The 55799-nt window shown below is 65.4% G+C and carries 54 protein-coding genes, 7 tRNA genes and 1 pseudogene (1 of these 62 only partly in view); 44 read left to right on the top strand and 18 right to left on the bottom strand.

What is annotated here, in order from left to right; translation table 11 throughout:
• Positions 1–77: 77 nt before the first annotated feature.
• The 15 genes from AC5P74_RS05795 (at position 78) to AC5P74_RS05865 (ending at position 15449) form a co-directional block, all read left to right on the top strand.
• Positions 78–524, top strand: a complete 447-nt coding sequence (locus AC5P74_RS05795; protein ID WP_032954281.1) for a hypothetical protein — start codon at positions 78–80, stop codon at positions 522–524.
• 89 nt (positions 525–613) lie between these two features.
• Entirely contained in the window at positions 614–1669 is a 1056-nt protein-coding gene (locus AC5P74_RS05800; RefSeq protein ID WP_019660295.1) for a VirB8 family type IV secretion system protein, read from the top strand.
• Entirely contained in the window at positions 1666–2445 is a 780-nt protein-coding gene (locus tag AC5P74_RS05805) for a TrbG/VirB9 family P-type conjugative transfer protein (protein WP_014037652.1), read from the top strand. Before AC5P74_RS05800 ends, AC5P74_RS05805 begins: the two co-directional genes overlap by 4 nt.
• On the top strand, positions 2442–3713 hold the full coding sequence (locus AC5P74_RS05810; RefSeq protein ID WP_070488988.1) for a TrbI/VirB10 family protein: 1272 nt from the start codon (positions 2442–2444) through the stop codon (positions 3711–3713). The genes AC5P74_RS05805 and AC5P74_RS05810 overlap by 4 nt, the downstream gene beginning before the upstream one ends.
• Positions 3714–3727: 14 nt before the next feature.
• Positions 3728–4771, top strand: a complete 1044-nt coding sequence (gene virB11, locus AC5P74_RS05815) for a P-type DNA transfer ATPase VirB11 (RefSeq protein WP_049415061.1) — start codon at positions 3728–3730, stop codon at positions 4769–4771.
• Positions 4772–4774: 3 nt separating this feature from the next.
• A complete protein-coding gene (locus AC5P74_RS05820; protein ID WP_428986911.1) occupies positions 4775–5758 on the top strand; it encodes a lytic transglycosylase domain-containing protein in 984 nt (327 codons plus the stop codon).
• Between the two features lie 73 nt (positions 5759–5831).
• On the top strand, positions 5832–6239 hold the full coding sequence (locus AC5P74_RS05825; protein ID WP_049444299.1) for a TrbC/VirB2 family protein: 408 nt from the start codon (positions 5832–5834) through the stop codon (positions 6237–6239).
• A complete protein-coding gene (locus AC5P74_RS05830; protein ID WP_019660289.1) occupies positions 6232–6540 on the top strand; it encodes a VirB3 family type IV secretion system protein in 309 nt (102 codons plus the stop codon). The genes AC5P74_RS05825 and AC5P74_RS05830 overlap by 8 nt, the downstream gene beginning before the upstream one ends.
• Positions 6541–6621: 81 nt before the next feature.
• On the top strand, positions 6622–9063 hold the full coding sequence (locus tag AC5P74_RS05835) for a VirB4 family type IV secretion/conjugal transfer ATPase (RefSeq protein WP_206620901.1): 2442 nt from the start codon (positions 6622–6624) through the stop codon (positions 9061–9063).
• Positions 9064–9108: 45 nt separating this feature from the next.
• Positions 9109–9906: a hypothetical protein gene (locus tag AC5P74_RS05840; protein WP_329842476.1), complete on the top strand. Its 798-nt coding sequence runs from the start codon at positions 9109–9111 to the stop codon at positions 9904–9906.
• 78 nt (positions 9907–9984) lie between these two features.
• Positions 9985–11148: a TrbL/VirB6 family protein gene (locus AC5P74_RS05845; RefSeq protein WP_065196088.1), complete on the top strand. Its 1164-nt coding sequence runs from the start codon at positions 9985–9987 to the stop codon at positions 11146–11148.
• Positions 11149–11155: 7 nt separating this feature from the next.
• Complete coding sequence (locus tag AC5P74_RS05850; RefSeq protein ID WP_329842479.1) at positions 11156–11707, top strand: DUF4189 domain-containing protein; 552 nt, start codon at positions 11156–11158, stop codon at positions 11705–11707.
• 774 nt (positions 11708–12481) lie between these two features.
• Entirely contained in the window at positions 12482–13018 is a 537-nt protein-coding gene (locus tag AC5P74_RS05855) for a hypothetical protein (RefSeq protein ID WP_032954278.1), read from the top strand.
• A 57-nt stretch (positions 13019–13075) separates the two neighbouring features.
• Positions 13076–14083, top strand: coding sequence for an XVIPCD domain-containing protein (locus AC5P74_RS05860; RefSeq protein ID WP_065196092.1), 1008 nt, complete (start codon positions 13076–13078; stop codon positions 14081–14083).
• 97 nt (positions 14084–14180) lie between these two features.
• A complete protein-coding gene (locus AC5P74_RS05865) occupies positions 14181–15449 on the top strand; it encodes a hypothetical protein (RefSeq protein ID WP_495222452.1) in 1269 nt (422 codons plus the stop codon).
• A gap of 52 nt (positions 15450–15501) precedes the next feature.
• Here the strand turns inward: AC5P74_RS05865 and AC5P74_RS05870 are convergent, their stop codons facing one another.
• Genes AC5P74_RS05870 through AC5P74_RS05880 form a run of 3 tightly spaced genes read right to left on the bottom strand, consistent with a single transcriptional unit; the run spans position 15502 to position 18192 of the window.
• Positions 15502–16827 carry an XVIPCD domain-containing protein gene (locus tag AC5P74_RS05870; protein WP_072168084.1) on the bottom strand — a complete coding sequence of 442 codons (1326 nt, stop codon included), beginning with the start codon at positions 16825–16827 and terminating at the stop codon, positions 15502–15504.
• Complete coding sequence (locus AC5P74_RS05875) at positions 16824–17477, bottom strand: hypothetical protein (protein WP_346607443.1); 654 nt, start codon at positions 17475–17477, stop codon at positions 16824–16826. Before AC5P74_RS05875 ends, AC5P74_RS05870 begins: the two co-directional genes overlap by 4 nt.
• Before the next feature lie 43 nt (positions 17478–17520).
• A complete protein-coding gene (locus AC5P74_RS05880) occupies positions 17521–18192 on the bottom strand; it encodes a hypothetical protein (protein ID WP_346607444.1) in 672 nt (223 codons plus the stop codon).
• Between the two features lie 246 nt (positions 18193–18438).
• Here AC5P74_RS05880 and AC5P74_RS05885 point away from each other — a divergent pair, with 246 nt between their 5' ends.
• Complete coding sequence (locus AC5P74_RS05885; RefSeq protein WP_188239374.1) at positions 18439–18945, top strand: GNAT family N-acetyltransferase; 507 nt, start codon at positions 18439–18441, stop codon at positions 18943–18945.
• 34 nt (positions 18946–18979) lie between these two features.
• Here AC5P74_RS05885 and AC5P74_RS05890 read toward each other — a convergent pair whose 3' ends face one another.
• Complete coding sequence (locus tag AC5P74_RS05890) at positions 18980–19417, bottom strand: acetyltransferase (protein ID WP_065186149.1); 438 nt, start codon at positions 19415–19417, stop codon at positions 18980–18982.
• Between the two features lie 184 nt (positions 19418–19601).
• Between AC5P74_RS05890 and tadA the strand changes: the two genes are divergently transcribed.
• From tadA to AC5P74_RS05910, 4 genes are all read left to right on the top strand, one after another.
• On the top strand, positions 19602–20126 hold the full coding sequence (tadA, locus tag AC5P74_RS05895; protein ID WP_005417177.1) for a tRNA adenosine(34) deaminase TadA: 525 nt from the start codon (positions 19602–19604) through the stop codon (positions 20124–20126).
• Positions 20127–20201: 75 nt separating this feature from the next.
• The gene (orn, locus tag AC5P74_RS05900; RefSeq protein WP_346607445.1) at positions 20202–20774 is read left to right on the top strand and encodes an oligoribonuclease; all 573 of its coding nucleotides are present in this window, start codon (positions 20202–20204) and stop codon (positions 20772–20774) included.
• A 143-nt stretch (positions 20775–20917) separates the two neighbouring features.
• A complete protein-coding gene (locus AC5P74_RS05905) occupies positions 20918–21790 on the top strand; it encodes an EcsC family protein (RefSeq protein ID WP_005417175.1) in 873 nt (290 codons plus the stop codon).
• A gap of 207 nt (positions 21791–21997) precedes the next feature.
• Positions 21998–23113 (top strand): alkene reductase, encoded by a 1116-nt coding sequence (locus AC5P74_RS05910; RefSeq protein WP_346607446.1) that lies wholly within the window; start codon positions 21998–22000, stop codon positions 23111–23113.
• 131 nt (positions 23114–23244) lie between these two features.
• Here AC5P74_RS05910 and AC5P74_RS05915 read toward each other — a convergent pair whose 3' ends face one another.
• Both AC5P74_RS05915 and ppsA read right to left on the bottom strand, forming a co-directional pair.
• Entirely contained in the window at positions 23245–24138 is an 894-nt protein-coding gene (locus tag AC5P74_RS05915; RefSeq protein WP_053499808.1) for a mechanosensitive ion channel family protein, read from the bottom strand.
• Positions 24139–24283: 145 nt separating this feature from the next.
• Positions 24284–26662 (bottom strand): phosphoenolpyruvate synthase, encoded by a 2379-nt coding sequence (gene ppsA / locus AC5P74_RS05920; RefSeq protein ID WP_053499806.1) that lies wholly within the window; start codon positions 26660–26662, stop codon positions 24284–24286.
• 144 nt (positions 26663–26806) lie between these two features.
• Between ppsA and ppsR the strand changes: the two genes are divergently transcribed.
• The 15 genes from ppsR (at position 26807) to AC5P74_RS05995 (ending at position 41445) form a co-directional block, all read left to right on the top strand.
• Positions 26807–27628: a posphoenolpyruvate synthetase regulatory kinase/phosphorylase PpsR gene (gene ppsR, locus AC5P74_RS05925; protein WP_005417170.1), complete on the top strand. Its 822-nt coding sequence runs from the start codon at positions 26807–26809 to the stop codon at positions 27626–27628.
• 178 nt (positions 27629–27806) lie between these two features.
• Positions 27807–28316 carry a DUF1249 domain-containing protein gene (locus tag AC5P74_RS05930; protein WP_032954273.1) on the top strand — a complete coding sequence of 170 codons (510 nt, stop codon included), beginning with the start codon at positions 27807–27809 and terminating at the stop codon, positions 28314–28316.
• Positions 28317–28358: 42 nt separating this feature from the next.
• On the top strand, positions 28359–28847 hold the full coding sequence (locus AC5P74_RS05935) for an NUDIX hydrolase (protein ID WP_005417168.1): 489 nt from the start codon (positions 28359–28361) through the stop codon (positions 28845–28847).
• 143 nt (positions 28848–28990) lie between these two features.
• Positions 28991–29605 carry a DUF2239 family protein gene (locus AC5P74_RS05940; RefSeq protein ID WP_346607843.1) on the top strand — a complete coding sequence of 205 codons (615 nt, stop codon included), beginning with the start codon at positions 28991–28993 and terminating at the stop codon, positions 29603–29605.
• A 118-nt stretch (positions 29606–29723) separates the two neighbouring features.
• Positions 29724–31085, top strand: a complete 1362-nt coding sequence (locus tag AC5P74_RS05945) for an MATE family efflux transporter (protein WP_346607844.1) — start codon at positions 29724–29726, stop codon at positions 31083–31085.
• 529 nt (positions 31086–31614) lie between these two features.
• Entirely contained in the window at positions 31615–32229 is a 615-nt protein-coding gene (locus tag AC5P74_RS05950) for a CDP-alcohol phosphatidyltransferase family protein (protein WP_019660264.1), read from the top strand.
• Positions 32230–32251: 22 nt separating this feature from the next.
• Positions 32252–33301, top strand: coding sequence for a class III poly(R)-hydroxyalkanoic acid synthase subunit PhaE (phaE, locus tag AC5P74_RS05955; RefSeq protein ID WP_346607845.1), 1050 nt, complete (start codon positions 32252–32254; stop codon positions 33299–33301).
• The gene (phaC, locus tag AC5P74_RS05960) at positions 33298–34365 is read left to right on the top strand and encodes a class III poly(R)-hydroxyalkanoic acid synthase subunit PhaC (protein WP_053499798.1); all 1068 of its coding nucleotides are present in this window, start codon (positions 33298–33300) and stop codon (positions 34363–34365) included. Before phaE ends, phaC begins: the two co-directional genes overlap by 4 nt.
• A 33-nt stretch (positions 34366–34398) precedes the next feature.
• Positions 34399–34767, top strand: a complete 369-nt coding sequence (locus AC5P74_RS05965; RefSeq protein ID WP_206620887.1) for a YfeK family protein — start codon at positions 34399–34401, stop codon at positions 34765–34767.
• A 112-nt stretch (positions 34768–34879) separates the two neighbouring features.
• A complete protein-coding gene (locus AC5P74_RS05970) occupies positions 34880–35038 on the top strand; it encodes a PspC domain-containing protein (RefSeq protein WP_194430536.1) in 159 nt (52 codons plus the stop codon).
• 44 nt (positions 35039–35082) lie between these two features.
• On the top strand, positions 35083–35487 hold the full coding sequence (locus tag AC5P74_RS05975) for a hypothetical protein (protein ID WP_141750863.1): 405 nt from the start codon (positions 35083–35085) through the stop codon (positions 35485–35487).
• Between the two features lie 385 nt (positions 35488–35872).
• The gene (locus AC5P74_RS05980; RefSeq protein ID WP_005417149.1) at positions 35873–36088 is read left to right on the top strand and encodes a hypothetical protein; all 216 of its coding nucleotides are present in this window, start codon (positions 35873–35875) and stop codon (positions 36086–36088) included.
• A gap of 206 nt (positions 36089–36294) precedes the next feature.
• Positions 36295–38682 (top strand): Tex family protein, encoded by a 2388-nt coding sequence (locus tag AC5P74_RS05985; RefSeq protein WP_206620947.1) that lies wholly within the window; start codon positions 36295–36297, stop codon positions 38680–38682.
• A 208-nt stretch (positions 38683–38890) separates the two neighbouring features.
• Positions 38891–41080, top strand: a complete 2190-nt coding sequence (locus tag AC5P74_RS05990) for a PAS domain S-box protein (RefSeq protein ID WP_069138245.1) — start codon at positions 38891–38893, stop codon at positions 41078–41080.
• Between the two features lie 62 nt (positions 41081–41142).
• Complete coding sequence (locus AC5P74_RS05995) at positions 41143–41445, top strand: hypothetical protein (protein WP_346607846.1); 303 nt, start codon at positions 41143–41145, stop codon at positions 41443–41445.
• On the opposite strand, the gene AC5P74_RS06000 is transcribed toward AC5P74_RS05995, so the two are convergent.
• Both AC5P74_RS06000 and AC5P74_RS06005 read right to left on the bottom strand, forming a co-directional pair.
• A complete protein-coding gene (locus tag AC5P74_RS06000) occupies positions 41387–41677 on the bottom strand; it encodes a putative quinol monooxygenase (RefSeq protein ID WP_065185761.1) in 291 nt (96 codons plus the stop codon). The genes AC5P74_RS05995 and AC5P74_RS06000 overlap by 59 nt on opposite strands.
• 61 nt (positions 41678–41738) lie before the next feature.
• Positions 41739–42827 (bottom strand): DUF5694 domain-containing protein, encoded by a 1089-nt coding sequence (locus AC5P74_RS06005; RefSeq protein WP_346607847.1) that lies wholly within the window; start codon positions 42825–42827, stop codon positions 41739–41741.
• 532 nt (positions 42828–43359) lie between these two features.
• On the opposite strand from AC5P74_RS06005, the gene AC5P74_RS06010 reads away from it, so the two are divergent.
• On the top strand, positions 43360–45186 hold the full coding sequence (locus AC5P74_RS06010) for a methyl-accepting chemotaxis protein (protein WP_053500692.1): 1827 nt from the start codon (positions 43360–43362) through the stop codon (positions 45184–45186).
• On the opposite strand, the pseudogene AC5P74_RS06015 reads toward AC5P74_RS06010, so the two are convergent.
• Positions 45169–45421: pseudogene (locus AC5P74_RS06015) on the bottom strand (nucleotidyl cyclase domain-containing protein); the annotation flags it as partial. The gene AC5P74_RS06010 and the pseudogene AC5P74_RS06015 overlap by 18 nt on opposite strands.
• A gap of 269 nt (positions 45422–45690) precedes the next feature.
• Positions 45691–45776: transfer RNA gene (locus AC5P74_RS06020), tRNA-Leu, on the bottom strand.
• A gap of 132 nt (positions 45777–45908) precedes the next feature.
• Between AC5P74_RS06020 and AC5P74_RS06025 the strand changes: the two genes are divergently transcribed.
• Positions 45909–46289, top strand: coding sequence for a response regulator (locus tag AC5P74_RS06025; RefSeq protein WP_053500690.1), 381 nt, complete (start codon positions 45909–45911; stop codon positions 46287–46289).
• 124 nt (positions 46290–46413) lie between these two features.
• Here the strand turns inward: AC5P74_RS06025 and AC5P74_RS06030 are convergent, their stop codons facing one another.
• On the bottom strand, positions 46414–47370 hold the full coding sequence (locus AC5P74_RS06030; protein WP_053500688.1) for an SOS response-associated peptidase family protein: 957 nt from the start codon (positions 47368–47370) through the stop codon (positions 46414–46416).
• A 76-nt stretch (positions 47371–47446) separates the two neighbouring features.
• On the opposite strand from AC5P74_RS06030, the gene AC5P74_RS06035 reads away from it, so the two are divergent.
• A complete protein-coding gene (locus AC5P74_RS06035) occupies positions 47447–47863 on the top strand; it encodes a GNAT family N-acetyltransferase (RefSeq protein ID WP_053500686.1) in 417 nt (138 codons plus the stop codon).
• Between the two features lie 95 nt (positions 47864–47958).
• Here AC5P74_RS06035 and AC5P74_RS06040 read toward each other — a convergent pair.
• The 7 genes from AC5P74_RS06040 to AC5P74_RS06070 form a co-directional block, all read right to left on the bottom strand.
• Positions 47959–48034: transfer RNA gene (locus AC5P74_RS06040), tRNA-Glu, on the bottom strand.
• A gap of 47 nt (positions 48035–48081) precedes the next feature.
• Positions 48082–48157 (bottom strand) — tRNA-Ala (locus tag AC5P74_RS06045).
• 44 nt (positions 48158–48201) lie between these two features.
• A tRNA-Glu gene (locus tag AC5P74_RS06050) sits at positions 48202–48277 on the bottom strand.
• Between the two features lie 49 nt (positions 48278–48326).
• Positions 48327–48402, bottom strand: a tRNA-Ala gene (locus AC5P74_RS06055).
• Between the two features lie 185 nt (positions 48403–48587).
• A tRNA-Glu gene (locus AC5P74_RS06060) sits at positions 48588–48663 on the bottom strand.
• 54 nt (positions 48664–48717) lie between these two features.
• A tRNA-Ala gene (locus AC5P74_RS06065) sits at positions 48718–48793 on the bottom strand.
• Positions 48794–48897: 104 nt separating this feature from the next.
• A complete protein-coding gene (locus AC5P74_RS06070) occupies positions 48898–49296 on the bottom strand; it encodes a heavy metal-responsive transcriptional regulator (protein ID WP_049415383.1) in 399 nt (132 codons plus the stop codon).
• 186 nt (positions 49297–49482) lie between these two features.
• On the opposite strand from AC5P74_RS06070, the gene AC5P74_RS06075 reads away from it, so the two are divergent.
• The 6 genes from AC5P74_RS06075 to AC5P74_RS06100 form a co-directional block, all read left to right on the top strand.
• On the top strand, positions 49483–50550 hold the full coding sequence (locus tag AC5P74_RS06075; protein ID WP_005417111.1) for a GlxA family transcriptional regulator: 1068 nt from the start codon (positions 49483–49485) through the stop codon (positions 50548–50550).
• 82 nt (positions 50551–50632) lie between these two features.
• Entirely contained in the window at positions 50633–51436 is an 804-nt protein-coding gene (locus AC5P74_RS06080; RefSeq protein ID WP_206620951.1) for a redoxin family protein, read from the top strand.
• A 30-nt stretch (positions 51437–51466) separates the two neighbouring features.
• Entirely contained in the window at positions 51467–52306 is an 840-nt protein-coding gene (gene dsbG, locus AC5P74_RS06085; RefSeq protein WP_206620952.1) for a thiol:disulfide interchange protein DsbG, read from the top strand.
• Positions 52307–52820: 514 nt separating this feature from the next.
• Entirely contained in the window at positions 52821–54251 is a 1431-nt protein-coding gene (locus AC5P74_RS06090; RefSeq protein ID WP_053499659.1) for a DcaP family trimeric outer membrane transporter, read from the top strand.
• A 76-nt stretch (positions 54252–54327) separates the two neighbouring features.
• Positions 54328–55680, top strand: coding sequence for an arginine/agmatine antiporter (gene adiC / locus AC5P74_RS06095; RefSeq protein ID WP_005410068.1), 1353 nt, complete (start codon positions 54328–54330; stop codon positions 55678–55680).
• A gap of 20 nt (positions 55681–55700) precedes the next feature.
• A protein-coding gene (locus AC5P74_RS06100; RefSeq protein ID WP_053499657.1) for an Orn/Lys/Arg family decarboxylase crosses the window boundary here: on the top strand, positions 55701–55799 show its beginning. The gene runs 2190 nt beyond the window's last position; 99 of the gene's 2289 nt are visible here — the first part of the coding sequence; its start codon is at positions 55701–55703; its stop codon lies beyond the right edge, outside the window.

Consider the following 55799-nt stretch of genomic DNA (forward strand, 5'->3'; position numbering starts at 1 on the left):
GCGTGCGCGATGCAGCGCCGGACGACCAGGGGACCAATGCTCGGGACTGCTTTTTCGTACGTCAAAGTGAAGCCCGTATGAATCAGGCGTTTATCGCGAAAATGTCCATCGCCGCAGTGGCGGCGCTGATGGTGGCCGGTTGCGCCACCAAGTCCGCTCCGGATTTCGGAGGCCGCTGGAAGCCGGTCAACCGCTTTGCTGCGACGACGACCGAAATTCCGCTGTACTCCAGCTACGTCTACCAGGCCTCGCCGATGGATGGCACGCTCAAAGCCATGCTCGAGCGTTGGGCCAAGGATTCCGGGCGCACGCTGGACTACCGCCTCAGCTCGGATTTCACTCTGTATGGCGCGGTCTCGAACATCGACACCACCAACGCACAGCAGGCCGTGATCGATCTGACCGCAGCCTATGCGGCGCAGGGCATCTCCGTCTCCATCGTTGGCAACCAGATCGTTGTGCAGAGCGCTGGCTCGACGCCGACCGCGTCGGCGCAGGGCGCTGATTCCAACAGCGGCACCTGAATCCACCTCGAAATCATCGAACGTGCCGCTCCCCGCGCCTGTCGCAGGGGCGCCACGCCCATTGATGTTTCAGCAGTACGGAAGAATCCATGTTCCGCAAGAAGGATCCCGGCAATAGTCCCAAGGTCGAGCAGTCGGTCGCCAAGGCGGTCAGCTACGAGATCACCGTGGCCGACATGGCGCGCCGCAGCGAGCGGCGCGCGTGGTGGGTCGCCACGGGCTCGTTGTTGATGTCGCTCGCCCTGGCGGGCGGCTACTACTACATGCTGCCGCTGAAGGAGAAGGTGCCGTTCCTGGTGATGGCCGATGCCTACACGGGTACCGCGACCGTCGCGCGCCTGAGTGGCACCTTCCAGGGCGAGACGATCACCACCAACGAAGCGATCAATCGCAGCAACGTCGCCCAGTACGTGCTCGCGCGCGAATCGTACGACTCGGCGGTGATGGGGCTGCGTGACTGGGAACTGGTGTTCGTGATGTCTACCGATCCGGTGGCGCAGTCCATGCGTGTCCGGTATGCCGGCAACAATCCGCAGAACCCGTTCGTGATGTATGGCCGCGAACGCGCGATCCGGGTCAAGATCCTCAGCATCACGCCGCTGGGCGCAGAACCGAACGGCAGCTTCCGCGGCGCTTCGGTGCGCATCCAGCGCAGCCTGCTGGACAAGCGCACCGGCGTCTCTACCTACCTGGACAACCAGCTGGTGACGATGCGCTTCGAGTACAACCAGAACCTGGCGTTGTCCGAGCAGGATCGCATCCTCAATCCGCTGGCGTTCCAGGTCACCGAGTACCGCGTCGACAACGACTACTCGCGTGGCGTGCCGGTGCCGGATGACGGCGCCATGCAGGCACAGGCGCAGCAGGCCGCGCAGGCCGCGCAGCAGGCGCAGGGTGTCTACGATCCCAACAATCCGGCCGCGGCCACCATGATCGACCCGGCCACCGGCCAGCCGGTCGCGGTGCCAGCCAACGGCCAGGTACCGGGTCAGGCAATGCCGGGACAGCCTGTACAGGGCCAACCGATGCCGGGTCAGCCGGTGCAGGGGCAAGCAATGCCGGGGCAGGCCATGCCCGGACAGCCGGCCATGAGGCCGGCGCAGAACAATTCCACCGGAACTGCTGATGGAGCAAGCAACCGATGAGTAGTCGAAATATCAGGGGAAGCGCGCTGGCGCTGCTGTCGATGTTGTCGTTGCTGTTCTCAGCAGCGGCGATGGCGCAGGCGGTTGACCACTACGAGTACGAGAAGGACCGCATCTATCCGGTTCGCACTGGCCTGGGGCTCACCACCCAGATCGAGTTGAGCCCGAACGAGAAGATCCTCGACTACAGCACCGGCTTCAGCAGCGGCTGGGAACTGACCCGCCGCGAGAACGTGTTCTACCTCAAGCCGAAGAACGTCGACGTCGACACCAACATGATGGTGCGCACCGAGACCCATTCCTACATCTTCGAACTGAAGGTGGTGGCCACCGACTGGCGCCAGCTGGAGCAGGCCCGCCGCGCGGGCGTGCAGTACAAGATCGCCTTCGTCTATCCCAATGACACGGTGTTCGGCGTCGCCCAGGAAGCGGTCGAGGAAGAGGCCAAGCCGTTGTTGAGCTCGGAGCTGGCCAAGGACCGGCAGTACAACTTCAACTACTCATATTCGACCAGCAAGGCGAAGAAGATGGGGTGGCTGATCCCGGTCAACGCCTATGACGATGGCCGTTTCACCTACCTGAAACTGCCGAACTCGCCGGAATACAAGACCGGCATCTTCCCGGCCGTGTTTGGTCGTGAAACGGAATACGGTGAAGACTTTGTGGTCAACACCACGGTTGAAGGCAATACGCTGATCGTGCACGGGACGCACCCGTACCTGGTCATCCGCCACGGCGACTTCGTCGTCGGCCTGCGAAGGAACGTGAAGAAATGAGCCAGCAGAACACTCCCGGAAACGACCCGAACAACGGACGCGACGAGAGCCAGAGCCCGTACGGCGCACAGGGTGCCGCGGACGCGCCGTCGAATCCCTATTTCGGCACGGCCCAGGCCGAGCCGGCGCCGGATCTGGACGCGGCCGCGCCGCAGCTGCGCTCGGCCGAAGAGCAGCGGCTGAACCGAAAGGCGCTGCTGTTCCTGGGCGGCATCGTGCTGCTGCTGGTGGCCATGGGCTTCCTGCTGTTCCGCAAGGGCCAGGATGACAAGGACGCTGTGCAGAAGGTGCCGGACGTTGCGCGCGTGTCTACGCCGACGCTGCCGGACGCCGTGCAGACGAGTCCGGTGCCCTCCCAGGCCATGCAACCGGTTGATCCGATTCCGATGTTGCCGCCGCCGCCGCCACAGGAGAGCAACGCTATTTCGCCAGCGATGATGGGCGCGCGTCAGGAGCGCGAGATCGAGCGTGGCCCCTCGCTGCTTGATCGCCGCATTGCCGGGTCTGGCAGCGGCGTGGGTGGCATGGGTGAAGGGCAGGGTCAGGCTGGGGGTGCTCCTTCATCCTACGAACAGGCCATGCTCGCCACGCTGCAGGCGCAGAACGGCAACACCGCCCCCGCAAAGGTTCGCCGCGGCCCGGACGTCGAGGATGTCTCCAGCGCCACCTACATCCAGAGCCCCGACGCGCTGCTGGTGCGTGGCACCTACCTGCGTTGCGTGCTGGAAACCCGCATCATCACCGACCTCGCCGGCTATACCTCGTGCCTGCTGACCGAGCCGGTGTACTCGATCAACGGTCGCAACCTGCTTCTGCCGAAGGGCTCCAAGATCTATGGCGCCTATGGCGGCGGTCCGATGGGCAAGCGCGTGGAAGTGATCTGGGATCGCATCACCACCCCCAATGGCATCGACGTTGCGATGTCCAGCCCGGGCGTGGATCAGCTGGGCGGCGCCGGTCATCCGGGCCAGTACAGCGCGCACTGGGGTAGCCGTATCGCTTCGGCGCTGATGATCAGCCTGATTTCCGATGCCTTCAAGTATGCGGCCGCCGAGCACGGTCCGGAGACCACGACCATCGCCAACAATGGCATGACGGTGCAGTCGCCCTATGAGAGTGCTACCGCACGCACGATGGAGCGCCTGGCCAATGAGGCTCTCAGCAGCAACCGTCGTCCGCCGACCGTCACCATCAACCAGGGCACAATCGTGAACGTCTACGTTGCAAAGGACGTCGACTTCACCAACGTGCTGCACCCCCGCCGGTAACCCAACGAACGATCATGGACGCCGAAGTGTCACCCCTCGCCCTCGTCTCCAGCGATTTCCTGCGCTATCAGTACGAAGTGCTGGGCATCGCCGAGTACATGACCTCTCCGGAAGTGACGGAAATCTGCATCAACCGTCCCGGTGAGTTGTACCTGGAAACGCGGGCCGGGTGGCAGCGGGTGGACGTGCCGAGCCTGACCTTCGAGCGGGCCCGGCAGTTCTGCACGGCGGTGGTGAACGAGAGCAACACCGGCCAGCGCATCACCGATGCCGATCCGGTCGTGTCGCTCACGTTCCCCACCGGCCAGCGTGCGCAGTTCGTGATTCCGCCGGCATGTGATGCAGGCAAGGTGTCGATCACCATCCGTCTGCCGTCCAAGCACACCAAGTCGCTCAGCCAGTATCACGAAGATGGCTTCTTCAACCAGATCCTGGAGAGTGATGGCAGCATCAGCGAGCAGGATCGCGAGCTGCTGGAGCTGCGCCATTCGCGCGAGTACGCCGAGTTCTTCCGGCGTGCGGTGATGTACCGCAAGAACATCGTGGTATCCGGTGCGACCGGTAGCGGCAAGACCACCTTCATGAAGGCGTTGGTCAACCATATCCCGGACAACGAGCGCCTGGTCACCATCGAGGACGCACGCGAGCTGTTCCTGACCCAGCCCAACGTGGTGCATCTGTTGTACTCCAAGGGCGGGCAGAGCACCAGCAATGTGACAGCCAAGAGCTGCATGGAAGCCTGTCTGCGCATGAAGCCCGAACGCATCATCCTGGCCGAGCTGCGCGGTGACGAGGCGTTCTACTTCATCCGCAACTGCGCGTCCGGCCACCCGGGCTCGATCACCAGCTGCCATGCCGGCAGCCCGGAGCAGACCTGGGACCAGCTGGCACTGATGGTGAAGGCGTCAGCCGAAGGTTCGGGCCTGGAGTTCAACGTGATCAAGCGGCTGTTGATGATGACCATCGACATCGTCGTGCATATCAAGGCGCATGCCGGCTCGCGCTACATCACCGGCATCGACTTCAATCCTGGGCGTGCCCAGGGGCAGGAGGGCTGAGGGATGCTGCCAGGACTGGAAATGATGGCGTGCCCGGACATGGCCGTGTCGATGGATGTGATGCAGCACGTCATCAACGTCGAATCGTCGCGCAATCCCTACGCCATCGGCGTGGTCGGCGGTGCATTGGTGCGCCAGCCCAAGGCGTTGGATGAAGCGCTGGCGACGGTGCGCATGCTGGAAGAGAAGGGCTACAACTTCTCGATCGGGCTGGCCCAGGTCAATCGCTACAACCTGGGCAAATACGGGCTGGATTCCTACGAGAAGGCCTTCCAGCAGTGCCCGAACCTGCAGGCCGGTTCGCGCATTCTCGCCGAGTGCTACAAACGCTCCGGTGGTGACTGGGGCAAGTCGTTCAGCTGTTACTACTCGGGCAACTTCGAGACCGGCTTCCGTCACGGCTACGTGCAGAAGATCTACGACTCGATCCGCCGCGGCCAGCAGGTTGCCAGCAATGGTGTTGCGCCGATCGACGTGGTGAGCCGCGGCGAGCGCCGCAGCGTGAAGGTCGAACATCATCCGCAGCTGGCCTCTCCGGCGCAGGCGCGCATCGTTGCTCAATCCAACGGCCCGGTGTACGTGCCGTCGGAAGATCCCGCACGCGCCTATGTCGTGTACCCGTCCACCGGGGCGATGGCGCGGGGTAGTTTGCTGAATCTCGCCGACCAGGCGCTTTCCAAGGTGGTGCTGGGTTCGGTGGATCGGATGATGCAGCCGCAGGCGCAGCCGGCCCAGGTGGGCGCCTATCCGCAGCAACAGTCCAGTGGTATGCCGCAGCAGTTGCCTCAGCAGCGTGCTGCGCAGGCCATGGCCATGCCGCAGCAGTTGCCGGGCGCCGCCGGTGCCAGCAATGAGGGGCCCGTGATGCTGCGGCCCTGGAGCGAGCGCAACCAGCCTGTCGCCGGTGGCGACAATTCATTCAACGCGCCGGTGCAGGCCGCACCGGTGCAGCAGATTCCCGCAGGGGATGCGGCCTTCGTGTTCTGACGAAGTCGTGGTGCGGCCAGTCCCTCGGCTGGCCGATTCAGTTGTGTTAGTCCATCAACAAGGAAATCAATCCATGAAGCGATCCAATCTCGACCTCGTCCAGGCCCAGCGCACGCTGAAGACCCTGCTGATGGCCACGATCTTCGTTGGCGCACTGTTCGCCCCGCAGGTGTTCGCCACCGGCACCGACTTCGGCGGCACCGACAAGAAGGTCTGCGGTTTCTTCTCCAACATCAACGGCCTGCTGAACATGGCCTCCATCGCCGTCGTGACCATTGCGGTGATCTTCGCCGGCTACCAGATCGCCTTCGCGCACAAGCGCATCGGTGACGTCGCGCCGATCCTGATCGGTGGCGTGCTGATCGGTGCCGCTGGTCAGATCGCGCGCATGCTGTTGGGCGAGGGCAGCGACGGCAAGTGCACCGGCGGCAGCACGACGTACTACCTGATCAACAACGCGATCCAGTACTACAGTGCATAAGAACGTCGTGTTCCGCGGCTGCACGCGCCCGGCCATGTTCCTGGGCGTTCCCTACCTGCCATTCTTCATGGTGGCAGGTGGGTTGCTGCTGCTCAGCATGTACACGAACTTCTGGTTCCTGCTCACCATTCCGGTGGCGGTCTTCATCATGCGGCAGATGGCCAAGCGTGACGAAATGATCTTCCGCCTGTTGGGCCTGCGCCTGATGTTCAAGCTGAAAGTCCGCAACGTGCAGGAACACGATGGCATGTGGGTGTTCAACCCCAACCATTACCGCGACAAGCCGGCCCGAATGGATTGAGGTCCGGATCCGGCCCGGCGGGCGCCAGCGCCCGTCGGGTCTGTTGAAACTTCTTGGCAGTACCTCTTTGGAAGCAGTCGTATGTTCAGCCCAGACACCTCCATCAGCGAGTTCATTCCATTGTCGTCGCACGTCGCCCCGAACGTGGTCAAGACCACGGGCGGCGACTACCTGCTGACCTGGCATCTGGAAGGGCTGCCGTTCGTCGGCCGTGAGGAGTGGGAGCTGGAGCATCGCCACAACACGTTCAACCGCCTGCTGCAGACGCTGCGTGCTCCCGACTTCGTGAACGTGGCGTTCTGGGTGCATGACATCCGTCGTCGCCGCACCCTGAAGGGCAAGAGCAACTACAAGCAGCGCTTCAACCAGGACGTGTCCGATCAGTACATGGGCATGCTGTCCTCGCAGCGCATCATGCAGAACGAGCTGTACCTGACCATGATCTATCGCCCCGTGGTGGCGGGTAAGCGCTTCGTCGAGAAGTCGGCGAACGTGGACAAGCTGCGCGCGGAGCAGGAGCAGGCAGTCGAAAAGCTGATGGAACTGGCCGGCAACGTCGAGGCCGTGATCCGCGACTACGCGCCGTATCGCCTGGGCATGTATGAGGCCAAGAATGGCGTGGTGTTCTCGGAAACGCTGGAGCTGTTCGGCTACCTGATCAATCGCATTGACGAGCCGGTCCCGGTGCTGTCGGCACCAATCAAGGACTACCTGCCGGTCAGCCGGCACATGTTCTCGTCCAAGACCGGTGACTTCGTCATCAATACCCCCAATGGTACCAACCACTTCGGCGCCATCCTGAACATCAAGGAGTATGCCGAGGGAACTTACCCGGGCATCCTCAACGGCCTGAAGTACCTGGACTACGAGTACGTCATCACCCATTCGTTCAGCCCGATGGGGCGTCAGGACGCGCTCAAGGTGCTCGACCGCACCAAGGGCATGATGATCTCCTCCGGCGACAAGGCAGTCAGCCAGATCGTCGAGCTGGACCAGGCGATGGACCAGCTGTCGTCGGGTAATTTCGTGCTGGGCGAGTACCACTTCATCATGACGGTCTACGGCGACAGCCAGGCCAAACTGTCGCAGAACGTGGCCACGACGCGCGCCGAGCTGTCCAATGCGGGTTTCGTGTCGACCAAGGAAGACCTGGCGGTCGCCTCGTCCTTCTATTCGCAGCTGCCGGCCAACTGGCGCTATCGCACCCGCCTGGCCAATGTCAGCTCGCTGAACTTCCTGGGCCTGTCGCCGCTGCACAACTTCGCGACCGGCAAGCAGCACAATAACCCGTGGGGCGACTGCGTCACCACGCTGCAGACCACCAACGGCCAGCCGTACTATTTCAATTTCCACGCGACCCATCCGTCGGAAAACTCGCTGGGCGAGAAGGCGATCGCCAACACCATGGTGATCGGCAAGTCCGGTACCGGTAAGACCGCGCTGATCAACTTCCTGCTCAGCCAGGTGCAGAAGTACGAGCCGTCGCCGACCATCTTCTTCTTCGACAAGGATCGTGGTGCGGAGATCTTCGTCCGTGCCTGCGGTGGTAACTATCTGGCCCTGGAGAACGGCGCGCCGACCGGCTTCAACCCGTTCCAGTGCGAAAACAATGAAGCCAACGTGCAGTTCTTGGCCGACCTGATCAAGGTGCTGGCCGGCAAGCGTGAGTACAGCGCCCGCGAGGAAGAGGATATCTACCGCGCTGTAGAGAGCATGCTCGATACGCCGATGCACCTGCGCAGCATGACCAACTTCCAGAAGAGCCTGCCCAACATGGGTGACGACGGGCTCTACGCGCGCATGCGCCGCTGGACCTCGGGCAATTCGCTGGGCTGGGTCTTCGACAATCCGGTCGATACCGTTGACCTGAGCAAGGCCAACATCATCGGCTTCGACTACACCGACATCATCGACAACCCCGAAGTGCGCGTGCCGGTCATCAATTACCTGCTGCACCGCCTGGAGTCGCTGATCGATGGTCGTCCGCTGATCTACGTGATGGACGAATTCTGGAAGATCCTGGACGGCGAGGGTGGCCTGAAGGAATTCGCGAAGAACAAGCAGAAGACCATCCGTAAGCAGAACGGTCTGGGCATCTTCGCAACGCAGAGCCCGGAAGATGCACTGAAGAGTGACATCTCCGCCGCGCTGATTGAACAGACCGCCACGCTGATCCTTCTGCCCAACCCGAATGCCAGCAAGAGCGATTACATGGACGGCCTGAAGCTGACCGAGGCCGAGTTCAGGGTGGTTACCGCCCTGGACGAGCGCTCGCGCTGCTTCCTGGTCAAGCAGGGCCATGCGTCCAGCGTCTGCCAGCTCAACCTGCGTGGCATGGACGACATCCTCTCGGTGATCTCGGCCTCGACCGACAACATCGACATCATGCATCGGGTGTTGCAGACCGCTGCAGTCCGCAACCGGATCACCGTGGATGAGCTGACGCCGGAGCAGTGGCTGGAAGATTTCTACAAGAATCGAAAGGGTTCGGGCAAGACGGCGAGTACGGAAGCTGTGGCGTGAGTCGGGTGTCCCGACGCTCTTGAACGACCGACTATGGAGACGATGATGAACAGTCCGCACAAGAACAGTAAGCAGGCCCGTATGCCGCGCAGCACGAGACTGAGCGCGCTGGCATTGGGCGCCGTGATGTCATTGGCAACCACGACGGCGAACGCAGGCTGGCCGGTGTTTGATTACTCGAACCTGATGCAGGCCATCTATGAGTACAAGAACTCGATCACCAGTTACGCGGCCGACGCTGCCGAGTATGCCGAGCAGGCAGAGCGTTGGAAAAGGACGCTGGACCAGTACGCTCAGGCGCTGGTGAAGGTGCAGGCTCAGATGCGCAAGATCGGCCTGCCGGAGGGGCAGCCGTTGGTACCCGTGCCTGCGGACTATCTGGTGGCGGAAACCTGTGGCAGCAAGAGCAGTTTCTCGCCCGGCGATCTTTTCAAGAGTCTTGTGTTCAATCCGACCGGTGACATGAAGGAGCAGCAGACCCAGATCTGCGTGAACATCCGCATGATGCAGAATCGCAAGTACAACGATTCGGTCATGTTCCTCGCGCAGTCCATTCCCCAGATGGAGTCGGGCCTGAAGGAAATATTCGATCTGCGCATCTTCAGCAATGATCAGGGCAACGTCCAGGGTTCGGACAGCGAAGCGACCCGCATGGCCAACAACCTGGAAGTGGCAGCGCAGAGCTGGGAAGGACGCATGCGTTCTTACGATGCCTACATTGAAGTCATGGAAGCCAACCAGAAGATTGTGGCACAGGCGGCGCTCAAGGGAGATCCCACCAAGACCCTTGCGAGCGATCTGGTGAAGACAGTCGCGCTGAAGGCTGCACTGTCCATCGATTGAGGCAGGCGGTGGGGTGGCCAGAGCAAGTGCAAGGGGCGGCCACCGGTGCAAAAGCGGTATTACCAAGGGATTGCAGGAATGACGATCAGGTCGATTGCCAACTTTGATTTTTCGGGCGGGTTCCAGGATCTGATGGAGCACGCTGTGCGTATCCAGTCGATCGGCGACTTCGTGTTCTTCAAGCTGATTCTTGACTACCTGCGCGACAGGATTGGCAAGTTCGGCTTCCATTTGATGGAGAACATGATGACGTGGGTCGGCGGCATCGCGCTGACCCTGATGACCCTGTGGGTGCTGGTACAGGGCTATCGGATCGTCACCGGCCGCAGCCGGGACTCGATGATGATCCTTGTGACCAACATGGCGCGCGCCGCCCTGATCGTGGCGGTGGCGACGAGCATGGGCATGTTCGGTCGCGACCTCCATGAATTCCTGACGGAAGACGTGAAGGGCCTGATCACGCACGTTGTGACCGGCAAGGATGAAAAGCCCGAGGCGCAGATCGACAAGAGCCTTGCCTGGATGCAGGTGGCGCTGTCCAGCATCGATGGCATCAAGATTCTCAATGATCCCGAGCTGCAGGCTGACAAGACCCGCGCGATGTGGTTCATCGGCCTGGGCACGGGTGGCCCTGCGGTGACGGCAGGTTCAATGCTGCTGCTGTATGAGGTCGCGATGGCCCTGTTCATCGGCTTGGGACCACTGTTCATTCTGTGCCTTCTGTTCGACCAGACCAAGCAGCTGTTCCAGCGATGGCTGTTCTACGGTATTGGAACCATGTTCTCCATGGCGGTACTGGCGGCGATGGTCTCGATCGCGCTGGACATGGTGATCCGCGTGTCGGCTTCGTTCTGGATGACGGCGCTTGTGAACAAGTTCCCGCTCATGGGCGCGTCCAGTGACGGTATGACCAGTCAGGCGATGCAGCAGGGCGGCATGGGATTGATCCTGACGACGTTGATTCTGACTGCGCCCCCAATGGCGGCCATGTTCTTCCAGGGCACCTTGGGCAGCTTCATGGCATATTCGCAGATAGGTGGCAGCCCGGTGGCGCAGGCGCCGGGCCCGAATGGGCAGCCGCCGGGTAGCTACTACACGCCGGCCGCTCCGGAGAAGGGGCGCGCAGGGGCGGATGATGGTGTCCACGATAAGCACTCAGCTGCGCGCATGACTTTGCCACAATCAGATTCAACAAGAGTGGTTGATACTGGCTTGCGAGCGGCTCATCCTGGTAAGCAGTAATTTCCATATGTATCGGAGTGGTGACGTGAAGAATATCTCGGCCTTCATTATCGCGACTGGGATTTTCCTGATCTTATTGTTAGCCGGGAACGCCCAAGCAGAAGGCCGATGCCCGCCTGGGCAGTATCCAGTGGGCGACGAGCAGAAGGGGGTTGGTGGCTGTGCCCCAATACCTGGCTCAGGGGCAGGGGAAGGGCAAAGTGGTCCTGTTGCGACTGGTCGTTGGATCAAAACTTGGGGGGCTATTGCAGACGCTGTGGTAACCGGCGACATGGGGGCTTCAGTGGGAAAGCGATCTAAACGAGAGGCGGAATCTGAGGCATTGTCGCGTTGCGCAACCCATGGCGCGACTGACTGCAAAGTTAGTACGACCTATAAGAATCAGTGCGTTGCATATGCCAATCCCGAGCCGGGCAGTAAGGGCATAGTTTCAATCTCGGTCGCCGGCTCAAGAGAGGAGGCGACCAGGCGGGTTCTCTCCTACTGTGCGAAGAACGGTGGTGGGCAATGCAAGGTGTTGTACACGGATTGTGCTGAGCCAATATTTGAATCTTTCTGATCTATGCCAGTTGAGTCATAGGTGGGATTATGAATCGGCCTTTGCATGATGGGCATGGCCTGCTGAAGAGCAGGCCATCTCATTTATGGGCAGGCCGGAACTGCTGATCAAGGTGGTAATGCTGGGTGTCGTCACTAGTCACTTGAATGCAGTTGCATGGGGGATGCCCCAGTTTGGGGCATGGTGATTTTGGCGTCGACTTCGCTTAGCACAATAGCGCTGGTGAACAAGCATTCTCTGGCCGTTGCCTTTAGCAATCGCATGCCCGCACAGTTGGCGCAGCGGGGCGGCATGGGCCTGATCCCCACGACACTTTTGTTTGCTGATGCGTCTCACATTGGCAGCCAGATTCTTCCAGACAGCGCTGAGCGTCCCCATGGCATATGCGCAGCCATGTGGCTGTTGTGAACGCCCGGGCACACTCCAGCGCGGTGCCCGACGGCAGGGGTGGGTAGGCATCCATTCACGTTAACCGCGCTTTTTATGTGATCAAGTGCGCTTTTCATCCCAAGCCCCCTTCGACGAGCCCCGCCTCCTCGAAGTAAGCTGCGTGCGCGTCAAAATCCCGGCGCGCCGGTGCCATCGAACGCAGGAGCTTTTCCGTCCATGAGGACTGTGCCCCCCCGCGATGCGGGTGACGCTTGCCACCATCGCGGTTGCCGTGGGCTCGGGGCTATCATCCGCCATGGCGGCCGCAGGGCACGTGCGAGGCATCGCCCCGTTTCCGGCCTCCGCTCGGGAACTGGCAGGACGGGATTGAAGGAGTTGCAGGGGATGGAGAAGGGGAGTGGCGTACACATGGACAATGCCTTGGCGTTCGTTCCGTCCGGCGCGAACCTGCTGGAAGCCGTGCGCGGTGATCTGACTGGCAATGGTTTCCAGGACCAGCTGCTGGTGATCGACCAACCTCCTCCGGAGGGCTTGCTGCCCGGCGAGCACGGTCCCAACCGGGTGCTGTTGCTGCTGCTGGGCGACGCCACGGGCCGATGGCAGTTGGCGGCGCGCAACGACAAGCTGGTGCCGTGTTCCACCCGGGGAGGCATTGCCGGCGATCCCTTCGCGTACGTGACCATCGAGGATGGTGCGTTCAGTGTGATCACCAACGGCGGCAGTCGCGAACGCTGGAGCAGCGTCTACACGTTCCGGTATGCACCTGCCGAGCAGGCGTGCTGGGTGCATGGCGTGCAGCGCAGGGTGGTCGACACCGAGACCGAGGCCACCCATACGCGTGACTTCTCGGCTGCCGAACTTGGCCGGGTGCGGTTCGAGGATTTCGATCCGTCCGTCGTCGCCGACGTCAGCTTGCCCTGAGTGCCATGCCGGTGAGGAGGCGGGAGTATCCAACGATGATCGAGCAGGAGTTTCACCGTGTCGCAGGATAGGGAGTCGCAGCTGTTGCGGCAGGCCACGGAGGCCGGCATGACCTCGTCCCGGGAACTGGCCAACTTCATGGCGCAGGCCGGGCACGAGTCCCGTGGCCTGAGCCGGCTCAATGAAAGTTTCAACTTCACCCGGGGTATCTCGCAGATCCCGGTGGAAGCGGCGTGGCGCAATGGCAATGGTGCGCTTGAGAGCGCGCGCCAGGAGGCGCTGCGTGGTCGGCCGGAGAACCTGGCCGAACTGATGTATGGCGGGCGTATGGGCAATGACGCGCCTGGCGATGCGTTGAAGTATCACGGCCGTGGCTATCTGCCTCTGGTCGGCAAGGAGAATTACGAGCGTGCCGGCAAGGCGCTGGATCTGGACCTGGTGAACCACCCGGAACTGGCCGCGCAGCCCGAGCACGCTGGCCGCATTGCCGTGTGGCAGTGGCAGACGCGGGTGCCGGAAGCGGCGCGCGAGGACGTGCGCGAAGCGACGCGCGCGATCAATGGTGGCCTGAACGGCATCGAGGCCCGCCAGCAGCGATTCGAGGTGTGGCAGCAGAAGCTGACGCCTGATGTGATGGCGCGGCTGGAGCGGGGCGAAGTCGGGGCGCCGGCCCAGCAGGCCACCGTGCGCGACATGTCGCAGCCTGGCGCGCCGGGGCATGCCCTGTTCCAGGGCGCCCGCCACCATCTCCAGCAGATGGGACCACAAAGCGGTCTGCGCAGCGTGCAGGAACTGGACAATGCTGCCGGCGCACTGGCGCTGAGCGCGCAGAAGGCGGGGATGTCGCGCATCGATCATCTCCTGGCTGGCAACGACGGCCGCACGTTGTTTGCCGTGCAGGGCGCGCTGGGTGACCCGGCCATGCTGCGCGCTTCGGTCGAGCGCGAACAGGCGGCGCAGCAGCCGCTGGCGCAGAGCAGCCAGCAGTTGGCCGCCAGTGTCGCCCAGCAGGACCCTGCGGCCGTGCTCGCCCGCGAGCAGGAGCAGCGCTCTCGATCCCTGTAGCACCTGATGCCGGCGGGCAGAGTGCCCGCAGGCGCTTTACGTACGACGCGTGGCGCCCTGTGGCGCCGACATGGAAACCCACCCGTAAGGACACCACATGCGAATCGTTCCCTCGAATACCCTGCACGCCGCTGCCCGCTGCACTGCATCCGTGCGCTGCCTGCCGCCGGTCTGGCTGTTGTCACTTGGACTTGCCGCAGCGTCGGCACAGGCTCAGGAGGCAGCGGCACCTGTGGTGGAGATGCCCCCCGCTGCCGAGGCTACCGTTGAGGCGCCTGCAGAGGCGGCGCCCGTTGCAGCGCCCGCGGCGGCCGACGCCGTTGTCGCGGCGCCGACGCCCGAGGTGTCGGCTGCCGTGACACCCCCTGCGACACCTGTGGTGGATGCACAGCCGGCGCCGACTGCGGATCCGGCGCCGGCGCCCGTTGCGCCCGCAGCGGCGGCACCTGTGGCTGCACCGCCCGCCTCCGTCGAGCCAACCGTTCCCGCGGTAGCCCCCGCTCCGCCCGCATTGGCCATCGTGCCGTTGCCGCCAGAGCAGGCGACCGAGCGGGCGCTCGGTGCCCGCTGCCCGGTGGATCTGGCCGGGCGGCTGGCGACTCAGGGCGACCTGCTGATTGGCGCCTGCCAGGGCACCATGCCGGCGCATCTGGCCGCGTTGCTGGTCGCGCTGCCCGCGCAGGACATCCACCTGCCGCGCAGCTGGCGCGAGCGTGAGGTGCGGCAGAAGGCCTGGTTCAAGGCTGTGCCGGGCTATGGCCAGCGCCCGGACTTCATCGTGCGGATGGGCGACATCTGGGTGCGTTCGCTGGAAGGGCGCGACGCCGACAGCACGTTCTATCTGGTGTCGGCGCCGTTCACCTGCAGCGACCAGGTCGCCAACCGTGATGAGTACGGCGCGGAGCCGGTCCGCGTACCCGCAGGTGATTGCCGCGAGGCTTATGTGGCCCAGCGTGTGTACCAGGTCCGCGGGGATGCGGCGCCGCGGGATGTGACCGCCGATGCCATGCCGACGATGCCCCCGGTCACGGAGGCCGATCGTGCGCGCCAGCTGTCGCGTGAGGGCCGGATCAGCCTGGACCACAGCAAGCTGCAGTACGGCCCGGCCATGCGTTGGTTCGTGCAATACCCGGAGTCGGCGCAGAAGGGTGGTCCGCGCGCCTACAGTGACTGGAACCGTGAGCACATCGCGTTCGTGGTCTGGACCGGTGATCGCTTCGAGCTGCGCGAGAAGGTCGCGCGCGCGCAGTGGCCCTGTGACCCGGTGGCACCCGGCGATCGCGCCTGTGGCGGATTCCCGGATTCCGGGCCCGATCTGTTCGTGACGGCCGCAGCATCCGTGCCAATGGCAGCGTCCAGCCCCTGAGCCGGAGTCTCGAAGTGATGCGGGAGCCGGGCTGACCGGCTCCCGCGCTGCATCAGGCCTGCAGGCTGCGGGTCTGGTTCCGCTGCTGTTCCAGCTGCTGGTCGCGCTCCAGCGCAACGCGCTGGTCGGCGGCCTGCTGGTCGATGCGCTGGCTGCTCTGTTCCAGCGGGGTGTTCATCGCCACTGCCGTATCCACCGACACACGAAGGTGGGCGGGGTCACCGCCCTGGCCCTGCACGGCGAAGCTGCGCGAGGCATCGGCATTCATGACCACTTCGTCGATGCGCTTGCCGCCTGCTGCGTGCATTTCGGCGGCCAGGCTGCCTGCCAGTTGCGTGCTCATCACGTCTGGTACCCGGCCGACGCGGACATCCTGCGCGTGCACGCCACGGATCGCGTCGTTGAACAGTGGGTTGCCCACATGGTTGGCATCGTCCATTCGCAGCATGCTGGTGTGATGGCCGTTCTTCTCCGCTTCGCGGCGTGCCGGCTCACCGGGCTGCAGCGGGCCGCGGATGTGGTCGTACAGGTCGACGGCGCCGCCTGGAATGCCCCGCGCCGCGCGGGTGACACCACGGCGCAGTGATTCAACGTCGTCGCGGTACTCCTCGATCATCCTGGCGTTGTCTTTTGCCAGCTTCTGCGTTTCCGGGTGCTGCAGCACCGAGCCGTCACCGAGGAAGTTGCCCAGCTTGTGCGCGCCGAACGAGCTGCCTGCGGCGATGATCGGCCGGTCGGGGATAAGGGCGCGCAACGAGTGATTGCTGAAACCGTTCGCGGCGAGCGTGCTGATTTCATTCGGCCTGGCGTAGATGCGCACCTGGCCGAAGTGCGGCGACGCCGCGCTGACCGGATCGGAGGCCATGACATGGTTGATCATGGTGTTGCCGCCTTCCGGGATGCGGTAGCTGAGGCTGACCGCGCCATAGGCGTTGAAGGTCTCGCCCTTGACGTTGAAATGGTGCGAGGTGATCTGGGCCAGAGCGCCGCCGAGGGAGTGGCCGGTGACAGTGACCTCAGGAGCACGGCCTCCAAAGGCGGCGTCCTGCTTCGCGTAATCCAGTGCACTCTTGGTCAACGCAATGGCATCGGGCGCTTGCACATTGGTGCGGGCGACGACCATGCCGCCGTCGGTCAGGATGGCATCACGAGCTATCTGCTCGGTGCCGCGATGAGCGACCACGATCTCGTTGGTGTCGGCTCGCTGATAAACCGTGCCTTGGTAACCATTGAGCCGATTATTGACGTGATCGAGAATCTTGTATTCATGCCCGTTGATCGTGACGAGCTCTTCTTCCCCCGGACGCCTCCGGCCGACAGCGCGATCCTTGTAGGCATCGTCGGAAAGCGCCGCATAATCCTGCGTGCTGATGGTCATGGGGTGACCTCGCTGGCGCTGAGACTCATCGTGAACAACTTGCCCTGAAGTTCAGCAACGTAGTCAGCCGGGTCAGCCTTGCCGGTGGCCGGATAGTTGGCAGCAAGTGGTGCCCGCGGATAGGCTGCGTCCGGATAGTAAAGCGTGTGGGTCTTGCCTTCAGTCAGCGGTTCGGCCTTGACGAAAGTCAGGAAACGGGTCTCTTCTTCAGCACCCGTTGCCTTCAGCATTGCCCCGGCGCCGGTGAACTCCCACTTGCACACGCCACGACCGTAGTAGTCTTCATCCAGCATGCGGTCCACATACAGCGTGCCCCGGTACTCGCCATCAGCGACCTTGCGCAGTTCCACCGGCTCCTGGCTGGTAATCCGTGCAGCCGTGCCGGTGGCCGGCTCGATGTGGCCGCACTGGTCTTCGTTGGTGACGTCGTACTGGGCCACGCCTTCAACTACAGCGAAATCACCCGGGGCGTCCTTCAGGCGCAGCACCAGTTCATAAGCCTTGCGCGGGCTGGGGTTGAGCTTGGCGAGGCCGCGCCCACCCTGGGCGACATCGGCTTCAGCAGCGGCACGTTCCTGGTTCATGGCGGTCTCCGGATGGCAGGCGGTCAACAGAAGCAGAGCAAGGCACGGAATCATCTTGTGGCGCAATGTCGGGCTCCTGGTGTGTAAGGGTGAATGTGGCACTGGCGGCTCATGGCACGAGCTTCTGCACAGTGGTGGTGGATGAGAACAGCGCGTTGCGTAGATCGGCGTGATAGCGGGTCGGATCATCTTGACCGCTCGCTCCGTATCCGGGGATCTCTGCGATTCGCGGGTAATCTGCGCGCGGGTAGAACCGTGTCAACTGCTTCTCCGCTTCCACCTGCTCTTTGTCGACGAACGTCAGGAATCGCGTATCCGCCTTGCTGGTCGTAGCGCGCAACATCGCACCGACGCCCGTCAGCGTCCAATCGCAGGCGCCGCGCCCGTAGTAGTCCTCATCCAGCATGCGGTCCAGGTAGAACGTACCGCGGTACTCGTTCTCGCTGACCTTGTGCAGGGTGACGGGCTCTTGGCTGGTGATGCGGCCCGCAGTGCCTGTTGCAGGCAGTATCCGCCCGCAGTCTTCGTAGTTGCTGACGTCGTACTGGGCCACGCCCTCCACGATCGCGAACGGGCCCGGCGCGTCCTTCAGTGTCAGCACCAGTTCGTAGGCCTGCTTCGGCGCCGGGTTGAGTTTGGCCAGGCCGCGTCCACCCGCGGCGACGTCACGCTCGGCGTCGGCGTAGGGCGAACATGCCGCCAGCGGGACGAGGGCGAGCAATGCCAGCAGCGGCCGCCCCCTGGGTTCGGGGCGAGCTACACGCATGGCGCGAGCCTGCATCGTGCGTCCATGTCCATCTATCCTTCCTGGGTGGCAGGTTTCTCGATTATGGAACGTGCCGGGAGCGCTGTGCCACCCTTGGAGACGGATTTTTGACGCCCCGGCGAGGCATTGCCCGGGCGGATCGCTTGCCGCACAAGGCTCGCGATCATCACGTTGGCATTGCTGCCGGAGGCAGGTCTGCGGCTGAATCCGTGACTGAAATCAATCATTCACATATCCATCACTTCATTGAAGGCGCTCTCCTTGAACTGCACGATCCGCCCTGAAATCCGCGAAGACCGCGCTGTCATCCACGCACTCACCGAGGCAGCCTTCCGCGAAGCCCCGCACAGCAGCCACACCGAGCAGTTCATTGTGGATGCACTGCGTTCGCGTGGAGAGCTGAGTCTCTCGCTGGTCGCCGAGAAGGACGGGCAGGTCGTCGGGCATGTTGCCTTGTCGCCGGTGACGGTCAGCGATGGCAGTACGGGCTGGTTTGGCCTGGGACCAATCTCGGTGCTGCCCGGATGGCAGGGGCAGGGTGTCGGCGCGGCGCTGATGCATGCGGCGCTTGAGGCACTGCGTGAGCAGGGGGCGCAGGGCTGCGTATTGCTGGGAGAACCCGCGTACTACGGTCGATTCGGATTCCGCGCCGAGCCCGGCCTGGTGCTGCCGGGTGTGCCGCCAGAGTACTTCCAGGCGCTGCACCTGAGGCCGTCGATGGCGCAGGGAGAGGTGCAGTACTCACCGGCATTCGAAGCCACGGCCTGATGATCGGGGGCGGGCCTCGAATATCCGTCCAATGTCAGCCGTCGTGCCGGAGATGGATCAGAGGATACGGACGGCCCTGCGAATCTAGCGGTGAGCGCCCGGTTTCGACGAAGCCCATGCGCAGGTAGAAGCCAACGGCCTGTGCGTTCTGCTCATTCACGTCGGTACTCAGCTGCGGATGCCGGGCCAGCGCGTGCTGCAGCAGTTGCCGGCCGATACCAGTGCCGCGCACGTCCGGATCGATGAACAGCGCTTCCATGTGCGTGCCGTCGATCAGCATGAAGCCAAGGGGGCGGTCCTGAGCGTCGACCGCAACGGTCATCGGCGCCTGCGGCAGGAAGCTGGCGACTTCGGCATCGATGGCCTGGCGGTCTTCGGCGCTGAGGAAGTCGTGGGTGGCGTCGACGGCACGGCGCCAGAGGTCGACGAGGGCGGCGCCGTCATCGGCGCGCGAGGGACGGAGGGTGGTCATGGGTTCACCAAGGTGCTTGCGGAAGGGCTCAGTATGAGGCCTGCAGCCTGGCTTCAGCGCGCTCGCTGCTTGGACCGCCGGTCGCGCGCAATGGCACCGCCGATACCCGCGCCGCCTGCACGGCCGCGGGCGTACAATGCGGCCCCGGCGGCCATCCTGGCCCTGCAGACACGCGAGAACCGCCATGACCGATGCCCTGGGTGTACCGGTGCACGACGCCGATGAACACTGGATGCGCCATGCGCTGGCGCTGGCTGAGCGTGCGCAGCGCGAGTTCGACGAGATTCCGGTCGGTGCGGTACTGGTGGGCGCCGATGGCCAGCTGCTGGGCGAGGGCTGGAACCTCAACATCGCCTCGCACGATCCCAGTGCGCATGCCGAGATCGTGGCCATGCGCGCCGGCGGCACGCGGCTGGCCAATCATCGGCTGCTCGGCAGCACCCTGTACGTGACCCTCGAACCCTGCGCGATGTGCGCGATGGCCATCGTGCATGCACGCGTCGCCCGCTTGGTCTACGGCGCCAGCGACCCCAAGACCGGCGCCTGCGGCAGCGTGTTCGACCTGCTGGGTGATGCCCGGCACAATCACCGGGTGGAAATCCACGGTGGGGTGCTGGCCAAGGAGGCCAGCATGCGCCTGACCAATTATTTCCGCGCCAAGCGCGGCAAGCCGCCGTTGCTGCTGGAAGACCATGCGGGCGAGGGCTGAGGGGCGAACGGGTATGATGGGCGCCTCTTTCCTTCACCGGTAGGCCGCGCGCCTGCCCAGCAACGAGGCGACACAATGGCGGACACCGGCGCGGCCAACGAGCGACTGATCTGGATCGACCTGGAGATGACCGGGTTGGATACCGACAACGATTCGATCATCGAGATCGCTACAGTGGTCACCGATGCCCAGCTCAATGTGCTGGCTGAAGGCCCCGAGTTTGCCATCCACCATCCACTGGAAACGCTGGAAGCGATGGATGAGTGGAACCGCAACCAGCACCGTCGTTCCGGCCTGTGGCAGCGCGTGGTGGACAGCACCACCACCCTGGGCCAAGCCGAAGCGCGGACGGTGAACTTCCTGGCGCAGTGGATTCCGGCCGGCCTGTCGCCGATGTGCGGCAACTCGATCTGCCAGGATCGCCGCTTCCTGCACCGCCAGATGCCGAGGCTGGAGAAGTACTTCCACTACCGCAACCTGGACGTGTCCACGGTGAAGGAACTGGCCAAGCGCTGGGCGCCGAGCGTGGCCGCCGGCGTCGGCAAGAACAGCAACCATACCGCGCTGAGCGACGTGCACGATTCAATTGCCGAGCTGCGCCACTACCGCCAGTTCATGGGCGCGCTGTCGGGCCTGCCGGCTGCCTGAACGACGCCGTCGGGCATGGCCCGGCGCCACCGGGTGACACACCAACGGGTAGTGCCGGCCGCTGGCCGGCAAGGCGCGGGATCCGCGCCTTCTGTGGTGACCCACGACGAACCGTTCAACTTCCGGGCGCTAAGATCGGCGCCATGAACGAGCCCATCCTGCTTCCCCGCGACATCGCCCATGACGCCCGCGACTGGTCCGACCTGCAGCGCGCGGTGGCGCTGCTGGAAGCGCCGACCCTGACCGCGCGCATGGCGAACCTGGTCGGTACGCCGCTGGAGTTCGCGGTGAAGGCGCTGCCCAGTTCGGTCTCCAACCGCATCCACGGTGCGGTGCAGGCGGCACTGTCCAAGTCGGCGCAGGCAGCCCTGTGGAGCATGGACAACTCGCCCGGCAAGGGAGCGTCGACCCGCTGGCACAAATTGGCGGCAGCCACCTCCGGTGCGGTCGGCGGTGCCTTCGGCTTTGCCGCCCTGCTCATCGAGTTGCCGGTGTCGACCACGATCATGATGCGTGCGGTGGCCGACGTCGCCCGCAGCGAGGGGTTTGACCTGTCCGAGTTCAGCACCCGCCAGGCGTGCCTGGAAGTGTTCGCGCTGGGCGGCAACTCGCCGCGTGATGACGCCAGCGAGACGGGCTATTACCTGGCCCGCGGCTTCACCACCGATGTGATGCGCCACCTGTCGGCCGAGCTGGCCGGGCGGGTGGTGACCGGCCGCGACCTGACGCTGGGCGTGGCGCCGAAGGAAGCCGGCAAGCTGCTGGCGAAGATGGTGGAGAAGGTGGCGGCGCGCTTCGGCGTGGTTGTTACCGAGAAATTCGCTGCGCAGGCGGTGCCGATCGTTGGTGCCGCCGCGGGTGCAACACTGAATACCATGTTCACCGATTACTACCAGGACATGGCGCGTGGTCACTTCATCGTGCGCCGGCTGGAGTTGAAGTACGGGGAAGATGTGGTGCGCGCCTGCTATGACCGCGTGGCGCATGGCGGCGTGCTGATCGAACCCACGCTGTAACCGGCTTCGGGGTCGGAGCCCTTTGCGTTGCAAAGGGACCCGACCCCGGTTGCGCGCGGGGCCGGATCCCGTTCCGCAGGAAGGGGCTCTGCCCCCCGGCTGGCCATCCTTGCCTTCGGGGAACAACTGTTTTGCCAGTGCATGCCTGTTGCCTGGCAGCTGGCATCCCCATCCTTTGCGGCAGTCCCCCCGCAAGAGATCGCCGCCATGTTGTTCACTCCCCACCGCTTGGGCGCCTTGACCCTGCCCAACCGCATCGTGATGCCGCCGATGACCCGCTCGCGTGCCGCCGACGGCAACGTCGCCACCGCGGACATGGCCGCCTACTACGCCCAACGCGCCAGTGCCGGCCTGATCGTCAGCGAGGGCACCCAGATCAGCCCGCAGGGCCAGGGCTATGCCTGGACCCCGGGCATCCACAGCCCGGAACAGGTGCAGGGCTGGCGTCGGGTGACCGATGCGGTGCACGCCGCTGGCGGCCGCATCTACGCCCAGCTGTGGCATGTGGGCCGGGTCTCGCACGTGGCCCTGCAGCCGGGCGGCGCCGCCCCGGTATCGTCGTCGGCGTTGTTGGCGGAAGGCGTGCAGGTGTTCGTCGACCCGACCGGGGCAGGTCCCGAAGCCGGGGTGGGCGAAATGATCCAGCATTCGATGCCGCGCGCGCTGCGCGAAGACGAGATTCCCGGCATCGTCGCCGACTACGCCCAGGCGGCACGCAACGCGCTGGACGCAGGCTTCGATGGCGTCGAGCTGCACGGTGCCAATGGCTACCTGATCAACCAGTTCATCGACTCGCAGGCCAACCGGCGCACCGACGGCTATGGCGGCGCGTTGCAGAACCGGCTGCGTTTCCTGCGAGAGGTCGTGCAGGCGGTGACGGCCGTAGCCGGTGGTGACCGCGTCGGTGTCCGTCTGGCGCCACTGACCACGTTGCAGGGCGCGGTGGACGATACGCCACAGGCGACCTATCTGGCCGCGGCGCACCTGCTGGCTGAGCTGGGCGTGGGCTACCTGCACATCGCCGAAGCCGACTGGGACGATGCACCGCTGATGCCGGTGGCGTTCAAGCAGGCGCTGCGCATGGTCTACCCGGGGACGCTGATCTACGCTGGCAAGTACACCGCCGAACGCGCCGAGCAGGCACTGGCTGAAGGCTGGGCTGACCTGATCGGCTTCGGCCGCCCGTTCATCGCCAACCCGGATTTGCCGGAGCGTCTGCGTACCGGTGCGGCGCTGAATCCGCCGGATCGTGCGACATTCTTTGGCGGTGGCGCGGCGGGCTTCACTGATTATCCGACGCTGGAAGAGAGCGTCGCGGCCTGATCCTGAAGGCTGCCGGCCAGCGGCCGGCACTACCGGTGCATGGAGATGGGTGGGTGCCGGCCAGCGGCCGGCACTACCAGGGGGCGCGGGGCAGGGTAGTGCCGGCCGCTGGCCGGCATTTCTGTTTGGGATCAGGGCTTGTCGCGCACTAGCGCGTCCGCCTCGACCACGCCGCCATCCTTGCCATGCAGGTAAAGGTGCATGTCCTGCTGCGGATACGGGATGTTGATGCCGGCTTTGTCGAAGCCCAGCTTCAGCTGCTCCAGCAGCGTGACCTTGGTGCCGAACCAGTCGGCCGACTTCACGTAGCAGCGGATGCCGAGGTTGATCGCGTGCGCCCCCAACTCGTACACCACCACGTCCGGTGCCGGCGTCTGCAGCACGCGCGGGTCCGCCTTCATCAGCGCCAGCGCGGTGTCGCGTGCCAGCTGGATGTTGTCTTCATAGCCGATGCCGATCACCAGTTCGACGCGGCGGGTCGGCTCGGCCGTCAGGTTGATGATCGGTGCGGCGGTGATCAGCGTGTTCGGAATGGTGGTGTGCTGGTTGTCGGCACCGGTGATGACGGTCTGGAAAATGCGCACTTCGCGCACCGTGCCGGTCTGTCCGGCAACGGTGACCACGTCGCCGACGCGGAACGGCCGCAGTGTCACCAGCATCACGCCCGAGGCGATGTTGGACAGCGAATCCTTCAGGGCAAGGCCAACGGCCAGGCCTGCGGTGCCGAGCACGGCCAGCAGCGGCGTGATCTGCACGCCCAGCGTGCCGATGGCCAGCACCACCACGATCACCAGCGATGCGGCGTACACCACGTTGCGCAGGAAGCTGCCCAGCATCGGGTCCACGCCCATGCGCGCTGTGGCGCGCGGCATCGCGTTGGACAGGCGACGCGCCACCCACAGGCCCACCAGCAGCACCACGATGGCGGCCAGCAGCGGCACACCATAGGTCTCCAGCAGGCGTTCCCAGTCGAGCGAGTGGAACCAGGGCGTTGCGGCGGGGGCGGGAGGTGCGGCGGCGATCATGCGGAAGTCCTTTGCTGCGTAGCGATGTCTGCGTGGGGCCGGGCGTGCGTGGACGCCAGAAACAGCAAGCCCCGCAGAGGCGGGGCTTGCGTGCAGCAGCAGTATGGGCGGACGTCGATGAACGCGACGTCAGCCCATCACGGCATCAGCCGTTGGCCTTCAGCTTGGCCAGGCGCAGCCAGGTATCAACCACGGTGTCCGGGTTCAGCGACACCGACTCGATGCCTTCCTGCATCAGCCATTCGGCCAGATCCGGGTGATCGGACGGGCCCTGGCCGCAGATGCCAACGTACTTGCCCTTGGCACGTGCCGACTTGATCGCCATCGACAGCAGTTTTTTCACCGCCGGGTTACGTTCGTCGAACAGGTGCGCGACGATCGACGAGTCGCGGTCCAGGCCCAGGCTCAGCTGGGTCAGGTCGTTGGAGCCGATCGAGAAGCCGTCGAAGATCTCCAGGAACTCATCGGCGAGCAGTGCGTTGGACGGCACTTCGCACATCATGATGATCTTCAGGCCGTTCTCGCCCTGCTTCAGGCCGTTCTGTTCCAGCACCTCGATGACCTTGCGGCCTTCTTCCAGGGTGCGCACGAACGGAATCATGACCCACAGGTTGTCCAGGCCCATTTCGTTGCGCACGCGCAGCACGGCCTTGCACTCCAGCGCGAAGGCGGCCGAGAAGCTCGGATCGACGTAACGGCTGGCGCCGCGGAAGCCGATCATCGGGTTCTCTTCGTGCGGCTCGTAGTTGCTGCCGCCGATCAGGTTGGCGTACTCGTTGGACTTGAAGTCCGACAGGCGCACGATCACGGCGTTCGGGGCGACCGAGGCGGTGAGGGTGGCGATGCCTTCGGCCAGGCGGTCGACGTAGAAGCTGACCGGATCACCGTAGCCGGCGATCTTCTCGTCGATCTTCTTCTTGGTCGCGGCGTCCTGGCGGTCGTATTCCAGCAGCGCATTCGGATGGATGCCGATGTGGCTGGCGATGATCATTTCCAGGCGGGCCAGGCCGATGCCGGCGTTCGGCAGCTGGCCGAAGTCGAAGGCACGTTCCGGGTTGGCCACGTTCATCATGATCTTCAGCGGCGCCGGCGGCATGTTGCCCAGATCGGTGGTGGTGCGTTCAAAGCCGAGCTTGCCTTCGTAGATGAAGCCGGTATCGCCTTCAGCGCAGCTGACGGTGACCAGCTGGCCATCTTCGATGACCTGGGTCGCGTTGCCCGAACCAACCACGGCCGGCACGCCCAGCTCGCGCGCGATGATCGCGGCGTGGCAGGTGCGGCCACCGCGGTTGGTGACGATGGCCGAGGCGCGCTTCATCACCGGTTCCCAATCCGGATCGGTCATGTCGGCGATCAGCACGTCGCCGGGCTGCACGCGGTTCATGTCGTCCAGCGTCTTCACCACGCGGGCCACGCCCGAACCGATCTTGGCGCCGACGGCACGGCCCTCGGCCAGCACCTTGCCGCCCTTCTCGGTCAGCGCGAAGCGCTCGATCTGGGTGGCGTGGCTGCGCGACTTCACCGTTTCCGGGCGCGCCTGCACGATGAACAGCTTGCCGCTGACACCGTCCTTGGCCCACTCGATGTCCATCGGGCGGCCGTAGTGCTTTTCGATGACCAGCGCCTGCTTGGCCAGTTCCTGCACGTCCTCGTCGCTGATCGAGAAGGTGGTGCGCAGTTCGGCCGGCGTGTCTTCGATACGGACGCGCTCACCGGGGACATCCGAATACACCATGCGGATCGCCTTGCTGCCGAGCGAGCGGCGCAGGATCGCCGGCTTGCCGGCCTGCAGGGTGGGCTTGTAGACGTAGTATTCGTCCGGATTGACCGCGCCCTGCACGACCATCTCGCCCAGGCCGAACGAGGAGGTGACGAACACCACGTCGCGGAAGCCGGACTCGGTGTCCAGGGTGAACAGCACGCCGGAGGAACCGACGCCCGAACGCACCATCAGCTGCACGCCGGCGGACAGGAACACGTCCTCATGCTTGAAGCCGTGGTGCACGCGGTAGGCGATGGCGCGGTCGTTGTACAGCGAGGCGAACACTTCCTTGACCTTGTGCACGACGTCGTCGGCACCGGTCACGTTGAGGAAGGTTTCCTGCTGGCCGGCGAAGGACGCATCCGGCAGATCCTCGGCAGTGGCAGACGAACGCACGGCCACGGCCACGTCGCCGCCGCCATTCTCGGCGCTCAGCTTGGCGTAGGCGGTGCGGATGTCCTGGTCCAGCTGCGGCTGCAGCGGGGCGTCGATTACCCAGCCGCGGATTTCCTTGCCGGCGGCGGTCAGCGCGTTGACGTCCTCGACGTCCAGCGTGGCCAGCCTGTCGAAGATGCGCTTGGACAGGTCGTTGTGCGCGATGAAGTCCTTGAAGGCTTCAGCGGTGGTGGCATAACCGCCCGGCACCGAAACGCCCAGACCGGCCAGGTTGCCGATCATCTCGCCCAGGGACGAATTCTTGCCGCCTACGCGGGCCAGATCGGCCAGACGCAGTTCGTGCAACCACAGGATGTTCTCGTTCAAGCGCGATGCTCCGTTTGGCCATCGCCCGAGGCGGGCTGAGTGGCCGCGTCCGTAGGAAGAAGCCGATATGATGCCGGGCAGAGCACCATCGGCACAAGCTTGTGCTGGCGGCCTTTTTAAGCTTCGTAGGGGGTAAAAGCGCGCATGTCGACCATCCGTCCGGTGTTCTACGTTTCCGATGGAACCGGTATCACCGCTGAAACCATTGGGCATAGCCTGCTGACCCAGTTCTCCGGGTTCAGCTTCATTACCGATCGGATGTCGTTTGTCGACGACCCTGAAAAAGCGCGTGAAGCCTGCGCCCGGATCCAGGCGGCGGGGGAGCGGTACCAGGTCCGGCCGATCGTGGTGAACTCCTGCGTGGACCAGAGCCTGAGCCTGATCCTGGCCGACAGCGGTGCCCTGATGCTGGATGTGTTCGCGCCGTTCATCGAGCCGCTGGAGCGCGAACTGGCCAGCCCTCGACTGGCCCGGGTCGGCCAGGCCCACGGCATGGTCGATTTCGACACGTACCACCGCCGCATCAACGCGATGAACTTCGCCCTGACCCATGACGACGGCATCGCGGTGAACTATGACGATGCCGACGTGATCCTGGTGGCGGTGTCGCGCGCCGGCAAGACGCCCACCTGCATCTACCTGGCTCTGCATTACGGAGTGCGCGCGGCCAACTACCCGCTGACCGACGAAGACCTGGAAAGCGACCGCCTGCCGCCGCGCCTGCGCAACTACCGGCGCAAGCTGTTCGGGTTGACCATCGATCCGGACCGCCTGCAGCAGATCCGCCAGGAGCGCCGTCCGAACTCGCGCTACGCGAACCTGGACACCTGCAAGCGGGAGGTGGCCGCGGCCGAGACCATGTTCCGCATGGAGCGGATCCCGACCCTGAGCACCACCCACACCTCGATCGAGGAGATTTCCAGCAAGGTGCTGGCCACATTGGGGCTGCAGCGCGAGCTGTATTGATCCTTACCGGCACGCCTGGCTGCGCCCGTAGAGCCGAGCCCGCGCTCGGCTGGGCCACCGGGTTCTCCCAGAACAGCAGCCGAGCATGGGCTCGGCTCTACAGTGGTGACAGCGACCGACGGGTTGGCTGTGGCTTGAGGCGCCCCCACGTTGAAGCACCAACGTGTAGGATCGACCCATGGCCCGAGCCTTGCCCCGTACCGAACGCATTCCCCGCCTGAGCCGGCTGAGCTGGCTCATGGGCCTGTACGCGGAGAACTACCGCCATCTGGTGCGCCTGTTCGAACCGGCGGGACTGGCGGCGGGCAGCTACATTTCCTCGATCGGCGACGGCCTGGATGTCCGCCTGGACGTGATCGAGTGCCACCGCTATACGGTGGAACTGCGGCTGACCTACGACATTGCCGACCCGGTCACCGGCGAGCCGGATCCCTCGGCCTATGTTCGCCTGTACCGTGACGCGCGCCAGGCCGAGACCACCCATTGCTACGTCGGCCGCCGCTGGCAGGACACCATGGGCCTGTACCCGCCGCCGGCGGAGTTAATCAGTCATCGCATGCGGATGAACACCTTCCTCGGCAAGTGGCTGGAATACCTGGCCGAGCGCGGCCACGGCGTCGCAACGCTGCGCCGTGACCCCGATGGCGCCGGTGCGCCTGCCGAGCGCCGCCTGTCGCTCGTGCGCTGATCGGCCATAATCCGCGGCTGACCTGCCGCTGGATGCCGCCCCATGCCGTACACCCCGATCGTCGCCACTCTGGGCTATGTGCTGTCGCCCGATCGTCGCCAGGTGCTGATGATCCATCGCAATACGCGCCCCGGTGACCATCACCTCGGCAAGTACAACGGCCTGGGTGGCAAGATCGAAGCGGACGAGGACGTGGCGGCCAGCATGCGCCGCGAGATTGCCGAGGAAGCCGGCATCGACTGCACCGGCATGCGCCTGCGCGGCACTCTCAGCTGGCCCGGTTTCGGCAAGCACGGCGAAGACTGGCTGGGCTTCGTGTTCGTCATCGACAGCTTCGAAGGTACCCCGCACGGCGGCAACCACGAAGGCACGCTGGAGTGGGTAGATCTGGACAAGCTGGACACGCTGCCGATGTGGGAAGGCGACCGCAACTTCCTGCCGCTGGTGTTCGACGCCGACCCGCGCCCGTTCCACGGCGTGATGCCGTACAAGGACGGGCGCATGGTCAGTTGGTCCTACAGCCGGCTGTGACCCGGTGAATCGGGGAGGTGCCAACCATTCCGGGGAGTGCCAATCTGGGTTGGCACGCTCTTTTGGTCGATTAATACCCGGGCAATATTGACAATCATAAATTACCCGGGCAATATTCGCGCATCACCTCTGATGCCATTGCCATGCCTGCGTCCCGACTCCCTCCCTTCAGTTGTTTCGACGGCCATCGCCTCGTTGCCTGCGGCAGCCCGGAAGTGGCGGCACTGGCGCTCAAGCGGCTGCGCGCCGACAACGCTGCCGGACCATTGCTGGTGTTCGACAACGCCACCGGTCGCACCCGCGATTTCGATACGCGCGGCAGTGACGAGGAACTGCTGGCGCGGGTAGCCGAAGCGTTTCCCCCCTCTGACGAGGCGGATGCCGAAATCACTGCCGAAGACGCTGCGACCCCGCGTGGCCGTGGCCGCCCCAAGCTGGGCGTGGTCGCCCGTGAAGTGACCTTGCTGCCGCGCCATTGGGCCTGGCTGGCCGAGCAGCCGGGCGGCGCCTCGGTGGCATTGCGAAAACTGGTGGAGGCGGCCAGCCGCGCCGGTGCCGACGAGGATCGGCAGCGCCGCCACAGCGAGCGTACCTATCACTTCCTGCAGACCATCGCCGGTGACCTGCCGGGCTTCGAGGAGGCCATCCGCGTGCTGTTCGCGCACGACCGTGCGGGCCTGGAAGCGGTGCTGCATTCCTGGCCCAGGGATGTGCGCGACCACGCCCTGCGTCTGGCGTTCGACAGCGCTGACGGCTGAGCCATCGCGCCGTTGCTGAGCGACGGCGTCATCTGATCGCGGGCCGCGGTCCGCTTCCCCTGTGCTTGCTTTGCTGGCGGAAACGCCGGGCAGGGCGGCGCCTTGCCCAGAGAATCCCATGAGCCCCCCTGTACATCCGACACCTCCGGCAGCACTCCCGCTGTGGCGCACCTACCTGACGCTTCTGCTGCCGATGTTGCTGACCAATGCGTTGCAGCTGGCCGCAGGCACGCTGGACAACATCTATCTCGGCCACCTGCTTGGCACACAGGCGGTGGCTGCGGCCGCGGCGTTCTTCCCGGTCTTTTTCCTGCTGCTGGCCCTGGTGATGGGCCTGGCCACGGGCGCGATGGTGCTGATCGGCCAGGCCTGGGGCGCGGGCCGCCCGCAACAGGCGCGCGCGGTGGCCGGCAGCGCGGTGGCGCTGATCCTTGTGCTGTCGGTGCTGGTGATGGCTCTGGGGAGCGGTTTCGCACCACAGCTTCTGATGTCACTGGGTACACCGGCACCGATCCTCGGTGAGTCCATCGTCTACGCGCGCGTGCTGCTGCTGGCGGCGCCGGCGTTCTTCCTCCTGTGGCTGGCCACTGCCGTGAGCCGCGCAGTAGGCGATGCGAAGACGCCGCTGCAGGCGCTGCTGCTGGCCACGGTGGTCGGCCTGCTGTGCACGCCGCTGCTGATTCTGGGCTGGGCCGGCCTGCCGCGGCTGGGATCGGCCAGTGCGGCGGTGTCGGCGGCGTGTGCCTCGCTGTTGGCCCTGGGCTGGCTGTTGTTGCGTTGGCATCGGGCAGGACATCCCCTGGCACCGGGCCCTGAGTTGTTGCATGCCATTCTTTTCGATGGCGCGATCATCCGATCGATGCTGCGCATCGGCATACCTTCCTCGCTGCAGATGCTCAGCCTGGCCGTCGCCGAGATCGTGTTGCTGGGCTGGATCAACCGTTACGGCTACACCGCTACGGCCGCCTACGGTGCGGTCAACCAGCTGATGAACTGGGTGCAGTTGCCGGCAATGTCGTTGGGGATCACCGCCACCATCCTCGCGGCGCATGCGATGGGCGCCGGGCGTACAGCACGGCTGCCGGCCATCGCCCGTACTGGTGTGCTGGTGGCGCTGGCGACGCTGAGCGTGGTGGTGGTGCTGGTTGTGGCGCTGGCGCGCGGGCTGACCGGGCTGATCCTGGCGGCAGCCGACGTGCGCGAGCTGGCTGCGTTGCAGCTGCGCACTGTGGTGTGGGGCGTGCTGGCGATGGGAATCAGCGCGGTGCTTGTCGGGGTGATGCGCGGCAGCGGCACGGTATGGTTGCCAGCGTTGCTGGGTATGGCAGCGGTGCTGCTGGTGGAACTGCCGTTGGCGATGTGGATGCAGGCGCAGCACGGGCTGGCCGGCGTGTGGTGGGCGTGGCCGCTGGGGTTGCTGGCCATGCTGGTGATGCAGGTGTTGTGCTTCGCGCGTTGGCGGCGGGTGCAGGCTGGGTAGTTGCCTGCCGCCGTCCGGCACCCCGGAATGGCAGGTGCAGCCGGCCAGCGGCCGGCTCTACCACTTCAGCGCCGCTGCGCCAGCAGCAGGCGGAAGTACAAGCACAGGGTGTTGACCGCCAGTGCGGCGCTGCGGCGGGGCCTTCGCAGCTGCGCGGCCAGGGTGGAAGCATCCGGCATCATCATCGCCCGTCACCAGGAATCGGACGTGGCGGCGGCGGGCCCGCCGGTGACCATAGCGCCGACCTCGCGGCTTGGGAAGTAGGGAAACCCCGCGTCAGGGTGATGAGGAAATGTCCACCGTCGCAGTCGGTGAGATCTGGTTGTCCACAGGGGGTGTGGATTACGCGTGGGCAACTTTGTGGATAAGCCGCGACAGGCGCCACCCCCCTAGGCTGTCAAGATGGGTGGCGAAAAATTCACCGTCGGTGAGGGCGGGTGAGGGGGCGGTGAAGGGTGGGCCCCGTCAGCGCTGTCACCAGCGACGGCGCTCGCGGTAACCTGTGGGCCTTGATGCTCCGTGAGTCCCCATGAAACGTCACTTCTCGATGCTGCGCGAATTCCAGCTGGCCGACTGGTTCACCCTGGCCAATGCTTTCTGCGGCACCGGTGCGGTATTTGCCGCCATGCGCTTCCTGCAGGACGGCGAGCGTGGCTACCTGCTGTTCGGCATGGCGCTGATCCCGTTGGCCTTCATCTTCGACGCCCTTGATGGGCGCATCGCGCGCTGGCGCAAGTCCAGCTCCACCCTGGGCCGCGAGCTGGACTCGCTGTCCGACGTGATCTCCTTCGGGGTGGCCCCAGCGGCGCTGGCCTATGCCTGCGGCATGCAGGGTGGCTGGGACTGGCTGGTGCTGAGCTACTTCGTCTGCTGCGGCGTCAGCCGCCTGGCACGCTACAACGTCACAGCCGAGGCAATGACCGGCGATGAGGGCAAGGTCACGTATTTCGAGGGCACCCCGATCCCGACCAGCCTGGTGCTGGTGATCGTACTGGCGATCGCCGCCGGCACCGATGCCATCGGCCAGAACATCTGGTTCGGCCAGTGGCAGATCGGACCGTGGCAGCTGCACCCGATGGTGCTGTTGTTCGCCCTGTCCGGGTCGCTGATGATCAGCAAGACCCTGCGTATCCCCAAGCCATGAGCCAGCCCTGCGGAGGCCTGCGATGACCAGCTCGGCCCACGATGCCGGCAGCAGCGATTTCGAGACGCTGGCCCGGCAGTATTTCGGCGCCTGGGGTGATGCCCTGCGCCATGCGGGCGCGCCCGCTGCACCTGCCGGTGACGACCCCGGCAGCTGGCAACGGTTGTTTGACTGGTGGGGCCAATTGCTGCCCGAACAGGCGCCCGGCGCGCCGGAAGATGCCGTGCGCCGGTTCCGCGAACAGGCGGGCAGCTGGTACGGCACCATGCAGGAGGTCGCCGCTCGGTTTGCCGGCCGCGACGCCAGCAGTGCCGACGTGGCCCAGGCCTGGCGCGAGGCGGTGCAGGGGCAGGGCGACGGCATGCTGCAATGGATGCTGCAGGGCGCCCGCGGCAGCACCCACGCCGGTGCCGCAGTACCTGAATTCGCCGCATGGCTGCAGCAGTTCCAGCTGCAGGCGGGCCCGTGGCTGCATAGCCCGGCATTCGGCCCCGGCCGCGAGCACCAGGCGCGTTGGCAGGCCCTGCTGCGTGCGCAGGAGGAATACCAGCAGCATTCGCGCGCCTATGTCGATCAGATCAAGCAGGCACTGGACGAGGCCTTCGCGCTGTTCGAGCAGCGCCTGGCCGAGCACGAACAGCCGGGCAGCCAGCTGACCAGCGCCCGCGCGATGTTCGACCTGTGGATCGAAGTGGCCGAGGAGGCCTACGCCAAGGTCGCCATGTCCGGACCGTTCCAGCAGGTGTACGCCGCGCTGGGCAATGCGCAGATGCGTCTGCGCGCCGGCCTGCAGCGCGAGGTGGAACAGATGAGTGAACGCATCGGCCTGCCGACCCGCAGCGAGATGGATGCCGCACACCGCCGCATCGCCGAGCTGGAGCGCAGCCTGCGCCGGCTGCAGGCACAAGTGGCGGTGCTGGCTGGAACCGCTGCGGTCGATCCGGTGGCGCAGCCGACGCCGGCGAAGGTGAAGCCAGCCGCCCGCAAGGCCGCGAAGAGGGCCGCGCCGGCAAAGAAGGCGGCTGCCAAAAAGTCCGAATCTCGCACCACCTCACGGGCACGTGACCGATGAAGGGACCGCTGGGCTTCAACGCCGATGACCTGATGCAGGAAACCCTGGCGATGCAGCGCAAGCTGATGGAAGGGCTGAAGCTGCTGCCGCAGGTGGAAGACGTTGACTATGGCGTGACCGCCCGCGAGGAAGTGTGGCGCGACGGCAAGGTGGTGCTCTACCGCTTCGTCGGCGAACAGGCGCCGACCCGGCGCACGCCGCTGCTGATCGTCTACGCGCTGGTCAACCGGCCGTACATGGTCGACCTGCAGGCCGACCGCTCCCTGGTGCAGAAGCTGCTGGCACTGGGCCAGGACGTGTACGTGCTGGACTGGGGCTACCCGGATCGCTCGGAGCGCTTCCAGACGCTGGAGGACTATCTGCTGCGCTATATCGATGGTGCGGTGGATGCACTGCGCGTGCGCAGTGGCGGCCCGATCGACCTGCTCGGCATCTGCCAGGGCGGCGTGTTCGCACTCTGCTACGCAGCGTTGCGCCAGCGGAAGCTGGGCAAGCTGATCACCATGGTCACCCCGGTCGATTTCCAGACGGCCGACAACATGCTCTCGCACTGGGCGCGGCAGGTGGACGTGGATCTGCTGGTGGATACGCTGGGCAACATACCGGCTGACCTGATGAATGCCAGCTACCTGATGCTCAAGCCATTCCGCCTGAACGTGCAGAAGTACGTCGGTCTGCTCGATATCCTCGACGACAAGGCGGCGCTGGAGGATTTCCTGCGCATGGAAAAATGGATCTTCGATTCGCCGGACCTGGCGGGCGAGGCGTTCCGCGACTTCATCAAGCAGTTCTACCAGGGCAACGGCCTGGTGAACGGTACGGTGCGGATCGGCGAGGAAGCCGTGGATCTGTCGCAGGTGACCTTGCCGGTGCTGAACATCTATGCCGAGCAGGACCATCTGGTACCGCCGGACGCCTCGCGCGCGATGCGTGGGCGCCTGGGCACGGACGACTACACCGAGTCCAGTTTCCGCGGTGGCCACATTGGTATCTATGTGTCCGGCCGCGCCCAGCGCGAAGTGCCGGCCACGATCGATGGCTGGTTGAAGGCGCGTGACCTGTAGAGTCGAGCCATGCTCGACGGACCTGGGGGGATGATGACGTACCGGATTTCGTTGGTTCTTGCGGCACTGCTGGCAGCACAATTTGCCCACGCCGCACCCAGTGCCGATGCACGCCGGGAGATCGCCCAGCTGATTTCCAGCCTGGACGGCTCGCAGTGCCGTTTCCAGCGCAATGGCAGCTGGTACGACGGCGGCGATGCGCGCGCCCATCTGCAGCGCAAGTACGACTACCTGCTGAAGAAGGACATGGTGGACAGCGCCGAGCAGTTCATCGAGCGCGCCGCCAGCCAGAGCAGCATGAGCGGGAAGCCTTACCGCATCCAGTGCCCGGGGCAGCCTGAACAGACCGCGGCCGCCTGGTTCGGTGCGCGCCTGCAGGCGCTGCGTCTCCGCACGCCGTAGACACAGAGGCGGTGTAGAGTCGCGGCGTGCTCGACTGATTCTGCCCGCAAGCCGAGGAGACACCGCCGTGAACACCACGCCCAAGACGCTGTCGCGTTCATTGAACGACCGCATGATTGCCGGCGTGATGGGCGGCATTGCCCATCGCTTCGGCTGGAACCCCACCCTGGTGCGGATCGTGTTCGTGCTGGTATCGATCGGCTCGGCCGCCTTCCCCGGCATTCTGATCTACCTGATCCTGTGGCTGCTGATTCCGAACGAGGCGGATTGAACACCGCCGCTCGATCCTGGCCGCTCTGGCTGCGCGCGCTGCAGATGCTGGGCGCCGCATGGACGCTGCCCAACACACTGATCGGCCTGATCGGCGGCTTGGCCGGCATGCTTGGCGGCGCGACGCTGCGCTGGAGCGGGCGGGACTGCGCCGTGGTGTTCGATCACTGGCCGTGGGGGCCGGGCGGTGCGATCACCCTGGGCAACGTGATCCTGCATACCGGCCATGACCTCGGCATCTGCTGCCGGACCTATGCGCATCAGGCGGGGTGGGGCGTGGAGCCGCTGATCCGGCTGGACGACCACGAGCGCGCGCACGTTTACCAGTACATGGTGCTGGGGCCGCTGTACCTGCCGGTGTACCTGCTGTGCGGCGGGGTGAGCGCGCGCAACCCGTTCGAGCGCGCGGCCGATCATTTCGCCCGGTTCGGGAATGGTTGGTGGCCGTAGTTTCCAGCCAACGGCGCAGCCCCTCGTGGGTGGTGATGCCTGGTTGTCAAATGCAAAACCCTCGCGCTGGTCGGTCGGGTTGGGTTCACGGCGTCCCCGGCCTACCCACCCTCCCGGCCAGCCCACAGGAAACCGGCTTTCCGCGACCAACCAAACCACCCACGAGGGGCTGCGCCGTTGGCGGGAATCCCCCGTGGATTCGTTAGCTGAAAGTTAAAGATCCGTAAGCATTCTGCTGCGATCCCGCAGTCATCTGCATGCAACCGATCGTCATTAGCCTTCGTGACGTTCCAGTCAGGTTCGACGCGGTAAGCTCTTCCTTGATGAGCTCGCAGCATCGCTCATCGAGCGCAGTACGCAGTAGCAATTTGGAGGAATACATCACATGGCAATCGTTCTTTATGTCGGTGGTAGCAAGGATGGCGAGAAGGGCGTGGTGCCCTACGGCTTCAGCAAATCCCGCGCCGACACCGCGCTGGGGCCGGAGTTCTACACGGAGCGGTTCATGGAACTGCAGGGTGTCGGCAAGGTCCGCCTGATGGCCCTGGAAGGCATGCGTGACGACATCGTCATGCAGCGCGCCGCTCGCCACTATCGCTGACCGACGCAACACGCGGCAGGGCGCGCCCACCATCGCGCGCCCGCGCCGGCATCCCAGCCCCGGGCCAGTCCGAGCCCGCTCTTTGCCAGGATGCCGGCGTCCAATCCGGCTTCGCCGCTGAACCTCGCCCCCTGTCAATGCCTTGTCCGGCTCCGTCGCGGATTGCCAGAATGGGGGCTTCCGAAACGCGGCACAGACCTGAAGCAATGCACGACGCCAAGAACGCCCAGAGCGCGCTCGCCCAGCAGATCGCCCAGACCATCGCCGACGAGATCGGTGCCCAGTCCGCCCAGGTACGCGCCGCAGTCGGCCTGCTCGACGAAGGCGCCAGCGTTCCGTTCATCGCGCGCTACCGCAAGGAAGTGACCGGTGGCCTGGACGACACCCAGCTGCGCAACCTGGAAACCCGGCTGACCTACCTGCGCGAGCTGGAGGACCGCCGTGCGGCGGTGCTGGCCAGCATCGGCGAGCAGGGCAAGCTCAGTGACGAGCTGCGCAATGACATCCTGGCCGCCGACACCAAGAGCCGGCTGGAAGATCTGTACCTGCCGTACAAGCCCAAGCGCCGCACCCGTGCGCAGATCGCCCGCGAGGCCGGCCTGGAGCCGTTGGCCGATGGCCTGCTGGCCGACCCGACGCAGGACCCGCAGGCGTTCGCGGCCACCTTCGTCGACGCCGACAAGGGCGTGGCCGACACCAAGGCCGCGTTGGAAGGCGCGCGCGCCATCCTGATGGAGCGCTGGGGCGAAGACGCCGCGCTGGTCGGTGAACTGCGCACCTGGCTGGGCGAGACCGGGGTGATCCGTGCCCGCGTCGCCGAGGGCAAGGAAACCGAGGGCGCCAAGTACCGCGACTACTTCGAGCATGCCGAGGCGCTGGCGAAGATTCCGTCGCATCGCTTGCTGGCACTGTTCCGTGCGCGCCGCGAGGAGATCCTGTTCCTGGAACTGGACCCGGGCAGCGATGCCGAGGCTGGCCATCAGTACGCCGAAGGACGCGTGGCGCGCAAGGCCGGCATCGCCGACCAGGGCCGCGCCGCCGACCGCTGGCTGCTGGATGCGTGCCGGCTGACCTGGCGCGCCAAGCTGCACACCCATCTGCTGCTGGACCTGTTCAACCAGGCCCGCGAAAAGGCCGAAGCCGAAGCCATCGCGGTGTTCGGCGACAACCTGAAGGACCTGTTGCTGGCGGCACCCGCCGGCCCGAAGACCGTGCTCGGACTGGACCCGGGCATCCGCACCGGCTGCAAGATCGCCGTGGTCGATGCTACCGGCAAGCTGGTCGCCACCGACACCATCTACCCGCACGAGCCGCGTCGCCAGTGGGAGCAGTCGCTGCAGACGATCAAGCAGCTGTGCGCCAAGCACAACGTGGAACTGATCGCGATCGGCAACGGCACCGCCAGCCGCGAAACCGACAAGCTGGCTGGTGAAGCGATCAAGGCCGCTGCCAACCCGAAGCTGCAGAAGGTAGTGGTCAGCGAGGCCGGGGCGTCGGTGTATTCGGCGTCCGAGTTCGCGGCCAGGGAGTTCCCGGAGCTGGACGTGTCGCTACGTGGGGCGGTGTCGATCGCCCGCCGCCTGCAGGACCCGCTGGCCGAACTGGTGAAGATCGAACCCAAGGCGATCGGTGTCGGCCAGTACCAGCACGATGTGGACCAGTACCGCCTGGCGCGCGCGCTGGATGCCCGCGTGGAGGACTGCGTGAACGCGGTGGGCGTGTACGTGAACACCGCTTCGGCTGCACTGTTGTCGCGGGTGTCTGGCCTGTCGGCCACGGTGGCCGAGAACATCGTGCGCCACCGTGATGCGAACGGCCCGTTCAAGCGCCGCAAGGACCTGCTGAAGGTCGCGCGCCTGGGCGAGAAGACCTTTGAACAGTGCGCGGGCTTCCTGCGCATTGCCGACGGTGATGAGCCGCTGGATGCTTCGGCGGTACACCCGGAAGCCTACCCGGTGGTCGAGCGCATCGTGGCCAGCACCGCGCGCCCGATCAAGGCGCTGATCGGTGATGGCAGCTTCCTGCGCGGCCTGAAGGCCGAGCAGTTCACCGATGCCACCTTCGGCGTGCCGACCGTGCGTGACATCCTCAAGGAACTGGAGAAGCCGGGCCGGGACCCACGTCCCGAGTTCAAGGCGGCACGCTTCGCCGAGGGCGTCGAGGACATCAAGGACCTGCGCGAGGGCATGGTGCTCGAGGGTGTGGTCAGCAACGTGGCGGCCTTCGGTGCCTTCGTCGATATCGGTGTGCACCAGGACGGCCTGATCCACATCTCGGCGCTTTCCGATACGTTCGTGAAGGACCCGCGCGACGTGGTCAAGGCCGGTGATATCGTCAAGGTGAAGGTGCTGGAGGTGGACGTGGCGCGCAAGCGCATCGCCCTGACCCGGCGCCTGGACGATACCCCCGGGCAAGCGACCAGCCGCCCGGGCCAGCGTGATGAGCGCGGCCATGGGCAGGGGCCGCGCCGCGATGCAGGCGGCCAGAACCGCGGGCCGAACCGGGGTCAAGGCAATGGCAGCCGTCCCGCCGCGTCGGCGCCGCCGGCCAACAACGCCCTGGCCGAGGCCTTCGCCCGCGCCAAGCGCAGTTGAGGACCGCGTTCCCCGTCACACTTGATTCGTGGCGGGGGACTTGTCGATTTTCCCCGTGATTGCGCACACTTGCGCTTGAGGGGAGGCGTCCGGCCACCCCGCTGTTGCTGGGGAGGGCCATGACGCCAGCACGACCCGCCATCTTCGTTGCAGGCCGCAGCGTTCCGCTGCGGTCGGCGCCTGCCCGTGCCGGCAGGGGACCGGAATGATGCCGGGCCAGGGCACCCACGGCAATGGACTGCTGGAGCGCCGCCTGCAGGAGCTGGCAGAAGAGCGTCGCCGCCTGGCGATGATCATCGACGGTACCGCCGCGGGAACCTGGGAATGGAACGTGCAGACCGGCGAGATGCGGGTCAACGCGCGCTGGGCTGAGATCGTCGGTTACCGCCTGGAAGAGCTGCAACCCATCTGCCAGAAGACGTTCCTGAAGCTGGTCCATCCCGATGACATCGCGCTGTCCGATGCGGCGCTGGATGAGCATTTCGAAGGCCGCAGCGACAACTACGCCTGCCTGCTGCGCATGCGCCACAAGAACGGGCAGTGGATCTGGATCCAGGACCGCGGGCGGGTCTTCGAATGGGATGGGCAGGGCAAGCCGTTGTGGATGGCCGGCGCGCATGCTGACGTCACCGAGCTGCAGCAGGCGAGGCAGGACGCGGCCGAGACCCGGCAACGCCTGCAGGCCGTGGTCGATGCGTCCGATGAGGTAGCGGTGATCGCCACCGATACCGATGGCACCATCACCCTGTTCAACACGGGTGCGGAGCGCCTGCTGGGCTACAGCGCAGCGGAGGTGGTCGGCCAGCGCCGGCTCGATGCGTTCCACGATCCGGAGGAACTGAAAGCCTGGCTGGAGCCGCTGGCCGATGCCGAGGGCAACCTTCCCGACGTGTTCGAAGCGCTCAGTGCTCGCGCTGACGGGCAGACCTACTCGCGGCAGTGGACGTTGCTGCGCAAGGAGGGCCTGCCACGCCAGGTGCGCCTGTCGATCAGCCGCATGGAAGGTGCCGAAGGCGCACGCATCGGCTACGTCGGCATGGCCATCGACATCACCGAGATCCTGCAGGCACGGGCTGAGGCGCGGCTGTCGGCGGAGAAGTTCGCCGGTGCATTCACGTCGGCGGCGTTGGGCATGGCGCTGGTGTCGCTGGAGGGGCGTTGGCTGGACGTCAATGATGCGCTGTGCCGGATCCTGGGTTACCCGCGCGAAGAGCTGCTGCAGGTCGACTTCCAGCGCCTGACCCATCCCGATGACCTGCAGACCGACCTGGCCCTGGTGCAGGACCTGCTGGCCGGACGGCGCAGCCATTACCACCTTGAAAAGCGCTATCTCGACCGCGACGGCCGCATCATCTGGGCGCGGCTGTCAGTGTCGCTGGTGCGCAGCGAGCATGGCCAGCCACTGCATTTCGTGTCGCAGATCCAGGACATCACCGCCCAGCGCAGCAGTGAGCAACGCCTGTTCGAGAGCGAACAGCGCAGCCGCATCACCCTGGATGCGGTGGCCGACCTGGTGCTCAGCGTCAACCTTGACGGCCGCATCGACTATGCCAACGCGGCCGCGGTACGCACCCTGGCCGGTGATGGCGCGCTGTCGCTGGCCGGGCACAGGGTGCAGGACGTGCTGGCGCTGACCACCGAGTACGCGCCCGGCTCGGTGCTGGATGTGCAGGTACTCCTGGACCCGGAAAGCAACGCGGTGGACCTGCATGCCGACCTGCTGCTGCGCCTGGGCACGGCAACGGTGCCGGTGGACCTGACGCGGGCCTGGCTGCGCGATGACGAAGGCCATGTGCGCGGCGCGGTGTGGGTGCTGCGCGACGACACCCAGCAGCGGGCGCGGCAGCGCGAAGCCCGCCACCTGGCCGAGATCGATCCACTCACCGAACTGAGCAACCGCCGCGGTTTCGAGGTGCACCTGCAGCAGGCGATCACCCGCGTCGAGCGCACCGGGCAGGCCGCCTCGCTGATGTACATCGATCTGGACCGCTTCAAGCCGGTCAACGACACCTGGGGCCACCTGGCCGGCGATGCCGTGCTGTGGGCGGTGGCCAGTGTGCTGCGACATGGTGTGCGTGATTCGGACGTGGTGGCGCGGCTGGGCGGCGACGAGTTCGCGGTGATCCTGTCCGGGTGTACGCCGCGTCGTGCCGCACGGATCGGCGGTGAGCTCCTGCAGACCCTGTCAGCGCTGTCCATTCCATGGGATCAGCACCGGCTGCGGGTCGGTGCCAGCATCGGCATCGCGCCCCTGGCGGGGGGCATGAGCGTGGACCAGGCAGTGGCCGCTGCCGATGCACAGTGCTACCGGGCCAAGGCGCTGGGGCGCAACAACGTGCAGGTGCAGGGCGAGCTGTCGGGGCTTCCAGGCGACGATGCCGATGCCGCCCAGGACTGATCTCAGCCTGTGAGAGGACGCGCGCGAATACTGCGCGCATCTCCACTCAAGCAGGTGAACCCATGAATGCCTGGAACCCGGTTGCGGTGCGCAAGTTCATTCCGGCCCTGATCGGCTGGTGCCTGGCGCTGGCCACCTGCCTGCGCGCCGAACAGCTGCGCGGCGACCCGTACGCGCAGGCGTTGTTGCCCGTGCTGCAGCAAGGCGCGGTCGCGCTGCTGGTCCTGAGCCTGGCGTGCACGGTTGCAGCCTGCCTGTTGCTGTGGCGGCACGGCCGCAGCGTCGGCGGGCGTCTCGCTTCCGGCACTACACCCGTGCGGCGTCCATCAGCAGGACCCGGCACGGTGCGCGCTGGAACGCGTTGATCTGAGGCACCAGACGCTGGAAGTGCTCGCTGGCGCAATGGATATCCAGTGCGTCGCGGTCCGGCCATTGCTCGATGAAGACGAAATGCCCGGGGTCCTTCTGGTCGACGAACAGTTCATAGCCGAGGCAGAGCGGCTCGCGCTGCGTGCATGCGACCAGCTCGCGGTACAGGGGAAGCACGGTATCCACGGCATCGGGATGGATGAAATCCTCGGCGATCACTTTCAGCATGTCGGCACCTGCAGACGGGCCTTGCAGGATAGTGCCAGCGCATGGCCGGCACCTATCCTGGTCAACGCAATACTGCGTCAGTACTGACCAGCTGCACGTCGTGCATCTGATTGAGGTAGGCCTCGTAGTAGCCCTTGTGCGAGGCACCGACGATGGCCAGCATTCGGCTGCCAGGGTGCAGGCCCAGCACGTCGCGGATGTTGGCGACCATGCGCAGGTTGCGGGTTTCCCAGTAACCGACATACATCCGGCCGAACGCCTTGGAGGACGGCTCGACGAGCGTCGCGCCGAAGTCGCTCTGGTACGCGGCCATCGCTGCCGCCGGGCTGTTGTAGTCCCTATACAGCGCGATGACGCCGCCAGGCTTGTCCAGGTTGGCCACGAGGCGTGCATCTGCCTCCCGTCGCGCGCGCGAGTGCGTATTGTTCCAGGCACCGGTGATGGTCGCGCTGGCCGCCGCTTCATCCTCGGCGGGCGTGGGGGAATCGGCCGTATGGTCGTCCACGGCCCACAGCCGTTCATGCCCGAGGCGGGCGGCGACTTCGGCGGCGATCAGGTTGGTTTCATTGCGGCGAACCAGGCCTTTATCGAGGATCTCGACCAGGGCGGGGGTCAATCCATCACCGGCTTTGCGCTCGGACGCAGGCAGGCGCAGCCACTGCACCTGCGCCGAGCCGCGTTCGCCCGCTGCCAGGAACAATGCAGCGAGTCGACGACGCTGGGCGGGCGCCGGCTCGTCCGGCCATGTCGCAAGCAGGCGCTCGGCCTGGGCGTTCGCTGAAGGCACGTCCAGGCCGGTGGCAGCCTGCGCAGCGGTGGTGTCGAAGCAGTAGGTGGCCACGCTCTCGGCATAGCGTGCCGGGTAGCGACGCATGAAATCACACTGCAGGCCTGACAGGTCTTCGGTGGCGATCAGCTCGGGCTTCCAGGTGACCAGTCGCTGCAGCAACGGTTCAAGCAAGGCGGGCTGGAAGGACTTGGGCAGGCCGGACAGGTGGGCGGTGCCCAGTACCAGTACCTCGTTCGGTCGCCCTGCAGGCGGCCCCTTCAGCTGGTCCGGCTGGAAGGCGGGCCGATAGGTGGCATCGGCAGCGAGGGCGCCGGTACTGCACAGGCCCAGGATCAAGAGGCTGGCCAAGCGTGGGAACATGCGATCTCCGTGTCAGTGAGCGTCCTGCGGTTCGCTGCATGCTGGCCATTTTCACCTGCCATGGAATCGCCCGTTGGTCATGCAAACCTTTTGGGCTTGAACTGCATCGGCGTGCCGGGCAAGGCTATGCCCAGTGACGGCGGCAACGCGCGATATGTTCCGTGACGACACCCCGTGCCCCGCCGAGCGTGAGCAGAATGTGAAGTACATCGCGATTGTCTAGCGCGCCCCTGCAGCCGCATCTGAAGTTGCGACGGACGTCGCGTAATCCGGCTAAAGCCACCGATCCCCTCGCCGATACTCCCTCTGGATCCCGCTCCAGTCACCCGCCGCAGGACCCCAGGCCGTCCCCGATGGGCGGCCCGCGCTGTGTGTTCCGCCGCTCCCAGATGCCGATCGCACCCGCAGCAGACGTTCGTGGCAGTCGCTCGAGAGGTGCCGGTTGGCACCTGTAGTCCCTGGCACCTGAAGTTGCCGCCGGGCATCCCGCCCGTCGGGTCGCAACCGCTTACCGGACACCGAGGATCAGACAATGCTCATTCCAGGCTTCACGGCGGGCGCGCAGGCGCCGGCCGAGCTGCATACCCGTTGGTCGCCGTGGCGTGCCCTGCTGGGCGCGCTGGCTCCCCAGCACCGCACCGGCGCCGAGGCCGTGTCCGATGGCCGTGCCGAGCTGGAAGCCCAGGTCGCGGCGCTTCACCGGGTCCAGGCGGTCATCGAGTTCGCCCTCGATGGCACCATCCTGCAGGCCAATGACAACTTCCTGCAGGCGATGGGCTACCGGCTGGAGGAGATCCAGGGAAAGCATCATTCCCTGTTCGTCGATCCCGAGCAGGCGCGCAGCGCCGAGTACCGCGAGTTCTGGGCGCGGCTGGGGCGTGGCGAATATGACGCTGGCCAGTACCGGCGCTTCGGCAAGGGCCAGCGCGAGATCTGGATCCAGGCCTCGTACAACCCGGTGCTGGACCGGCAGGGGCGGCCTTACAAGGTGGTCAAGTTCGCCACCGACATCACTGCGCAGAAGCTGCAGGCAGCCGACTCGGCCGGGCAGCTGGCGGCGATCGACAAGTCGCAGGCGGTGATCGAGTTCGGCATGGACGGCCGCATCCTTTCGGCCAACGACAACTTCCTGGCCGCCACCGGCTACAGCCTGGACGACGTGCGTGGCCAGCACCACTCGCTGTTCGTCGAGCCCGAGTATCGTGGCAGTGCCGAGTATCGCCAGTTCTGGGAGAAGCTCGGCCGTGGCGAATACGATGCCGGCCAGTACCGGCGCCTCGGCAAGGGCGGGCGCGAGGTCTGGATCCAGGCGTCCTACAACCCGATCCTGGATCTCAACGGAAAGCCGTTCAAGGTGGTCAAGTACGCCACCGACATCACCGCGCAGGTGCATGAGAACCAGGCCATGCAACGTGCCGTGGCGCAGACCCGTGAAGTGGTGGCGGCCGCGAAGGAGGGCGACCTGACCCGGCGCGTGGCCACTGCCGACAAGAACGGGCCGATCGCCGAGCTGTGCGAGGGCGTGAATTCGTTGGTGGAGGCGATGGCCGCGATCATCGCCCAGATCAAGTTCGCCGCCGACACCATCGTCGTCGGTGCCACCGAGATTGCGCAGGGCAACAGCGATCTGTCGCAGCGCACCGAGCAGCAGGCCGCGTCGCTGGAGGAGACCGCGGTGTCGATGAAGGGCCTGGCCGAGACCGTGCAGCGCACCGCGACCAACGCACGGCAGGCCAGTCAGCTGGCCGGTGGTGCTGCTGATGTCGCTGCCCGCGGTGGCAACGTGGTGCACGAAGTGGTCGAGACCATGGCCGTGATCAACGCGTCCTCGCGGCGCATCGTCGACATCATCGGCGTGATCGACGGCATTGCTTTCCAGACCAACATCCTTGCGTTGAACGCGGCGGTGGAAGCAGCGCGTGCCGGCGAACACGGGCGTGGCTTCGCCGTGGTCGCCACCGAGATCCGCGAACTGTCGCAGCGCTCGGCCAGTGCCGCGAAGGAGATCAAGCAGCTGATCGATGCGTCGGTGGCCAATGTCGGCGCCGGTACCGCGCAGGTTGAGAGCGCCGGACGCACCATGGACGAGATCGTGGTCAATGTGCGCCGTGTCAGTGATCTGATGTCCGAGATCAGCACTGCCGCGCAGCAGCAGAGCGACGACATCCAGCAGATGAACCATGCCGTCGATCTGATCGACCAGGGCACCCAGCAGAACGCCGCGCTGGTCGAGGAAGCCTCGGCCGCAGCGCGCAGCATGGAAGAGCAGTCGGCGCAGCTGCTGCAGACGGTGGCCAGCTTCCGGGTGCAGGGCGGGGCCGGGCACCTGCACGGTGGGGCGGTGCTGCGCGCGGTCTAGGCGCGCCGATTGGCGTGTTGTTCCCCGGCCTTGTGGGGCGGCCTGCTCATGCGCAGCCTGCCAGGCTACGCCGATGCTGATGGTCACATGGGCCTCAGCGGCGGGCAGCGCGGCGGCTTCCACGGCGGCGCGCAGGCGCTCGCAGGGCGGCGATGAATTCCTCGCCGCCGTCGCGGGCCAGCAGGTCATCACCGCGTTGCGGGCAGCCGTCGAGGATCGCGGCAACCGCCTGCAGGTTGTTGGCGTCCCAGCGCCCGGCGCTGATCGGATGCGTCAGGCAGATGGCGGGCGATCTGCAGCGCCATCGCCCGTTCGGAAACGTCGCCCCAGCTGGTGTGCTCGATCACGCCTGGCAGCGAGAAGTAGTGGGACCGGGCGACGGCGTCGGACGCCCGCAGGAGCGGCAGCCGCGCGGGCAGGGCATGCTGGGCATGCTTGCCAGTGTCGGGCGCTCGGACCCGGGAAATGCAAAAGGCCAGGTCATGGACCTGGCCTTTGATGCAGTGGTGCCGGTGAAAGGACTCGAACCTTCATGGGGTCACCCCCGGCTGATTTTGAGTCAGCTGCGTATACCATTCCGCCACACCGGCAGGCAGCGTGCGAGTGTAACCGAGGTCGGCAGGCGATGCATAGTAGGAGGGCCTATGAGGGCGGTTCCTGTCGGCATTGGCCCCTTGATAGCTATACTCCCAGCGTGCAATTGCCTCCAGGAGCGGTAGCCGATGACAGTGTTGCAGGACCTGAGGGTGCTGGTGGTCGAGAACGACGAAATGAGTGCGGCCCTGCTGCAGATGCAGCTGGTGCATGCCGGAGCGGTCGTGGTTGGCCTCGCAGCGAGTGTGTCCGAGGCCCTGCGGCTGCTGGAGCAGAGCACTCCTGATGTGGCCCTGCTGGATTACCGCCTGGCCCGCAACGAGACCAGTGAACCGGTGGCTGCAGCGCTTTCGGCACGTGGCATTCCGTTCGTGCTGGCCACCGGAATGCTGGCCGAGCAGCTGCCAGCACCGATGTTGGCCGGCCTGTTGCTGGTCAAGCCCTACCTGTCGGCCGATCTGTCACGCGCGCTGGCGCGTGCGGTGGGCCGCTCCGGCGTCAAGGCCTGAGCAGTCCGCCGCGCGCTGGCAGGGGTCTGCTGCCGAGGCCTGAATACTCAGGCCTGCGATGTGTGGCGGCAACCCCTGATCCAGGAACCCCGCCCAGGCGGGGTTTTTCAATTGCGTCCGGCGCTCAGACCGCTTCCTCGTACACGTAACGGATCTCCTCGCGGTCGTCGAGGATGCGGTACTGGCGCGCCAGGTCATCCGGTTCGGGGTTGAGCCAGGCGTCGAGGTGTTCCTTGCGGATCGGTACCACGCCGCGGTCATGCCCGGCAGCGGCGACGTCGCTGGGCGGTGCGTCGGTGATCGTGGCAAACGACAGCAGGCGGCCTTCCGGTCCTTCCCATTCTGCCCAGAGGCAGGCCAGCAGCAGGTCGCGGGGCGGATCGGGACGGAATTCGAGTACCACGTCCTGTTCCTTTTCGTCGGCGCCGAGGGTGCGGCCGGCGATGGCGTGGCGGGGCACGTGCTCGTAGAACGCCTGTACCACCACCACGCCATGGCGCAGTCCGAACGCACCCCGCCAGTAACCTTCCAGGCTGTCGCGCCGCGCATTGTAGGTGCCGGGGTAAAGCACGTCGTTGCGCGCCGGCTTGTCCGGCAGCCGGCACTGGTAGCGCATCGGCTTGATCACGCGCTGGCCGTTCTCGCTGACCATCACCGGTGCGTAGGTGCCGGGGAAAATGCGGTTGTCACGCGGCAGCAGCTGCACCCGATGCAGGTCTTCCAGCCGGGCCTGTGCGCGCTCGATGCGGTTGCCGGCCACGCGCAGGTCGTTGCGCGCCTTCTGCGTGGGCCGGGTGGCCAGCGTGGCATGGGCAATATCGCGTCGTTCGCGTTGCCGGGCCAGTTCGGCCTCCAGTGCCTGTTGCTCCTGCGCATGCCATTGCTGGATCTTCGCCACGATGTCCCGCCCCTGTTCGGTACGCGCACCGGCGAATCCGTCATCCATCGCCTTCGGGGTCTTCGGCCGCTTCTTGCCCGGATCGTGTGCGTACAGCTCGGCGAAGTCCTCCAGCGACAGGATGGCGCCGAACTCGCGTACCAGCTTGGCGTAGTCAGCGCGGATCAGGGCGGAATAGCACATGGGACTCTTTGGGCCTGGGTCGCAGCGGCTGCGACGTGGATGCGGCAGGATAGCCCGACCCATCCGGAGATGCCGCATGAATGGTTCCATCACCTGCCAGTTCCGCGAAGCCGTACCCACGGTCGAGGACTACTGCCAGTTGCGCGTGCTCGCAGGCCTCAGCGCCAAGTCCCGCGAAGCAGCCGCCCGCGCGCTGCCCAATACGTTGTTCGGCGTGTGCGCTTACCAGGGTGCAGAACTTGTGGCGATGGGCCGTATCGTCGGCGATGGCGGCTGCCACCTGCAGGTCTGTGATATCGCGGTGCTGCCGCGTTTGCAGGGGCAGGGCCTGGGCAAGGAAGTGATGCGGCGGCTGGACGGCTGGATGCAGGCCAACCTGCCGCCGTCGGCGTACGTCAGCCTGCTGGCCGATGGCGAGGCGCATCGGCTGTATGCACAGTTTGGTTTCGCACCGACTGCACCGGCATCGATCGGGATGTATCGGCGGTTCTGAGCCGTGGGCGGGGTGAAGCCATCTACGCGCAGGGCGGTTTGATGGCAGATCGCGGGCAAAGAAAAACCCCGGCCGAAGCCGGGGTTTTCAAGAATTGGCGTCCCCACGGGGATTCGAACCCCGGTCGCCACCGTGAAAGGGTGATGTCCTAGGCCTCTAGACGATGGGGACGCACGAAAACTTCAAGTTGTAGATCCTTCGACGGCCTAATGTCGAAGTGGTGGAGCCAAGCGGGATCGAACCGCTGACCTCCTGCATGCCATGCAGGCGCTCTCCCAGCTGAGCTATGGCCCCATGAAACTCTGGATATCTGCCAGGAGCAGAGTCCGTTTTGAAACTGGCGTCCCCACGGGGATTCGAACCCCGGTCGCCACCGTGAAAGGGTGATGTCCTAGGCCTCTAGACGATGGGGACGCACGAAAAACTTCAAGTTGTAGAACTTTCGACGGCCTAATGTCGAAAGTGGTGGAGCCAAGCGGGATCGAACCGCTGACCTCCTGCATGCCATGCAGGCGCTCTCCCAGCTGAGCTATGGCCCCGTGTTACCGAGCCGCCTATCATACCTGCGTGTTCACGTTTGTGGAAGCTTTTTTCGAACTTTTTTCGTCCCGGTTCAACCTTCGCCACCAAGGGCAGGGGAACCGCAACGCCACAACCTGAATGCCGGTAGGCGGTGAACAAAAAAGACCCGGTTATCGGCCGGGTCCTCGTTGTTCGTGATGAGTGGCGTCCCCACGGGGATTCGAACCCCGGTCGCCACCGTGAAAGGGTGATGTCCTAGGCCTCTAGACGATGGGGACGCAATTCTCATCAATGTTCTTTAGCGACCTTTCGACGGCCTAATGCCGAAAGATTGGTGGAGCCAAGCGGGATCGAACCGCTGACCTCCTGCATGCCATGCAGGCGCTCTCCCAGCTGAGCTATGGCCCCACGTCGCTGAGGAGCGAAATAATAGCCTTGCCCCAGAGGGTTGGCAAGCATTTGTTGCACTTTTCTTCACGTGCGTTGCGAGGGGGGGCGACGATCGCACGTACTCAGTCGGCGCCGTCGGTCAGCGCCGCCAGGATCGGGCACTGATCCAGGGTGCCGTGGCCGGGGCAGGCGTCGACCAGCTGCGAGAGCGCGCTGTGCATGCGTTGCAGTTCAGCCATGCGCTGCGCGATGTCCTGTAGGCGGGCCTGTGCCGCGTCGCGCACGCTGCCCATGTCCTGCGGGTGGCGATCACTGAGTGCCAGCAGTTCGGCGATTTGTTCCAGGCTGAAGCCCAGTGTCTTGGCGCGGCGGATGAAGCGCAGCCGGCGCAGGTCCTGCTCACCGAAGATGCGGTAGCCCCCGGCCGAGCGTGCCGCGGTGGGCAGCAACTGCTGGCGCTCGTAGTAGCGCACGGTATCGATCGGTACGCCGGCCTGGCGCGCCAGTTGACCAATGTTCATGGCGGATTCCTGCGGATGCTGCCGGTCATTCTGAAGCCTTGAGTGCGGTCCAGGGTCAAGCTCCCGCCGCTGACGGCGCATTCAGCGCACTTTGCAACTTTCTTCATAGCCCCGCCGTCGTGGCAGTTCCTACCCTGCGCCTGAACCGGCCGCTGGATGGCCCGCAACGAACCGAGGAGATGCTCTGTGGAAGGATTCAGGAACGAAGGATTCGTAGAGGTCGCGGTGGTCGAGTACCCGGGAGGCGACCCGTCGGCCGCCTCTGTGCTGACCGAAATGGCACATGTCGCCAACCGGCTTGCCCAGCAGCAGCGTCGCCCGTTCAAGCGTGTCCTGGTAACCCGCTGGGTCGTGCCAGCCAGCCAGACCGGCGTGCATCGCATTGCCGGCGCGGAGATGCTCGAGGCGGACATTCCCGCCGTGATCGCCGTGCCTGGCCAGATCAGTCAAGGCGTCTGCCTGCGCGCCGATGAGGTCCTGCTGGATTGGCTGCGCGCGCATTACGATGGCGGCAGTCTGCTGGCAGCTGCCAGCGATGGTGTCAGCATGCTGGCACGCGCGGGTCTGCTTGCCGGGCGCACCGTCAGTGGGCCGGACCTCGGGCGCCATCCGGGCCTGCAGGGGCAGTCGGCCAGCTGGGTGCCCAGTGAGCGCGCGCTGGTCGACGACGGTGATCTGCTGACAGTGGCCGGTTCCCAAGCCTGGCGCTTCCTCGCCCTGCGGCTGCTGTACCGGCTGCACGGCCAGGGCGTAGCGAGTTCCGTGGCGCAGCAGTTGGGGATCACGGTGCCCGCGGCGATCCAGCAGGATCTGGAGCGTTTCAGTGCCAACTTCGCCCACGGCGATCGCGACGTACTGAAGGCGCAACGCTGGCTGCATACCACCGCTGCGCGTGGGGCCACGCTCGGAGCGATCTGCGAGGTTTCCGGACTGGAGCCACGGACTCTGCAGCGGCGCTTCCTGAAGGCCACCGGCCTGCGTCCGATCGAGTATTGCCAGCGGTTGCGTATCGCCAAGGCACAGACATTGCTGCAGCAGGGGGCGGGTATCGATGAAGTGGCCTGGGGGGTGGGCTATGCAGACCAGAGCGCATTCCGCCGCCTGTTCCTGCGCATTGTTGGAATGACGCCGGCCAACTATCGGCGGCAGGTCAACAACAAACGGCGCGAACGGCCGCTGTTGTCGTCGGTGGCGGGCAGCCTGCGCGGGCTGCAACCGGCGCCTGGCATGCAGATGCCGCGCAGCGCGGCCTGAAGCCTGCGGTGGGCGTCGTACTTGCAACCTGGGCGCGACGCTTTGACCATGCAGGCAACGAGATGATGGGACGGGTGGGTTGATGTCGAGTGTTGGACCGGTGCCGATGCCGGTGGTGCTGATCCTGATGTGCGTGCTGCTGGCCATGGCGGTGGCCCACCTGTGGCCGCGGCCGAAGGACGGGATGGCAGTGCCTTCCGGGGCCAGCCTGGTCCTGGACATGTTGCTGATCGGCCTGCTGTGTGGACGCATCAGCTTCGTGGCCTTGAACTTCGCGCTCTACCGTGAGGCCCCCTGGAGCATCCTGCAGATCGCCGACGGTGGGTATCACCTTGCAGTCGTGCTGGTTGCGGGCCTGGCGTGGGGCACCTGGCGGCTGCGGTTGTGGCGCGCGTTACGTGCGCCGGTGTTGGCGGGGGCGCTGGTGGGTGTGGGGCTGTGGGCGGCGGGCAGCCACCTGCTGGCAACATGGCAGGAGCAGCGGATGCCGCTGCCGGCGGTACAGGTGGCGGATCTGCAGGGGCGCAGGATCGATCTGCAGCAGTTCCGTGGCAAACCGATGGTGCTGAATCTCTGGGCCAGCTGGTGTGGTCCCTGCCGTCGCGAGATGCCGGTACTGGCATCCGCACAGCAGACCCACACTGACGTGCAGTTCGTGTTCCTCAACCAGGGGGAAACCCTGGACGAAGTGAAGGGTTTCATCGCATCCGAACAGCTCTGGCTGGGCAACGTATTGCTGGACGATACCGCGTCGGCGTCAACCGTGCTGGGTGTACAGGCCTATCCGTCGACGCTGTTCTTCGACGCCGAAGGCCGCCTGCGTGAACTGCACCTTGGCGAACTGACGGCGGCGGGTCTTGAACACAAACTGCGCCGGCTGCGGTAGCCTGCGCGGGCATCTCACTACGGAGTTCCCATGTTGTCGACTTCCCTGCGCATCGCTCCGGCGGTGCTGTTGCTGCCGGTCATGCTGGCATTGGCCGCCTGCAGCCAGGCCCAGACCCCGCCGGGCAAGGCGGCCGCGCCGGCAGCGAGCGCTCAGGCCCCAGCGGCCAAGGCCGAGCGCCCCGCAGTGCTGAAAGGCATCGAGAAGCACGGTTTTGAAGTCGTTGCCGAGTTCGATGCACCGGGTGGCCTGCGTGGATTCGCTGGTGTGGTGGGCGGGCAGCAGCCGGCCGCAGCCTATGTCACCACCGACGGCAAGCATGTGCTGGTAGGCAGTCTGTTCGATGCCGAGGGCAACGACGTGGCCGCCGAGGCGGTGGAGAAGCTGGTCGCAGCACCGATGTCGGCCAAGATGTGGACCAAGCTGGAGGCCAGTGCCTGGGTGCGTGACGGCAAGGCCGATGCGCCGCGCGTGGTCTATACCTTCAGTGATGCCAACTGCCCGTACTGCCACAAGTTCTGGGAAGCGGCGCGTCCGTGGGTCGACGCCGGCAAGGTGCAGTTGCGCCACATCATGGTCGGCGTGATTCGCGAGGACAGCCCGGCCAAGGCTGCGGCCATCCTGTCTGCGCGTGACCCGAGTGCGGCCTTGCTGGAGAACGAACACCAGTTCGACCGTGGTGGCATCAAGGCCCTGCCGAGCATCAGCCGCGAGATCGCCGCCAAGCTCGACGCCAACCAGGTGCTGATGATTGAAATGGGCTTCCAGGGCACGCCGGGCATCCTGTTCCAGGATGCACAGGGCCAGGTGCAGCGTCGCGCCGGCCTGCCACAGGGCGCTGACCTGCAGACGGTGCTGGGCCCGCGCTGATCGGCACCCATGTCGTGATGCGACACCACAGGCCCGCATGGCAGCATGCGGGCCTGTTGCGTTTCGTCACTTGTGCGGGTGATGCAGGCTGCGCACCACCTGTTCGTCGTCACGTCTGAATCGTGACTGACATCAAGCATCGCGCCTTGATTCCAATCAAGGCCAAAAACGACAGGCGGACTAGCCTGTGACGCATGGAATACAGCGTCAACGCGCCAGGGATGCCGCGCCTGACACGCCCTGAACCGGGGCAGTCGGCACAGCCATTCACGACGTTCTCACTCCCTGGTTGTTACCCAGACTGCTGCGGTCGCCACCTCTCCGGCAGTGCGGCCCTGATGGCGTCGATATCGGTACGGGCGGGGCAGTGTCATCGTCCTGTTGCCTGCCACGCGCAGGCTGGCCGGTGTCGTCGACGCAGTACCCGCATTTCCAGCAACGGCAACGCAACGTCGGAGCTGCGCCTGCGCGCGCGCCGTCAGTGCGCTGCGAATGTTCGTCCAGGGAGGATGCAATGCGCTTTGCGGTACTGAGTCTGGCCTGCCTGACCGCGCTGGCGGTCACGCCAGCATATGCGCAGCAGAATGGCCAGGAGGATGCGCACGCATTGCGCCAGGAAATCGCTGCCATGCGGCAGGCACTGGAGGGCATGCAGAAGCGCCTGGATCAGCTCGAACAACGCGAGGGCGCTGTCGCGGCCGCTGCGCAGGTAGCGGCGCCGGTGACACCACCTGGCAGCAGCGCCAACCTGCTGCATCCCACCCAGGTGCCGGGTGTGGCGCAACCGGTGCTGCCGCAGCGCGAATCGGTGGCCGATCCCTCAACGGCGGCCTCGCGTCCCGACAGCGCTGCTGGGCCGACCGACCCGGATCTGAAGGGCTTCTTTGCCATTCCAGGTACTGACACGGTGATCCGCATTGGCGGCTATGCCAAGCTCGATGCGATTGCCGATTCGCGCGCGGCCGGTGACGAGGATCAGTTCATCCCTTCGTCGATGCCGGTGGGCGGCAGCCATCGCGATGTTTCCAATTTCAACATCCACGCCAAGCAGACCCGCTTCAGCTTCGAGGCGCGGCGCCCGACCACGCACGGCAACCTGCGCTTCTACCTGGAGAACGACTTCTTCGGCAGCAGCGACGGCTACGCGTTCCGCCTGCGTCATGCCTATGGCCAGCTCGGCAATACCTATGCCGGTTATGGCTATTCCAGCTTCATGGACCCGGACAGCCTGCCCGACACGCTGGATTTCGCCGGGCCCGGCGGCGCGGGCTATCTGCTGGTGGCCGGCATCCACCACAGCTTCGCGATGGGCAAGGGCAACACCCTGACGCTGGCCGCCGAAGACCCCAAGACCGAACTGGCCGGTGCCAGTGATGAACGGGCCGCAGTGAACCGGCTGCCGGATGTGACCGTGACCGCACGCATGGAGCGTGACTGGGGCCATCTTCAGCTGGGCGCGGTGGCGCGCAGCCTGGCCTATGACGGCGAGGGCGAGCGCGACCGGCGCATGGCCGGCGGCCTGCAGTTCAGTGGCTCGGCATCGGTAGGCGAGCGCGATCTGTTGCTGTTCGGCGCGCTCGGCGGGCGCGGCCTCAGCCGCTACACCGCGGACCTGACCGGCTCCGGGCTGGACGCGGTGGTCGGTGCCGATGGCCATCTCGACGCGCTGGACCTGCACGGCGGCTTCGTCGGCTACACGCATTACTGGTCCGAGCTGTGGCGTTCGAACCTGATCTTCGGCCAGCTGACCCTGGAGCGGAACGCGGCACTCGCTGCTGACGCCTTCCGGCAGAGCCGATACGGCGTGTTCAACCTGATCTGGAGCCCGGCGCCGTCGTGGACGATGGGCATGGAGCTGCTGTACGGCCGCCTAGAACAGCAGGGCGGTGCGCGCGGCGACACGGTCCGGGTGCAGGGCAGCCTGCAATACAACTTCATCAAGTAAGCGCCAGCGGCGTTACGCCAGCGCAACCGTCCCCACGCCCGGCCGCACCGGGTTCATGCCAGTACAGGAGATTGTCATGGCAGAAGCAAAGAAAATCGGGGTGGTCGGAGCCACCTTCCTTGTCGCCGGCAACATGATGGGCTCAGGCGTGTTCCTGTTGCCGTCCAGCCTGGCCAAGATCGGTACCGCATCGATCTGGGGCTGGCTGATCACCACGGCCGGTGCGCTGTTGCTGGCCTTCGTATTCGCCAAGCTGGGCAAGCTGGCGCCGAAGGCGGGCGGTCCGTATGCCTATGCGCGTGACTGGTTCGGGCCTTACATGGGCTTCCAGACCAATACCATCTACTGGTTCGCCAACTGGATCGGCAACGTTGCCATCCCGATCGCCGCGGTGGGCTACTTCAGCTACTTCTTCCCGATCCTGTCCGAGCCGCTGGTGCGCTGCATCGCGGTGCTGATCCTGGTGTGGGCGCTGAGCTTTGCCAACGTGATCGGCCCGGCCTTCGTCAGCCGTGTGCAGACGGTCACCACCAGTTTCGCGCTGGTGCCGATCCTGGGCATCGCCATTTTCGGCTGGTTCTTCTTCGATGCCGACATTTTCAAGGGCGCCTACAACGTGTCCGGTGAGTCCAACTTCGGTGCGATCTCCAGTGCCGCGGCACTGACCCTGTGGGCCTTCATCGGTGTCGAATCGGCTTCGGTCACGGCTGGCGTGGTCGAGAACCCGGAGAAGAACGTGGCCCGTGCCACCCTGGCCGGTGTGTTCCTGGCTGCCATCGCCTACATCGCCAGTTCCTCAGTGATCATGGGCATGGTGCCCAATGGCGAGCTGCAGACCTCCGACGCGCCGTTCGCGCTGGCGGCGGCCAAGGCGGTCGGCGGCTGGGGCGGCGCGCTGGTCAGCCTGTGCGCCTTCATCGGCGCTGCCGGTTCGCTGGGCGGCTGGATCCTGCTGACCGCGCAGAGTGCCAAGGCGGCCTCGGATGATGGCCTGTTCCCGAGCATCTTCAGCAAGACCAACAAGGACGACGTGCCGGTCAAGGGCGTGCTGATCGTGGCGGTGCTGATGACCCTGGCGGTGCTGGTGACGTCCACCTCGGAAACCGCGTCGGCCCAGTTCGACGTGATCACGTCGGCGGCCGTGGTGCTGACCCTGCTGCCCTACATCTACTCGTGCGTGGCCTGCTACTTCGTGGTCGAGCGTTCGCACACCCTGGTCCATACCGGTGCGTTCTGGACCCTCACCAGCCTGACCGTCGTGTACTGCCTGTGGGCGATCTACGGCTCGTCGGGAACCATCGTGCAGTACGCCTTCCTGTTCGTGCTGTTCATCACCGTGTTCTATCCATTCTTCAGCGAGGAGCGCCGCCAGCAGCGGCAGCGCGCCCGCGAGGCATCGGCCATCAGCGCCGGCGCCCAGCGTTCCTGAGTTCGACAAGGAGAATCAACGTGTACTTCAAGTCCCTGGACTACCCGGTCATTGTCATCGACAACGACTACGAGTCGCCGCGCATCGGCGGCATCCTGATCCGCGCCCTGGTGGAAGAG

Source organism: Stenotrophomonas sp. YJH_SMC_94-11, from assembly GCF_059370435.1.

Bases quoted from the DNA above. Each gene is read 5' to 3' on its own strand.
- virB11 (WP_049415061.1), top strand. From the start codon at position 3,728: ATGGACGCCGAAGTGTCACCCCTCGCCCTCGTCTCCAGCGATTTCCTG.
- AC5P74_RS05890 (WP_065186149.1), bottom strand. From the start codon at position 19,417: ATGACCACCCTCCGTCCCTCGCGCGCCGATGACGGCGCCGCCCTCGTC.
- AC5P74_RS05910 (WP_346607446.1), top strand. From the start codon at position 21,998: ATGTTGTTCACTCCCCACCGCTTGGGCGCCTTGACCCTGCCCAACCGC.
- AC5P74_RS05995 (WP_346607846.1), top strand. From the start codon at position 41,143: ATGAATGCCTGGAACCCGGTTGCGGTGCGCAAGTTCATTCCGGCCCTG.
- AC5P74_RS05840 (WP_329842476.1), top strand. From the start codon at position 9,109: ATGAACAGTCCGCACAAGAACAGTAAGCAGGCCCGTATGCCGCGCAGC.
- AC5P74_RS05810 (WP_070488988.1), top strand. From the start codon at position 2,442: ATGAGCCAGCAGAACACTCCCGGAAACGACCCGAACAACGGACGCGAC.
- AC5P74_RS05970 (WP_194430536.1), top strand. From the start codon at position 34,880: ATGATTGCCGGCGTGATGGGCGGCATTGCCCATCGCTTCGGCTGGAAC.
- AC5P74_RS05845 (WP_065196088.1), top strand. From the start codon at position 9,985: ATGACGATCAGGTCGATTGCCAACTTTGATTTTTCGGGCGGGTTCCAG.
- AC5P74_RS05935 (WP_005417168.1), top strand. From the start codon at position 28,359: ATGCCGTACACCCCGATCGTCGCCACTCTGGGCTATGTGCTGTCGCCC.
- AC5P74_RS06070 (WP_049415383.1), bottom strand. From the start codon at position 49,296: ATGAACATTGGTCAACTGGCGCGCCAGGCCGGCGTACCGATCGATACC.
- AC5P74_RS05985 (WP_206620947.1), top strand. From the start codon at position 36,295: ATGCACGACGCCAAGAACGCCCAGAGCGCGCTCGCCCAGCAGATCGCC.
- AC5P74_RS05855 (WP_032954278.1), top strand. From the start codon at position 12,482: ATGGAGAAGGGGAGTGGCGTACACATGGACAATGCCTTGGCGTTCGTT.
- AC5P74_RS06025 (WP_053500690.1), top strand. From the start codon at position 45,909: ATGACAGTGTTGCAGGACCTGAGGGTGCTGGTGGTCGAGAACGACGAA.
- AC5P74_RS05930 (WP_032954273.1), top strand. From the start codon at position 27,807: ATGGCCCGAGCCTTGCCCCGTACCGAACGCATTCCCCGCCTGAGCCGG.
- AC5P74_RS05980 (WP_005417149.1), top strand. From the start codon at position 35,873: ATGGCAATCGTTCTTTATGTCGGTGGTAGCAAGGATGGCGAGAAGGGC.
- AC5P74_RS05975 (WP_141750863.1), top strand. From the start codon at position 35,083: ATGCTGGGCGCCGCATGGACGCTGCCCAACACACTGATCGGCCTGATC.
- AC5P74_RS05835 (WP_206620901.1), top strand. From the start codon at position 6,622: ATGTTCAGCCCAGACACCTCCATCAGCGAGTTCATTCCATTGTCGTCG.
- AC5P74_RS05950 (WP_019660264.1), top strand. From the start codon at position 31,615: ATGAAACGTCACTTCTCGATGCTGCGCGAATTCCAGCTGGCCGACTGG.
- AC5P74_RS06035 (WP_053500686.1), top strand. From the start codon at position 47,447: ATGAATGGTTCCATCACCTGCCAGTTCCGCGAAGCCGTACCCACGGTC.
- AC5P74_RS05880 (WP_346607444.1), bottom strand. From the start codon at position 18,192: ATGCAGGCTCGCGCCATGCGTGTAGCTCGCCCCGAACCCAGGGGGCGG.
- AC5P74_RS06010 (WP_053500692.1), top strand. From the start codon at position 43,360: ATGCTCATTCCAGGCTTCACGGCGGGCGCGCAGGCGCCGGCCGAGCTG.
- AC5P74_RS05795 (WP_032954281.1), top strand. From the start codon at position 78: ATGAATCAGGCGTTTATCGCGAAAATGTCCATCGCCGCAGTGGCGGCG.
- AC5P74_RS05850 (WP_329842479.1), top strand. From the start codon at position 11,156: ATGTATCGGAGTGGTGACGTGAAGAATATCTCGGCCTTCATTATCGCG.
- AC5P74_RS06030 (WP_053500688.1), bottom strand. From the start codon at position 47,370: ATGTGCTATTCCGCCCTGATCCGCGCTGACTACGCCAAGCTGGTACGC.
- AC5P74_RS05865 (WP_495222452.1), top strand. From the start codon at position 14,181: ATGCGAATCGTTCCCTCGAATACCCTGCACGCCGCTGCCCGCTGCACT.
- ppsR (WP_005417170.1), top strand. From the start codon at position 26,807: ATGTCGACCATCCGTCCGGTGTTCTACGTTTCCGATGGAACCGGTATC.
- phaC (WP_053499798.1), top strand. From the start codon at position 33,298: ATGAAGGGACCGCTGGGCTTCAACGCCGATGACCTGATGCAGGAAACC.
- AC5P74_RS05800 (WP_019660295.1), top strand. From the start codon at position 614: ATGTTCCGCAAGAAGGATCCCGGCAATAGTCCCAAGGTCGAGCAGTCG.
- orn (WP_346607445.1), top strand. From the start codon at position 20,202: ATGGCGGACACCGGCGCGGCCAACGAGCGACTGATCTGGATCGACCTG.
- AC5P74_RS05820 (WP_428986911.1), top strand. From the start codon at position 4,775: ATGCTGCCAGGACTGGAAATGATGGCGTGCCCGGACATGGCCGTGTCG.
- AC5P74_RS05825 (WP_049444299.1), top strand. From the start codon at position 5,832: ATGAAGCGATCCAATCTCGACCTCGTCCAGGCCCAGCGCACGCTGAAG.
- AC5P74_RS06005 (WP_346607847.1), bottom strand. From the start codon at position 42,827: ATGTTCCCACGCTTGGCCAGCCTCTTGATCCTGGGCCTGTGCAGTACC.
- AC5P74_RS05905 (WP_005417175.1), top strand. From the start codon at position 20,918: ATGAACGAGCCCATCCTGCTTCCCCGCGACATCGCCCATGACGCCCGC.
- AC5P74_RS05870 (WP_072168084.1), bottom strand. From the start codon at position 16,827: ATGACCATCAGCACGCAGGATTATGCGGCGCTTTCCGACGATGCCTAC.
- AC5P74_RS05940 (WP_346607843.1), top strand. From the start codon at position 28,991: ATGCCTGCGTCCCGACTCCCTCCCTTCAGTTGTTTCGACGGCCATCGC.
- AC5P74_RS06000 (WP_065185761.1), bottom strand. From the start codon at position 41,677: ATGCTGAAAGTGATCGCCGAGGATTTCATCCATCCCGATGCCGTGGAT.
- AC5P74_RS05805 (WP_014037652.1), top strand. From the start codon at position 1,666: ATGAGTAGTCGAAATATCAGGGGAAGCGCGCTGGCGCTGCTGTCGATG.
- dsbG (WP_206620952.1), top strand. From the start codon at position 51,467: ATGTTGTCGACTTCCCTGCGCATCGCTCCGGCGGTGCTGTTGCTGCCG.
- tadA (WP_005417177.1), top strand. From the start codon at position 19,602: ATGACCGATGCCCTGGGTGTACCGGTGCACGACGCCGATGAACACTGG.
- AC5P74_RS05990 (WP_069138245.1), top strand. From the start codon at position 38,891: ATGCCGGGCCAGGGCACCCACGGCAATGGACTGCTGGAGCGCCGCCTG.
- AC5P74_RS05945 (WP_346607844.1), top strand. From the start codon at position 29,724: ATGAGCCCCCCTGTACATCCGACACCTCCGGCAGCACTCCCGCTGTGG.
- AC5P74_RS05915 (WP_053499808.1), bottom strand. From the start codon at position 24,138: ATGATCGCCGCCGCACCTCCCGCCCCCGCCGCAACGCCCTGGTTCCAC.
- adiC (WP_005410068.1), top strand. From the start codon at position 54,328: ATGGCAGAAGCAAAGAAAATCGGGGTGGTCGGAGCCACCTTCCTTGTC.
- AC5P74_RS06080 (WP_206620951.1), top strand. From the start codon at position 50,633: ATGTCGAGTGTTGGACCGGTGCCGATGCCGGTGGTGCTGATCCTGATG.
- phaE (WP_346607845.1), top strand. From the start codon at position 32,252: ATGACCAGCTCGGCCCACGATGCCGGCAGCAGCGATTTCGAGACGCTG.
- AC5P74_RS06090 (WP_053499659.1), top strand. From the start codon at position 52,821: ATGCGCTTTGCGGTACTGAGTCTGGCCTGCCTGACCGCGCTGGCGGTC.
- AC5P74_RS05965 (WP_206620887.1), top strand. From the start codon at position 34,399: ATGACGTACCGGATTTCGTTGGTTCTTGCGGCACTGCTGGCAGCACAA.